The 52,314-nt window shown below is 68.1% G+C and carries 80 protein-coding genes (2 of these 80 cut by a window edge); 66 read left to right on the forward strand and 14 right to left on the reverse strand.

Annotation, left to right across the window (positions count from 1 at the left end; all coding sequences use genetic code 11):
- The 12 genes from ACFK0J_RS00325 to ACFK0J_RS00380 all read left to right on the forward strand — a co-directional run.
- Positions 1–637, forward strand: the 3' portion of a protein-coding gene (locus ACFK0J_RS00325; RefSeq protein ID WP_378735392.1) for a hypothetical protein. The gene continues 557 nt to the left of window position 1, outside the view; 637 of the gene's 1,194 nt are visible here — the last part of the coding sequence; the start codon falls outside the window, past its left edge; its stop codon occupies positions 635–637.
- Positions 631–2,022 carry a head maturation protease, ClpP-related gene (locus tag ACFK0J_RS00330; RefSeq protein WP_378735395.1) on the forward strand — a complete coding sequence of 464 codons (1,392 nt, stop codon included), beginning with the start codon at positions 631–633 and terminating at the stop codon, positions 2,020–2,022. The genes ACFK0J_RS00325 and ACFK0J_RS00330 overlap by 7 nt, the downstream gene beginning before the upstream one ends.
- A 1-nt stretch (position 2,023) precedes the next feature.
- Positions 2,024–2,389 carry a capsid cement protein gene (locus tag ACFK0J_RS00335; RefSeq protein ID WP_378735397.1) on the forward strand — a complete coding sequence of 122 codons (366 nt, stop codon included), beginning with the start codon at positions 2,024–2,026 and terminating at the stop codon, positions 2,387–2,389.
- Between the two features lie 15 nt (positions 2,390–2,404).
- On the forward strand, positions 2,405–3,328 hold the full coding sequence (locus ACFK0J_RS00340) for a hypothetical protein (RefSeq protein WP_378735398.1): 924 nt from the start codon (positions 2,405–2,407) through the stop codon (positions 3,326–3,328).
- A gap of 17 nt (positions 3,329–3,345) precedes the next feature.
- Entirely contained in the window at positions 3,346–3,723 is a 378-nt protein-coding gene (locus ACFK0J_RS00345; protein ID WP_378735399.1) for a hypothetical protein, read from the forward strand.
- A 3-nt stretch (positions 3,724–3,726) separates the two neighbouring features.
- On the forward strand, positions 3,727–4,128 hold the full coding sequence (locus ACFK0J_RS00350) for a hypothetical protein (protein WP_378735400.1): 402 nt from the start codon (positions 3,727–3,729) through the stop codon (positions 4,126–4,128).
- A complete protein-coding gene (locus ACFK0J_RS00355) occupies positions 4,125–4,430 on the forward strand; it encodes a hypothetical protein (protein ID WP_378735401.1) in 306 nt (101 codons plus the stop codon). The genes ACFK0J_RS00350 and ACFK0J_RS00355 overlap by 4 nt, the downstream gene beginning before the upstream one ends.
- A gap of 2 nt (positions 4,431–4,432) precedes the next feature.
- On the forward strand, positions 4,433–4,699 hold the full coding sequence (locus ACFK0J_RS00360; RefSeq protein WP_378735402.1) for a hypothetical protein: 267 nt from the start codon (positions 4,433–4,435) through the stop codon (positions 4,697–4,699).
- A complete protein-coding gene (locus ACFK0J_RS00365; RefSeq protein WP_378735403.1) occupies positions 4,692–5,099 on the forward strand; it encodes a hypothetical protein in 408 nt (135 codons plus the stop codon). Before ACFK0J_RS00360 ends, ACFK0J_RS00365 begins: the two co-directional genes overlap by 8 nt.
- Before the next feature lie 67 nt (positions 5,100–5,166).
- The gene (locus tag ACFK0J_RS00370) at positions 5,167–5,988 is read left to right on the forward strand and encodes a hypothetical protein (protein ID WP_378735404.1); all 822 of its coding nucleotides are present in this window, start codon (positions 5,167–5,169) and stop codon (positions 5,986–5,988) included.
- Between the two features lie 85 nt (positions 5,989–6,073).
- A complete protein-coding gene (locus ACFK0J_RS00375; protein WP_378735405.1) occupies positions 6,074–6,394 on the forward strand; it encodes a hypothetical protein in 321 nt (106 codons plus the stop codon).
- Entirely contained in the window at positions 6,391–6,741 is a 351-nt protein-coding gene (locus ACFK0J_RS00380) for a hypothetical protein (RefSeq protein WP_378735407.1), read from the forward strand. The genes ACFK0J_RS00375 and ACFK0J_RS00380 overlap by 4 nt, the downstream gene beginning before the upstream one ends.
- Here the strand turns inward: ACFK0J_RS00380 and ACFK0J_RS00385 are convergent.
- The gene (locus ACFK0J_RS00385; RefSeq protein ID WP_378735409.1) at positions 6,738–6,890 is read right to left on the reverse strand and encodes a hypothetical protein; all 153 of its coding nucleotides are present in this window, start codon (positions 6,888–6,890) and stop codon (positions 6,738–6,740) included. The genes ACFK0J_RS00380 and ACFK0J_RS00385 overlap by 4 nt on opposite strands.
- Between ACFK0J_RS00385 and ACFK0J_RS00390 the strand changes: the two genes are divergently transcribed.
- The 15 genes from ACFK0J_RS00390 (at position 6,879) to ACFK0J_RS00460 (ending at position 19,754) form a co-directional block, all read left to right on the forward strand.
- Positions 6,879–7,187, forward strand: a complete 309-nt coding sequence (locus ACFK0J_RS00390) for a hypothetical protein (RefSeq protein WP_378735410.1) — start codon at positions 6,879–6,881, stop codon at positions 7,185–7,187. The two genes, ACFK0J_RS00385 and ACFK0J_RS00390, sit on opposite strands and share 12 nt — an antisense overlap.
- A 4-nt stretch (positions 7,188–7,191) precedes the next feature.
- A complete protein-coding gene (locus tag ACFK0J_RS00395; RefSeq protein WP_378735412.1) occupies positions 7,192–10,797 on the forward strand; it encodes a phage tail tape measure protein in 3,606 nt (1,201 codons plus the stop codon).
- Between the two features lie 2 nt (positions 10,798–10,799).
- Positions 10,800–11,765 carry a hypothetical protein gene (locus ACFK0J_RS00400; RefSeq protein WP_378735414.1) on the forward strand — a complete coding sequence of 322 codons (966 nt, stop codon included), beginning with the start codon at positions 10,800–10,802 and terminating at the stop codon, positions 11,763–11,765.
- An 11-nt stretch (positions 11,766–11,776) separates the two neighbouring features.
- The gene (locus tag ACFK0J_RS00405; RefSeq protein WP_378735416.1) at positions 11,777–13,456 is read left to right on the forward strand and encodes a phage tail protein; all 1,680 of its coding nucleotides are present in this window, start codon (positions 11,777–11,779) and stop codon (positions 13,454–13,456) included.
- Positions 13,457–13,491: 35 nt separating this feature from the next.
- Positions 13,492–13,728: a hypothetical protein gene (locus ACFK0J_RS00410; protein WP_378735418.1), complete on the forward strand. Its 237-nt coding sequence runs from the start codon at positions 13,492–13,494 to the stop codon at positions 13,726–13,728.
- Complete coding sequence (locus ACFK0J_RS00415) at positions 13,725–14,417, forward strand: DUF2744 domain-containing protein (RefSeq protein WP_378735420.1); 693 nt, start codon at positions 13,725–13,727, stop codon at positions 14,415–14,417. Before ACFK0J_RS00410 ends, ACFK0J_RS00415 begins: the two co-directional genes overlap by 4 nt.
- The gene (locus tag ACFK0J_RS00420; protein ID WP_378735422.1) at positions 14,414–15,004 is read left to right on the forward strand and encodes a C39 family peptidase; all 591 of its coding nucleotides are present in this window, start codon (positions 14,414–14,416) and stop codon (positions 15,002–15,004) included. Before ACFK0J_RS00415 ends, ACFK0J_RS00420 begins: the two co-directional genes overlap by 4 nt.
- Entirely contained in the window at positions 15,001–15,924 is a 924-nt protein-coding gene (locus ACFK0J_RS00425) for a glycoside hydrolase family 25 protein (protein ID WP_378735424.1), read from the forward strand. The genes ACFK0J_RS00420 and ACFK0J_RS00425 overlap by 4 nt, the downstream gene beginning before the upstream one ends.
- A complete protein-coding gene (locus tag ACFK0J_RS00430) occupies positions 15,921–16,157 on the forward strand; it encodes a hypothetical protein (RefSeq protein WP_378735426.1) in 237 nt (78 codons plus the stop codon). The genes ACFK0J_RS00425 and ACFK0J_RS00430 overlap by 4 nt, the downstream gene beginning before the upstream one ends.
- On the forward strand, positions 16,154–16,462 hold the full coding sequence (locus ACFK0J_RS00435; RefSeq protein ID WP_378735427.1) for a hypothetical protein: 309 nt from the start codon (positions 16,154–16,156) through the stop codon (positions 16,460–16,462). The genes ACFK0J_RS00430 and ACFK0J_RS00435 overlap by 4 nt, the downstream gene beginning before the upstream one ends.
- A 183-nt stretch (positions 16,463–16,645) precedes the next feature.
- On the forward strand, positions 16,646–17,023 hold the full coding sequence (locus tag ACFK0J_RS00440) for a hypothetical protein (RefSeq protein ID WP_378735429.1): 378 nt from the start codon (positions 16,646–16,648) through the stop codon (positions 17,021–17,023).
- Positions 17,020–17,850, forward strand: coding sequence for a hypothetical protein (locus ACFK0J_RS00445; protein WP_378735431.1), 831 nt, complete (start codon positions 17,020–17,022; stop codon positions 17,848–17,850). The genes ACFK0J_RS00440 and ACFK0J_RS00445 overlap by 4 nt, the downstream gene beginning before the upstream one ends.
- An 11-nt stretch (positions 17,851–17,861) precedes the next feature.
- A complete protein-coding gene (locus ACFK0J_RS00450; protein ID WP_378735433.1) occupies positions 17,862–18,170 on the forward strand; it encodes a hypothetical protein in 309 nt (102 codons plus the stop codon).
- Positions 18,171–18,197: 27 nt separating this feature from the next.
- Positions 18,198–18,539: a hypothetical protein gene (locus ACFK0J_RS00455; protein WP_378735434.1), complete on the forward strand. Its 342-nt coding sequence runs from the start codon at positions 18,198–18,200 to the stop codon at positions 18,537–18,539.
- 123 nt (positions 18,540–18,662) lie between these two features.
- Positions 18,663–19,754 (forward strand): hypothetical protein, encoded by a 1,092-nt coding sequence (locus tag ACFK0J_RS00460; RefSeq protein ID WP_378735436.1) that lies wholly within the window; start codon positions 18,663–18,665, stop codon positions 19,752–19,754.
- Between the two features lie 64 nt (positions 19,755–19,818).
- On the opposite strand, the gene ACFK0J_RS00465 is transcribed toward ACFK0J_RS00460, so the two are convergent.
- The 8 genes from ACFK0J_RS00465 to ACFK0J_RS00500 all read right to left on the reverse strand — a co-directional run bounded on the left by ACFK0J_RS00465 (position 19,819) and on the right by ACFK0J_RS00500 (position 24,532).
- Entirely contained in the window at positions 19,819–20,235 is a 417-nt protein-coding gene (locus ACFK0J_RS00465; protein ID WP_378735438.1) for a hypothetical protein, read from the reverse strand.
- A 365-nt stretch (positions 20,236–20,600) separates the two neighbouring features.
- Complete coding sequence (locus tag ACFK0J_RS00470) at positions 20,601–20,798, reverse strand: hypothetical protein (RefSeq protein ID WP_378735440.1); 198 nt, start codon at positions 20,796–20,798, stop codon at positions 20,601–20,603.
- A 530-nt stretch (positions 20,799–21,328) separates the two neighbouring features.
- Positions 21,329–21,910, reverse strand: a complete 582-nt coding sequence (locus ACFK0J_RS00475; protein WP_378735442.1) for a hypothetical protein — start codon at positions 21,908–21,910, stop codon at positions 21,329–21,331.
- Positions 21,911–22,029: 119 nt separating this feature from the next.
- Positions 22,030–22,326: a hypothetical protein gene (locus tag ACFK0J_RS00480; RefSeq protein ID WP_378735443.1), complete on the reverse strand. Its 297-nt coding sequence runs from the start codon at positions 22,324–22,326 to the stop codon at positions 22,030–22,032.
- Positions 22,323–22,703, reverse strand: a complete 381-nt coding sequence (locus ACFK0J_RS00485) for a hypothetical protein (protein WP_378735445.1) — start codon at positions 22,701–22,703, stop codon at positions 22,323–22,325. The genes ACFK0J_RS00480 and ACFK0J_RS00485 overlap by 4 nt, the downstream gene beginning before the upstream one ends.
- Positions 22,700–22,945, reverse strand: a complete 246-nt coding sequence (locus tag ACFK0J_RS00490) for a hypothetical protein (RefSeq protein WP_378735447.1) — start codon at positions 22,943–22,945, stop codon at positions 22,700–22,702. Before ACFK0J_RS00490 ends, ACFK0J_RS00485 begins: the two co-directional genes overlap by 4 nt.
- Positions 22,942–23,193 carry a hypothetical protein gene (locus tag ACFK0J_RS00495; RefSeq protein WP_378735449.1) on the reverse strand — a complete coding sequence of 84 codons (252 nt, stop codon included), beginning with the start codon at positions 23,191–23,193 and terminating at the stop codon, positions 22,942–22,944. Before ACFK0J_RS00495 ends, ACFK0J_RS00490 begins: the two co-directional genes overlap by 4 nt.
- Before the next feature lie 151 nt (positions 23,194–23,344).
- Positions 23,345–24,532 carry a helix-turn-helix domain-containing protein gene (locus ACFK0J_RS00500; protein WP_378735450.1) on the reverse strand — a complete coding sequence of 396 codons (1,188 nt, stop codon included), beginning with the start codon at positions 24,530–24,532 and terminating at the stop codon, positions 23,345–23,347.
- 342 nt (positions 24,533–24,874) lie between these two features.
- Here ACFK0J_RS00500 and ACFK0J_RS00505 point away from each other — a divergent pair, with 342 nt between their 5' ends.
- The 3 genes from ACFK0J_RS00505 (at position 24,875) to ACFK0J_RS00515 (ending at position 27,299) form a co-directional block, all read left to right on the forward strand.
- A complete protein-coding gene (locus ACFK0J_RS00505) occupies positions 24,875–26,326 on the forward strand; it encodes a hypothetical protein (RefSeq protein ID WP_378735452.1) in 1,452 nt (483 codons plus the stop codon).
- 33 nt (positions 26,327–26,359) lie between these two features.
- Complete coding sequence (locus ACFK0J_RS00510; RefSeq protein ID WP_378735453.1) at positions 26,360–26,845, forward strand: hypothetical protein; 486 nt, start codon at positions 26,360–26,362, stop codon at positions 26,843–26,845.
- A gap of 286 nt (positions 26,846–27,131) precedes the next feature.
- Entirely contained in the window at positions 27,132–27,299 is a 168-nt protein-coding gene (locus ACFK0J_RS00515) for a hypothetical protein (protein WP_378735455.1), read from the forward strand.
- A 20-nt stretch (positions 27,300–27,319) separates the two neighbouring features.
- Here the strand turns inward: ACFK0J_RS00515 and ACFK0J_RS00520 are convergent, their stop codons facing one another.
- Positions 27,320–27,679, reverse strand: a complete 360-nt coding sequence (locus tag ACFK0J_RS00520; protein ID WP_378735457.1) for a helix-turn-helix domain-containing protein — start codon at positions 27,677–27,679, stop codon at positions 27,320–27,322.
- Between the two features lie 152 nt (positions 27,680–27,831).
- On the opposite strand from ACFK0J_RS00520, the gene ACFK0J_RS00525 reads away from it, so the two are divergent.
- The 15 genes from ACFK0J_RS00525 to ACFK0J_RS00595 all read left to right on the forward strand — a co-directional run bounded on the left by ACFK0J_RS00525 (position 27,832) and on the right by ACFK0J_RS00595 (position 35,674).
- Positions 27,832–28,059, forward strand: coding sequence for a hypothetical protein (locus ACFK0J_RS00525; protein ID WP_378735459.1), 228 nt, complete (start codon positions 27,832–27,834; stop codon positions 28,057–28,059).
- Positions 28,056–28,307, forward strand: coding sequence for a helix-turn-helix domain-containing protein (locus ACFK0J_RS00530; RefSeq protein WP_378735461.1), 252 nt, complete (start codon positions 28,056–28,058; stop codon positions 28,305–28,307). Before ACFK0J_RS00525 ends, ACFK0J_RS00530 begins: the two co-directional genes overlap by 4 nt.
- Positions 28,304–28,624 (forward strand): hypothetical protein, encoded by a 321-nt coding sequence (locus ACFK0J_RS00535; RefSeq protein ID WP_378735463.1) that lies wholly within the window; start codon positions 28,304–28,306, stop codon positions 28,622–28,624. The genes ACFK0J_RS00530 and ACFK0J_RS00535 overlap by 4 nt, the downstream gene beginning before the upstream one ends.
- Before the next feature lie 131 nt (positions 28,625–28,755).
- Positions 28,756–29,127: a hypothetical protein gene (locus ACFK0J_RS00540; protein WP_378735464.1), complete on the forward strand. Its 372-nt coding sequence runs from the start codon at positions 28,756–28,758 to the stop codon at positions 29,125–29,127.
- Positions 29,128–29,153: 26 nt separating this feature from the next.
- On the forward strand, positions 29,154–29,288 hold the full coding sequence (locus tag ACFK0J_RS00545) for a hypothetical protein (protein WP_378735466.1): 135 nt from the start codon (positions 29,154–29,156) through the stop codon (positions 29,286–29,288).
- Positions 29,285–29,515: a hypothetical protein gene (locus tag ACFK0J_RS00550; RefSeq protein WP_378735468.1), complete on the forward strand. Its 231-nt coding sequence runs from the start codon at positions 29,285–29,287 to the stop codon at positions 29,513–29,515. The genes ACFK0J_RS00545 and ACFK0J_RS00550 overlap by 4 nt, the downstream gene beginning before the upstream one ends.
- Positions 29,502–29,753 (forward strand): hypothetical protein, encoded by a 252-nt coding sequence (locus ACFK0J_RS00555; protein ID WP_378735470.1) that lies wholly within the window; start codon positions 29,502–29,504, stop codon positions 29,751–29,753. The genes ACFK0J_RS00550 and ACFK0J_RS00555 overlap by 14 nt, the downstream gene beginning before the upstream one ends.
- Positions 29,753–30,226 (forward strand): hypothetical protein, encoded by a 474-nt coding sequence (locus ACFK0J_RS00560; protein WP_378735472.1) that lies wholly within the window; start codon positions 29,753–29,755, stop codon positions 30,224–30,226. The genes ACFK0J_RS00555 and ACFK0J_RS00560 overlap by 1 nt, the downstream gene beginning before the upstream one ends.
- Positions 30,223–31,041 carry a hypothetical protein gene (locus ACFK0J_RS00565; RefSeq protein ID WP_378735474.1) on the forward strand — a complete coding sequence of 273 codons (819 nt, stop codon included), beginning with the start codon at positions 30,223–30,225 and terminating at the stop codon, positions 31,039–31,041. Before ACFK0J_RS00560 ends, ACFK0J_RS00565 begins: the two co-directional genes overlap by 4 nt.
- On the forward strand, positions 31,038–32,045 hold the full coding sequence (locus tag ACFK0J_RS00570) for a hypothetical protein (RefSeq protein ID WP_378735477.1): 1,008 nt from the start codon (positions 31,038–31,040) through the stop codon (positions 32,043–32,045). The genes ACFK0J_RS00565 and ACFK0J_RS00570 overlap by 4 nt, the downstream gene beginning before the upstream one ends.
- A gap of 167 nt (positions 32,046–32,212) precedes the next feature.
- Complete coding sequence (locus ACFK0J_RS00575) at positions 32,213–33,106, forward strand: hypothetical protein (RefSeq protein WP_378735478.1); 894 nt, start codon at positions 32,213–32,215, stop codon at positions 33,104–33,106.
- Positions 33,087–33,605 (forward strand): hypothetical protein, encoded by a 519-nt coding sequence (locus tag ACFK0J_RS00580; protein WP_378735480.1) that lies wholly within the window; start codon positions 33,087–33,089, stop codon positions 33,603–33,605. Before ACFK0J_RS00575 ends, ACFK0J_RS00580 begins: the two co-directional genes overlap by 20 nt.
- Before the next feature lie 33 nt (positions 33,606–33,638).
- Entirely contained in the window at positions 33,639–34,208 is a 570-nt protein-coding gene (locus ACFK0J_RS00585) for a hypothetical protein (RefSeq protein WP_378735482.1), read from the forward strand.
- Positions 34,205–34,582: a hypothetical protein gene (locus ACFK0J_RS00590; RefSeq protein ID WP_378735484.1), complete on the forward strand. Its 378-nt coding sequence runs from the start codon at positions 34,205–34,207 to the stop codon at positions 34,580–34,582. Before ACFK0J_RS00585 ends, ACFK0J_RS00590 begins: the two co-directional genes overlap by 4 nt.
- Positions 34,583–34,762: 180 nt before the next feature.
- Positions 34,763–35,674, forward strand: a complete 912-nt coding sequence (locus tag ACFK0J_RS00595; RefSeq protein ID WP_378735485.1) for a hypothetical protein — start codon at positions 34,763–34,765, stop codon at positions 35,672–35,674.
- A gap of 128 nt (positions 35,675–35,802) precedes the next feature.
- Here the strand turns inward: ACFK0J_RS00595 and ACFK0J_RS00600 are convergent, their stop codons facing one another.
- Positions 35,803–36,102: a hypothetical protein gene (locus ACFK0J_RS00600; RefSeq protein WP_378735487.1), complete on the reverse strand. Its 300-nt coding sequence runs from the start codon at positions 36,100–36,102 to the stop codon at positions 35,803–35,805.
- Between the two features lie 234 nt (positions 36,103–36,336).
- Here ACFK0J_RS00600 and ACFK0J_RS00605 point away from each other — a divergent pair, with 234 nt between their 5' ends.
- The gene (locus tag ACFK0J_RS00605) at positions 36,337–36,705 is read left to right on the forward strand and encodes a hypothetical protein (RefSeq protein WP_378735489.1); all 369 of its coding nucleotides are present in this window, start codon (positions 36,337–36,339) and stop codon (positions 36,703–36,705) included.
- The gene (locus tag ACFK0J_RS00610) at positions 36,702–36,974 is read left to right on the forward strand and encodes a hypothetical protein (RefSeq protein ID WP_378735491.1); all 273 of its coding nucleotides are present in this window, start codon (positions 36,702–36,704) and stop codon (positions 36,972–36,974) included. The genes ACFK0J_RS00605 and ACFK0J_RS00610 overlap by 4 nt, the downstream gene beginning before the upstream one ends.
- Here ACFK0J_RS00610 and ACFK0J_RS00615 read toward each other — a convergent pair.
- Together ACFK0J_RS00615 and ACFK0J_RS00620 are read right to left on the reverse strand one after the other, a co-directional pair.
- Positions 36,971–37,375 carry a hypothetical protein gene (locus ACFK0J_RS00615; protein ID WP_378735493.1) on the reverse strand — a complete coding sequence of 135 codons (405 nt, stop codon included), beginning with the start codon at positions 37,373–37,375 and terminating at the stop codon, positions 36,971–36,973. The two genes, ACFK0J_RS00610 and ACFK0J_RS00615, sit on opposite strands and share 4 nt — an antisense overlap.
- A gap of 136 nt (positions 37,376–37,511) precedes the next feature.
- A complete protein-coding gene (locus ACFK0J_RS00620) occupies positions 37,512–37,919 on the reverse strand; it encodes a hypothetical protein (protein WP_378735495.1) in 408 nt (135 codons plus the stop codon).
- Positions 37,920–38,095: 176 nt separating this feature from the next.
- Between ACFK0J_RS00620 and ACFK0J_RS00625 the strand changes: the two genes are divergently transcribed.
- Positions 38,096–38,263 (forward strand): DUF6374 family protein, encoded by a 168-nt coding sequence (locus ACFK0J_RS00625; protein ID WP_378743364.1) that lies wholly within the window; start codon positions 38,096–38,098, stop codon positions 38,261–38,263.
- A 452-nt stretch (positions 38,264–38,715) separates the two neighbouring features.
- Positions 38,716–38,910, forward strand: coding sequence for an HNH endonuclease signature motif containing protein (locus tag ACFK0J_RS00630; protein ID WP_378735497.1), 195 nt, complete (start codon positions 38,716–38,718; stop codon positions 38,908–38,910).
- Here the strand turns inward: ACFK0J_RS00630 and ACFK0J_RS00635 are convergent.
- Positions 38,907–39,200: a hypothetical protein gene (locus ACFK0J_RS00635; RefSeq protein ID WP_378735499.1), complete on the reverse strand. Its 294-nt coding sequence runs from the start codon at positions 39,198–39,200 to the stop codon at positions 38,907–38,909. The genes ACFK0J_RS00630 and ACFK0J_RS00635 overlap by 4 nt on opposite strands.
- 192 nt (positions 39,201–39,392) lie before the next feature.
- Between ACFK0J_RS00635 and ACFK0J_RS00640 the strand changes: the two genes are divergently transcribed.
- The 17 genes from ACFK0J_RS00640 to ACFK0J_RS00720 all read left to right on the forward strand — a co-directional run.
- Positions 39,393–39,515, forward strand: coding sequence for a hypothetical protein (locus tag ACFK0J_RS00640; RefSeq protein ID WP_378735501.1), 123 nt, complete (start codon positions 39,393–39,395; stop codon positions 39,513–39,515).
- Positions 39,516–39,937: 422 nt separating this feature from the next.
- Positions 39,938–40,258 carry a hypothetical protein gene (locus ACFK0J_RS00645; RefSeq protein ID WP_378735503.1) on the forward strand — a complete coding sequence of 107 codons (321 nt, stop codon included), beginning with the start codon at positions 39,938–39,940 and terminating at the stop codon, positions 40,256–40,258.
- Positions 40,236–41,750, forward strand: coding sequence for a hypothetical protein (locus tag ACFK0J_RS00650; RefSeq protein WP_378735505.1), 1,515 nt, complete (start codon positions 40,236–40,238; stop codon positions 41,748–41,750). Before ACFK0J_RS00645 ends, ACFK0J_RS00650 begins: the two co-directional genes overlap by 23 nt.
- 24 nt (positions 41,751–41,774) lie before the next feature.
- A complete protein-coding gene (locus ACFK0J_RS00655) occupies positions 41,775–43,100 on the forward strand; it encodes a hypothetical protein (protein ID WP_378735506.1) in 1,326 nt (441 codons plus the stop codon).
- Positions 43,097–44,479 (forward strand): head maturation protease, ClpP-related, encoded by a 1,383-nt coding sequence (locus tag ACFK0J_RS00660; RefSeq protein WP_378735508.1) that lies wholly within the window; start codon positions 43,097–43,099, stop codon positions 44,477–44,479. The genes ACFK0J_RS00655 and ACFK0J_RS00660 overlap by 4 nt, the downstream gene beginning before the upstream one ends.
- Position 44,480: 1 nt before the next feature.
- Positions 44,481–44,846 carry a capsid cement protein gene (locus ACFK0J_RS00665; protein ID WP_378735510.1) on the forward strand — a complete coding sequence of 122 codons (366 nt, stop codon included), beginning with the start codon at positions 44,481–44,483 and terminating at the stop codon, positions 44,844–44,846.
- Between the two features lie 24 nt (positions 44,847–44,870).
- A complete protein-coding gene (locus ACFK0J_RS00670) occupies positions 44,871–45,797 on the forward strand; it encodes a hypothetical protein (protein WP_378735512.1) in 927 nt (308 codons plus the stop codon).
- Positions 45,790–46,155 (forward strand): hypothetical protein, encoded by a 366-nt coding sequence (locus ACFK0J_RS00675; protein WP_378735514.1) that lies wholly within the window; start codon positions 45,790–45,792, stop codon positions 46,153–46,155. The genes ACFK0J_RS00670 and ACFK0J_RS00675 overlap by 8 nt, the downstream gene beginning before the upstream one ends.
- Positions 46,156–46,165: 10 nt before the next feature.
- The gene (locus ACFK0J_RS00680; RefSeq protein WP_378735516.1) at positions 46,166–46,561 is read left to right on the forward strand and encodes a hypothetical protein; all 396 of its coding nucleotides are present in this window, start codon (positions 46,166–46,168) and stop codon (positions 46,559–46,561) included.
- Complete coding sequence (locus ACFK0J_RS00685) at positions 46,558–46,863, forward strand: hypothetical protein (protein ID WP_378735518.1); 306 nt, start codon at positions 46,558–46,560, stop codon at positions 46,861–46,863. Before ACFK0J_RS00680 ends, ACFK0J_RS00685 begins: the two co-directional genes overlap by 4 nt.
- 2 nt (positions 46,864–46,865) lie before the next feature.
- Positions 46,866–47,123 carry a hypothetical protein gene (locus ACFK0J_RS00690; protein WP_378735521.1) on the forward strand — a complete coding sequence of 86 codons (258 nt, stop codon included), beginning with the start codon at positions 46,866–46,868 and terminating at the stop codon, positions 47,121–47,123.
- Positions 47,120–47,527 (forward strand): hypothetical protein, encoded by a 408-nt coding sequence (locus tag ACFK0J_RS00695; RefSeq protein ID WP_378735523.1) that lies wholly within the window; start codon positions 47,120–47,122, stop codon positions 47,525–47,527. The genes ACFK0J_RS00690 and ACFK0J_RS00695 overlap by 4 nt, the downstream gene beginning before the upstream one ends.
- A gap of 70 nt (positions 47,528–47,597) precedes the next feature.
- A complete protein-coding gene (locus ACFK0J_RS00700; protein WP_378735525.1) occupies positions 47,598–48,419 on the forward strand; it encodes a hypothetical protein in 822 nt (273 codons plus the stop codon).
- An 83-nt stretch (positions 48,420–48,502) separates the two neighbouring features.
- Positions 48,503–48,823 (forward strand): hypothetical protein, encoded by a 321-nt coding sequence (locus ACFK0J_RS00705; protein WP_378735527.1) that lies wholly within the window; start codon positions 48,503–48,505, stop codon positions 48,821–48,823.
- Complete coding sequence (locus tag ACFK0J_RS00710; protein WP_378735529.1) at positions 48,820–49,167, forward strand: hypothetical protein; 348 nt, start codon at positions 48,820–48,822, stop codon at positions 49,165–49,167. Before ACFK0J_RS00705 ends, ACFK0J_RS00710 begins: the two co-directional genes overlap by 4 nt.
- Positions 49,168–49,181: 14 nt before the next feature.
- Entirely contained in the window at positions 49,182–49,550 is a 369-nt protein-coding gene (locus ACFK0J_RS00715; protein ID WP_378735531.1) for a hypothetical protein, read from the forward strand.
- Between the two features lie 11 nt (positions 49,551–49,561).
- On the forward strand, positions 49,562–52,314 hold the 5' portion of the coding sequence (locus ACFK0J_RS00720; protein WP_378735533.1) for a hypothetical protein. It continues 682 nt past the right edge of the window; only the first 2,753 of its 3,435 coding nucleotides appear in the window; the start codon lies at positions 49,562–49,564; its stop codon lies beyond the right edge, outside the window.

Raw genomic sequence — 52,314 nt, forward strand, 5'->3', positions numbered from 1 at the left:
CTACGAGGCGGGCCCGGCCGACGACCAAGCGCAGTTGGACGCGGGCAAGAAGATTGCCCAGAGCTACAAGGCGGGCAGCGCCTCGGGCGCGGCGACGCCGTACCAGGCCCGCCTACGCCTCGCCGGTGTCGAGGGCAATCTGCCCGACGCACAACCGGCCATCGACTACCACGATGCGCAGATCGGCCGCTCGGTGCTGGCGCACTTCCTCAACCTCGGAAACAGCACGGGCTCATGGGCTTTGGGCACGACGTTCGCTGATTTCTTCGTGATGAGCTTGCAGACCGTCGCCGAGATGATCCGCGACACCGCGCAAGCGCACATCGTCGAGGACCTCGTCGATGCCAATTGGGGCCCGAACGAACCCGCCCCGCGCATCGTGTTCGACGAAATCGGCTCGCGCAAGGACGCCACCGCGGCGGCGCTCGAGATTCTCGTGCGCGCCGGAATCATCACGCCCGACGAGGCGATCGAGCAGGCCGCGCGCCAGGACTACGGGCTACCGATCCGCGAGGCCGTTGAGGGCGAGGAGCCCACCGAACCCGCCGCCGCACCGGCGCCAGCGCTCGCGCCCGTCGCGCGACGTGTCCGGCCCGCGGCCCGCATCGAGCCGAATGGAGCGCTGACGCTGTGGTGAACGGACCGACCAGGGACCGCGCCGAGCGGCCCGACCCGTGGTACCGAATCAAGGCGCTCGACGGCGCCTCGGCCGAGGTGCTGATCTACGACGAGATAGATCCGTGGTGGGGCGTTTCGGCCGCCACGTTCGCGAAGGATCTCGCCCAGCTCAGCGCCGACGCGATCACGGTTCGGATCAATAGCCCGGGTGGCGACGTGTACGAGGCCATCGCCCTACTGAACACGCTACGAGGCCACCCGGCCCGCATCACGACCGTGGTCGACGGGCTCGCCGCGAGCGCCGCGTCGTTTGTCGCGATGGCCGGTGACGAGGTGGTAGTCGGCCGGAATGCCGAGCTCATGATCCATGACGCATGGGTCTACGCCAGCGGTAACGCCGATGAACTGCGTAAGCACGCCGAGAACCTCGACCGCATCTCGAACAACATCGCGTCTATCTACGCCGAGAAGGCCGGCGGGACCGTCGAGGAGTGGCGCGCCGTCATGCAGGCCGAGACGTGGTTCTCGGCGGCCGAGGCCGTCGCCGCCGGGCTCGCCGACCGGACCGAGGTCGCGCCGTTGACCGAGCTCGCCCCGGTCGCCCGATTCGACTTGTCGGCATTCAACTACGCGGGCCGTCGTGCTGCGCCCGCGCCCCGTACCCCCTCAGCCACCGAGGCCGAGGCCAACCCGGAAGGAACGCGCATGACTGCTCTTGCTGCCATCGCGAAGCGCCTCGGCGTCGCCGAGGATGCGGACGAGGCGACCGTCTCGGCCGCACTCGACAAGCTCGCCGGTCGGCCGTCCGCGGCCATCGCGCCGGTCGAGCTCCCGTTCAACGACAAGGACATCGCGTTTCTCAAGGCGCTCGTTGCGGCCGGTCCCGAGCTGCTCGCGACCGCCGCCGCGGCCGTCGCCGAGGGTGTCTCGCCGGACGTGGCCGCCATCGCGCAGCCGGTCGCGGACTCGTTCGAGGAGTCCATCGCCACCGCGCAGGAGGCACTCACCGTGTGGGGACAGGACGGCGACACCGCCCCGGCCCCGCCGCCCGCCGAGGAACCGGCACCGGCCGCGGCGAACCGCCTGCCCGCGGGCGTGGTCGCGATCGACGCGGGCTCGCTGGCGGCGTTGCAGGAGGCCGCCCGCCGAGGCGATCAGGCCCGCACCGAGCAGGAGCGCGCCGAGCGCGCCGCGGCGGTCGACAACGCGGTGCGTACCGGGCGCATCGCTCCCGCGTCGCGCGACACCTGGCTCGCTCGGGTCAACAAGGACCCGCGCGAACTGGCGACCCTCAACGCGCTCGAGCCGGTGTTCCCGGTCGGCGTCGAGCTGGGCCACGCCGGAACCATCCACAACGAGGACGACGACGCCGTGTACTCGGCGCTGTTCGGAAAGGACGCCTGACATGCCCGAGTACGCAGCGATTTTCAAGCCCGGCGAGGCATTCTCGCGGGTCACCTCGGCCGCCGTCACCGGCGGGCAGGTGCTCATCGTTTCCGGCAACGACACCGTGGCGCCGAGCTCGGCCGCGTCCGGTGCGTGGCTCGGCGTGGCCGCGCAGGACGCCGCGAGTGGCGACCTGGTGACCGTGCTCACCGGTGGCGTGCACGAGCTCGCCGCGTCCGGCGCCATCGCCGCCGGTGCGCGCGTGATTCCCGCCGCCGCTGGTGCCGTCGCCGACCTCGGCGCGGGCACCGATTACTCGCAGGTCGTCGGCGTTGCCCTCGCGGCGGCGTCCGGCGGCAAGGTCCGCGTCAAGCTCGCCCGCTAAGAGAGGACATCACAGATGCCGTACACCTACCCGCCCGCGGCACCGACCATCTCGGGCGACAACATCACCATTTCTCGGTTCCTCAAGGACCCGACGCTCGTCGCGCGGCGGCTGCGGACCCTGGCCGAACAGCGGTTCATCGCCGACGTGCTGCTCTCGGCCCGGTACGACGCCCAGGGCGGCGCCCTCGAATACGAGCAGAACGAGAGCATGTACTCGGACCGCGCGCCCGAGGCCGTCGCGCCCGGCGCCGAGTACCCGCTCACCTCGCTGAGCGAGGGAACCGCCCAGGTCGCCAAGACTGTGAAGTGGGGCCGCGATTCGGAGATCACCGACGAGTCGATTGCCCGGCGCAAGATGGACCCGGTTAACCGGGCGCTCATCAAGCAGGTAAACCAGATGGTCAAGACCATCGACGGCGTTTCGCTGGCGGCCATCGCGTCGCAGGTGACCCAGACCTCGGCGGCCTCGGCCTCGTGGTCGGGCGGCTCGGCGACCATCGTCCGCGACGTGCTCAAGGCCGTGGCCGTCATTCGCGCTCTGAACGAGGGTTTCGAGCCGGACACGCTCGTGGTCGACGATCTGACGTGGGCCATCGTCATGTCCGACGAGAAGGTCGCCGCGCTGCTCAAGCGAGAGGACGGTCTCGCGCCGGTTTACACGGGGAATTTCCCCGTCATCGGCGGTCTGCGATTCTTGCCGACGCCGAACCTTCCTGTCGCGGGGCAGGCGCTCGTCGTCGACTCGACGCAGCTCGGCGGCATGGCCGACGAGAAGCTCGGCGGGCCCGGCTACGTGTCGGCCGGTGGCTCGATTCCCGGCGTCGAGGTGAAGACGATCCGCGATGACGACAACGACATGTACCGCTTGCGGTCGCGTCGCGTCACGGTGCCGGTCGTCACCGAGCCCAAGGCCGCTATCAAGATCACGGGTATCTGATGGGTACCCGGGTTCGCGTGACGGCACCCGTCGTCGTCGCGCACGACGAGACAGGCACGCTGCGCTACCGCTACCGCGGTGCGGTGCTGGCACCGGGCGACATCACGGCCGAGGCCGTCGCGCGTCTGCTCGACATGGGGATGATCGAGCAGGCCGACGACATCGAGGTCGAGGTCGACCTCGGCGACCAGGGCGGCGGCGAATCGGGCGGCGGCGACCCCGACAACGGGACCGGCGACGGCACCGCCGGTGCCGATAGCGGCGCCCCGGCTCGTCCGCGGCAGACCTCACCAAAGGACGAGTGGATTGCCTACGCGGTGTCTCGCGGCATGTCCGCCGAGGAGGCCGCCGGCATGTCCCGTGCCGAAATCGCGGCCCGTCTGCCCGAGGTGTAGCCGATGGCACTCGCGACCGCGGATGATGTGGCGCTCGGCTGGCGCACGCTGAGCACTGAGCAGCGGGCCCGTGCCGAGTTCCTCATCTCCGTGGCCGAGACGTGGATTCGGGACCCGTCGCGGCGACCCGACATCGTCGACGGCGACCCGATGGGTAAGCACGTCGTTGTCGAGGTGGTCCGGGCCGCGATGGCGGTACCGGCCGAGTTCACCGGGCACACCGGCTACTCGGACACGATGGGGCCGTGGGCACGCTCGGGCACGCTCGCGACCCCGGCCGGGGTGCTGCAATTCCTCAAGGTCCATGAGGAATACCTCGGCATTTCCGACGGCCCGACCGCGGTCGGCGAGTTCGGCGACCCGCGCGGGTACCGGTACCCGCCCGCCGGATCGGTCGGCCTGTGAGCTTCACCGTCACCCGCCATCGTGGGCCGCGCGTCGACTCCGACGGCAACCCGGTGCCGTCGGCCGACGAGCCGCTCACCGCGAAGGCGATCGAGCCCGGCGCGAACCCGGACTATGCCGACCGAGGTCGGGACGGGCAGCGCGTCGAGCTCACGGTCTGGTTCGAGCCCGCCGTCGACCTCACCGGCGCCGACGAGCTCACCGTTAACGGCGAGCGGTACGCGCTGGCCGTCATGCCGTGGTCGTCGCCCTGGTCGTCGAGGACGGGCACCGTCGCACTGTGCAGTCGAGGGGAGGGGTAGCCGTGGCCGCTCCCAAGGTGCGAATCAACCACGCCACCGCGGCGAAGATTCTCCGCTCGCCCGCTGTGGTGCAGATGGTCAACGCGGCGGCCGACGCCATCCTCGGGCAGCTCGACGAGGACGACGAGGGTTTCGTCGAGTCGTACACGACCGACCGCGGGGCGGCGGCCGTGCTCGTCCCCGCCGAGGTGCAGGCCCGCGACGGCGCGCTCACCCGAGCCGCCGCCGCGGTCGGCCTGCCCGTCACGCAGGCGGCCGGAAGTGAGTAGGCCGTTCCGCCTGCCCGGCGACCCGGCAAAGGCGATCAAGCAGTACCTCGCCTCGGTCGTGCCCGGGCTCGTCGCCGCGCCTGCGCCATACCTCGGGCTCGTGCTCCCGCTCGACTGGAAGACGACCAGCGCCCCGGCCGTGGTCGTGTTCGACGACGGCGGGCCGCCGGTCTGGCCGGTCGCCACCGCGCCGACGATCCGCGTCACCGTGTGGGCCGACGGCCGGGACCGGTCCCGCCGCATCGCTGGCGTGTGCCTCGGCGTGCTGCTCGCGCACCGCATCCCCGGGATCGCGACCGTCACGCAACCGTCGGGCCTGCTCGAGGCCATCGACAGCAATAACGGCGGGGTCATGACCTCGTTCACGGTGCGCGCTCTCGCCCGCACGATCGCGGGCTGAACCGCGCTCTCTGACCGCCTGCCCCGCACGGGTGGGGGACATCGCACACTCACAGAAGGGGTAACCCATGGCACTCACCCGCAATCCCGATTCCGTCCAAATCTATTCGGACGCAGCGGTTTACGTCGGTAAGACGCTGAACCCGACCCGACCCGCGACGATCAATGACCCGTTCGATGCGACGTGGGACAACCTCGGGATTCTGAACGGCGACAGCGGTATCACGAACTCGCGCGAATGGGACGTGACCGAGCATTTCGGCTGGGGAATTGGCCTGTACCGCAAGGGATTTAAGAACTACAAGGAGGCTCGCGTCGTGACGTGCCTCGAGTCGAACGAGACGACTCGGCGCATCGCTCGCCCCGGTTCGTCCGCGACGAACATCGTCGTGCCGCGCCCCGGTCTGTTCCCGCTGGCGTTCGAGTTCACCAACGACGCGGGTCTGCTCGAGCGTGAGTTCACCGCGCGCCCGGCACAGTGCTGGATTCCGAACCTCGACCGCAACGAGAGCGACCCGACCTCGTACGAGATCACGGCCGATATTTTCGCCCGGGGTGACGGCCTGCTGTACGTGCGGCAATACACGCCGGTGAACGAGGTTCAGAACGTCGTGATCGTGGGCGGCCCGACCGGCGGGGCGTTCACCTTGTCCTACGACGGGGCCGCGTCGGCGTCGCTCGATTTCGACGCCACCAACGCCGAGGTGCAGGCCGCGCTCGCGGCGCTGCCCGGCATCGGCGCGGGCAACGTCACGGTGACCGGCACCGCGCCGAACTTCGTCGTGTCGTTCGCAACCGGTGCGCTCGCCGGTACCTCGGTGCAGTTGCTCGTCGCCGTCGACACCCTGACCGGCGGCACCGACCCGCACGTGAAGGTCGAGCCCGCCTAAGACGCGGCCGGGCCCGGAGTTCTGGCGTGGTTCGCCGGGCCCGGTCGCACCCTCCCGAGGGCCACGCCAGCAGGGAACCACGCCTATGTCTCGCTCAACGGTCCCGACCGAGGACGAACTACGCGCCGCGGCGAAAGAGCTCGGCATCGCCAACGCAGACGGCAGTTACGACCGCTCGCTGCGTAACCGGCTCGCCCGCGCGGTGCAGCTCACCAAGCAGGAACACGCCCGGGCCGACGACCCGGGCGAGCACTCGACCGCGTGGCAGCTCGCCCGGTTCCGCGAGGACCTCGCCGAGCACGAGCTCGCCAGCGCGGCCGACGGCCTGCTCATCGAGGCCGCTCGTCACCTGCTCCGGTCGCAAGGTCTGCGACTCGAATCACGGAAGGAAACCACGCCATCATGACCACGCCCCGCAAGGCCCCTGCCAAGCGAGCCACCCCGCACAAGCCCGCCGGCGTCCGCGAACCGCAGGACCACCTCAAGCCCGCCGCGCAGCGTGAGGCCGAAGGAGACGAGACGATCACGGTCGAGTTCCGCGGCCTCGAGTTCACGGTGCCCGCCGACCCCGACGATTGGCCGATCCGCGTACACCAGGCGCTCGGCCGGAACATGCACATCGACGCAATCGAGCTGCTGCTCGGGCCGGTGCAGTGGACCAAGCTCACCGCGAAGTACCCGAAGAAGCGCGACTTTGTCGAGTTCGCCGAGATTCTCGGCGAGGTGCTCGGGTTCGGTAGCGCGGGAAACTAACCGCGCTGCTCGTCCTGCTCCGCGACCACGCGGACGCCGTCGAGTCCGACCTGCGTCGGTTTCATGGCGTCCGCTACTCGGATCGGTGGCGGTTCGACGAGGACGGGCAGCGGCGCCTCACGCTGCGCGAAATCTGGGTGCTCATCCAATATCTGCCCGGCGACGCGGCGCTGATTCTCAAGGACCGCAAGGGCGCCCGGTGGGGCGTGACCGACTACTTGCTGAGCGACGTATTCACCGCCCTCACTGGCAAGCCGCACCCGTCCCGGCCTAAGTCGGTCAAGCAGCAGGCGCAGACCGCCAAGCGCGCCGCCGCCGTGCGCCGCGTCGAGCGCGTGTTCGCTGCCCGTCGTCGACAGATGGCCGCCGCGCAGCAATCCGAGCTCCCGGCACCATCGGCACGCCCCGCGCTACCCGCACCACCGAGACGACCGCCGAGGGGGTGATCGCGTGGCGCAGGACGTAATCGGCTACACCGCACTGCAAGTCATCCCGTCGTTGCAGAACATCGGCGGCAACATCGAGGGACAGCTCGCGGCCCCGCTCGTGTCGGCGGGCCGGGCCGCGGGGCAGGCCACCGGACAAGCCATATCCGGCGGCATCGCCGCGGCGCAGGCGGCCGTCGAGCGCGCGAGTGAAGCGCTCAAGGTCGCCCGCGAGAAGGACGCCGACGCGGTCGGCAAGGTGCGCGTTGCCGAGGAGAAACTGCGCGAGCTCCGCGAGAAGGGCACCGCCTCGGCGTCCCAGCTCGCCCGCGCCGAGGAGGCGCTCGCCACCGCCCAGCGTGGCGCCGACCGTGCGCACCGCACTACACAGCGCGCCGTTCAGAATCTCTCGGACGCCCGGGCCGCGCTGGCGAACGCCACCGACGAGGCCGAGGAATCCGAGTCACGGTTTCAGGCGGCCCTAGACAACATCTCGAGCAGGCTCGGCCCGGCCGCAAAGCAGATGGCCGCGCTCGGTGCGGCGACGATCGGCGTCGGCGCGGCGATGCAAACCGTCACCGAGGCCATGTCGCGCGAGGCGTCGGTCGACGTGCTCGCCGCCCAGCTCGGCGCGACACCCGAGCTCGCCGCCGAGTACGGCCGCATCGCGGGCGACCTGTACAAGCAAGGGCTCGGCGAATCGTTCGCCGACGTGACGCAGGCCGTCGGCACCGTGCAAGCCGCGTTCGACACGCTCGGGTACGAGGGCGAGGCGAGCATCGACAAGGTCACCGAGCGCGCCCTCAACTTCCAACAGGTATTCGGCACCGAAGTGCCGGAAAGCATTCAGACCGTCTCGCAGCTCGTGACGAACGGGCTCGCCAAGGATTCAACCGAGGCGTTCGACCTACTGACAACGAGTTTCCAGCGGATTCCGGCGCTCATGCGTGACGAGCTCCCGGAAATCATCAACGAGTACGGAACGCATTTCCGGGGCCTCGGATTCAACGGACAAGAGGCATTCGCGCTACTGGTCGACGCCGCCGAAAAAGGAAAGTGGGCGCTCGACAAGACGGGCGACGCGCTCAAAGAATTTACGTTGCTCGGCTCCGATATGTCGCAGTCGTCGCAGGACGCATACAAGGCGATCGGCCTCGACGCGCAGGCGATGAGCGACGCCGTCGCCGCCGGTGGCGACCAGGCACAGAGCGCCCTACAGCAAGTCGCGAACGGCCTGCTCGGCGTGCAGGGCCCGGCCGAGCGAGCGAACCTCGCCATTGCGCTATTCGGCACGCCAGTGGAAGACCTCGCCGTCGACCAGATTCCCCAGTTCCTCGAGGCGCTCGCGGGCGGCTCGCAGAGCATGACCGGGTTCGCCGGCGCCGCCGACCAGATGGGGCGGACCGTCGGCGACAACGCGGCGACGGCCCTCGAGAAGCTCAAGCGCGAGGTACAGGGCGGGCTCGTCGACGGGCTCACCTCGGCCGCCCAGTGGATCGACCAGAACCGCGAGGTCGCGCTCGGCCTCGGCATCGCACTCGGCACGCTCGGTACCGCACTGCTCGCGGCCAAGGCCGCCGCGACCGGGTACGCCGTCGCACAGGGCATCATGGCCGCCGCGTCCGGCGCTGGCACCGCGGCAATAGCGGCGAACTCCATCGCGCTCGGCGCGTACACGATCGCAACCGGTGTCATCCGCGGCGCAACGATGGCGTGGGCCGGGGTGCAGTGGCTACTCAACGCCGCGTTGACGGCGAACCCGATCGGCATCGTCGTGGTCGCGCTGGCCGCGCTCGCCGCCGGTGTCGTCTACGCCTACCAGAATTCCGAGACATTCCGAAATATCGTGACGGCCGCGTTCGACGGAATCAAGACGGCCGCCATATTCCTGTGGGACACAATTCTCAAGCCGTATTTCACGTGGTGGATTGACAATGTCAAGACCGCCGCGTCGGTCGCGATGTGGCTCTACGACAATGGCGTGCGCCCGGCGTTCGAGGGAATCGGCGCAGCCATCGGCTATTTCTGGGGAAATTTCGGTTCGCCGATTTTCAATAACTTCAAGCTCGCGATTGGCCTCGTCGGCGACGCCGTGCTCTGGTGGTGGCAAAGCGTCGTAACTCCCGCGTTTGACGCGGTCGGCGCCGTTATTTCGTGGTGGTGGCAGAATATCGTCACCCCCGCTTTTGACGGGGTGAAATCCGCGCTCGGCCTCGTCGGCGATGCTTTTACGTTTTTCCAGACAAACGTAGTCGATCCCGTAATGAGCGGCGTCGGCTCCGCAATTTCGTTCGCCTACGACAATGTCATTTCGCCAACTTTCGACAAGGTGAAAACCGGCATCGGCCTGGTCGGCGATGCGTTCGGCGCGGCCGGTGGCGTCATCAAGACCATGTGGTCGGGTATCGCCGATATCCTGCGCCCCGCGGTGCACTTCCTCGGCGGCATCCTCGCCAAGGTCCCGAGCAAGATTGGGCCGGTCGAGATTCCGGGCGCCGGTGCCGCACAAGACCTCGGCAAGGCGATGCAGTCGTTCAGCACCGGCGGCCCAGTGATCGGACCGGGCTCGGGCACGAGCGACTCCATTTTCGCGATGCTGTCCGACGGCGAGTTCGTCGTGCGCGCACAGTACGCCAAGCAGTACCTACCGCTGTTGCAGGCGATCAACAACGGGCAGCAGATACCCGGGTTCGCCGCGGGCGGCTACGTCTCGGCCGACCAGCTCGTCGACTTCGCGCGCGGCGTCGAGGGCGCCGAGTACGACTGGGGCGGCGTCCACTGGGGCGACTGCTCGGGCGCGGTCTCTGCGCTGGCGAACTACGCCACCGGCCGCGAGGCGTTCGCGTCCCGATTCGCTACCGGCACGATGGATTCCGAGCTCGCCGAGCGCGGTTTCCTGCCCGGCCTCGGCCCGGCCGGGTCGCTCAACGTCGGATGGTTCAACGGCGGGCCCTACGGCGGGCACACCGCGGCGACCCTGCCCGACGGAACCAATTTCGAGATGGGCGGCGAGCGCGGTAACGGGCAGTTCGGGGGGCAGGCGGCCGGGGCCGACGACCCGATGTTCACCGACCACGCCCACCTACCGCCCGAGTTCTTCCTCGGCACCGACGGCGGCGCGCCGACGACCGGAAACGGCGGCGGCCTCGGCACCGGCGGCGGCCTCGGTGGCTCGGGCGCCGGCGCCTCGGGCGGCGGGGGCGGTACCGCGGGCGGCGGCTCGGGCACCGGCGGCTCGTCGAGCACGACCAGGCCCGCAGGCACCGCGGTTCCGGTGTGGGTCGACAACTGGCCGACGACGTTCGGCTCGTCGAGCACGAGCTCGCCGTCGAGCAGCACGCCGTCGAGCACCGACACCGGCGCGAACCCCGTCGCCAGCGACGGCGGCACCGCCGAGATGTTCGACCAACAGGCCGCCGTCGACGCCGCGCTCGCCAAGTTCGGCACGGCCATGTCGGGCGCCGGGTCCGAGTTCCTCAAAGGACAGAAGGGCGCCATTCCCGGTGTCGGCGGCTACGTCTCCGACATCGAGACGCAGGTCTCGAACATCACGCTCGTCGTCGCCGACGTGTACGAGGCCATCAACCAACTGACCCGCGAGCAGAAGCGCCAGACGGCGGGGAAGGGGTAGCGGTGGGCGTGTACGCAACGGTCGAACTGTTCGGCGTCGACGGGTCCTATTTCTGCCTGTCCGGCCCGAACGCGGGCAACCAAGGCGTAGTGCTGGGCACCGCGCCGCAGGGGCTCTACGACGCTCCGGTGCGCGTGAGCATGAAGCGCGGCGCGTTCGAGGTCGGCGGCAAACCGTCCAAGGTCGACCGCCCGCACCGCGAGCTCGACCTCGGCCTCGGCGCGACGGGCGACGACCCCGAGGAGTGGGCCGAGAACGACAGTCGGCTACGCATGGCGTTCGACTACGAGGTCGACCCGTGGGACCCGGCGGCCGGTCCGGCTCAGCTCTCGATCACGACGCCGCGCAGTGGCCGCCGGACGCTCGACGTGCTGCTCATGGAATCGCCGATTATGGCGATGGATACGGACCCGTGGGACTACGGGCACTCGCTGCTACCGGTCAAACTCGTTGCACCACAACCCATGTGGTACGAGGATGATTGGCTCGGCGACGACGAGCACCCCGCCGGGTGGCAGATCGAGGGCGCCTCGTCCGGCTCGGGCGAGGTGTGGGTGTGCAATCCCACGGACCGGCCGATGGCGCATACGGTCGTCATCACCGGCAAGGGCCGCGCGCACATACCCGATGTGTCGTGGACCGGGCCGAAGGGCGCCCGCGTGATCGGCGTCGATTTCCGTTCGGGCCGTGACGATTCCGACCGCGCAATTGTCACGATCCCGATTGGCGACGTGCACGGGTCCGGCCTCGTCGCGCACGTCGACCGGATGCGGATTCCGTGGGAAGACTTCACCGGCACGAACGTAACCGGCCTGTTCGGCGGTAACCGCCTGCTCTACGTGATCCCGCCGTACACCCCATGGACGGCGCTACCGGTCGCCGCGTCCGAGGTCACGAGCGCCACGTTCGGAATCCTGTTCAGGCAGCCGCGGCTCTGGTCGCGACCGTGGGGATTGGAGCGGTTCTAGCCATGGCCGCGATGACTGCTGACCTGCTCGCCGAGTGCGAGGCGATCTGGCAGGTAACCGAGGAGCGCGAGCGCAAGCGCGCCGCGCAGCGCCTCGAGCCGCCCGAGGTCGCCATCTACGACGGCGAGATGCGCCCGCAGGGGTGGCTAGACGCGGCATACCTCGGCGATTTCGAGTGGGTCGACAACGACACCGGCGCCGGAACGACCGAGCTCCCATGGGATCACTATCTCGCGCAATGGATGTGGGACGAGCACGGCCGCATCACGCGCGGCGAGAAGCGCGTCGTTGTGATCGTGGTCGAGTGCCGCAACGGCGCGAGGTGGTCCGGTCGCCTCGATTCCGTCTCGGCCGAGAAGCGCGAGGACGGCTCGAAAGTCCTTGTGGTCGAATGGCTTTCGGATTACGAGACCGTCAAGTGGTACACCGTATGGTCAAACGCGGCCCTGCCGAGCATCCTGCAATTTCCCCGCGTGTTTTTGCTGGCCGGTGGCGCGCGCTGGTGCCTGCTTACCGCCCTCCACCTGCAAGTTATGCGCGAGCAGCAAAATTGGTGGTCGCTGCCCGACGACCCGCTCGACCCGTCCTCGTGGGTGCCGACGGCGGTCGAGAACTGGTCGGTTGTCGTCAAGCCGCACAGCTTCCTCGACGACCTCGAGGACGGCATTCTCTGGTCGCTGCTGAGCTCGCGATTCAAGAACTGGCACAACGTCGCCGCGCCGATCTTGGCCGACGCCGAGCTCTCGGTCGTGTGGCGCCGGTACATGCCCGACCTCGGCGACGAGCAGCCGATCCCCGGTATGACGCTGCGCCCCGGCGCGCTCGTGATCGACATCGTCGACAAGAGCGGGTACTACGCGCAGGGCACGAGCAACGGCGGCACGTTGTGGGACGGGCTGATTCGCACCGTCGCCCAGTTCGTCGGCGGGTTCATCGACCCTGTCGTCGAGGAAGTCGCGAGCATCGACGAGCCGACGTACAAGATTCCGGGCCTGCTCGGCACTTCCAAGACCACGCCGTATGTGGTGTGGCTGGAGGGCGAAGAGACCGGCATCCAGTCGTCCAAGAACAAGCGGTGGCCGTCCAAGGGTAATCAGGTCGTCGTCGGTGGGCACTCGATGTACGGCGTAAACGAGGCCATCTCAGCGGCCGTACAGCTCGCGTTTGACCTGCTCAGTGCGGCATTATTCATCCCCGCGGTCGGTGGTAGCGCCGATGCGCTGCTCGCCCCGCTGTACACCGACACCGTCCTCGCATGGATGAACGTCAAGAGCACCGAGCGCGCTACCAACGACGGTTGGGTCGGGTACTTCGAGTACTTCCAGGATGGCGCCGACCGCGCGTTCACCATCGAGAGTTTGCTCGTCCTGCGCGCCGGATTCTGGGCGACGAGAACGAAATTCGCCGCTGAGGTCAACGTCAATGACGGTAGCCCGTGGGTGATCGGCGACCAGGGGCGCGGGCACTGCTGGCTCGGCGACCGCGTGGGGTTCGGCATCCTCGGCGACCGCACCGGCCGGATTCATGTCGACCGGATCAAGTCAATTCGGTTGCGCTACAGCGACTCTGAGCCGCTGTCGTGGATACCGGTAATCGGCGACAACGCCGACGACAAGGACCCCGCCGTGCGGGCAATCGAGCGGCTCGAGGGCGTGTTCTCGGCACTGCACGACCTCGGCGTTTTCGGCTGAAACAGCAACCACGCCAACAAGATAGGAGGCTCGACGTGTCTCAGCTCGTCTACTTTCAAGTACCGGCCGCCCCGCCCGGTCCGTGTCGGCCGTTCGTCGAGCTGCGCTCGGCGGTACCGCCCCCGGTCTCGGCCGCCGCCCGGTGCCTTGTCGGCGCAATCGCCCAATTCGACGAGTGCGAGGACGAGGTCGACCCGTACTCGCAGGCGCCGGTACGTTACCGCGGCCGTGTGATGGCCGCGCCGCTGCACGCGATTCGGCCGATCCTGTGAGCGACGAGACCGCGCCCCCGCAGGCACCCGGCGCCGACCTACCGCCGCCGCAGCGGCACGCCTGCAAGGTCTGTGGGACCCGCCGGTGCCCGTGCGAGTGGTGCCACACCGCGTGCGGGCTCGATCACTCGCCATGGCTACCGACCGGCTCGCTACCAACCGTCGACAACTGCAACCCCGATTGCCCCGAGGAATCGTTCTTGCCGTTCCTCGTCGGCCTGCCCGGGATGCGCGGCGCATCCATGGCGGTGCCGCTCTCAGGCCTGAAAATGTGGTCGGTCCGTATCTGGAACGGCGGCGCTCGCCGGGTCGCCGAACAGCGCGAGTTCTACTGGCCGCCGCGCGCCGGCGAAATCAATCCGCTGTTCGCCGCGGGCGAGTGGAAGGACGAGCCGCCCCCGCCCGATTGGTCGGCCGAGGTCGACGCGCAGGCGCTCGCGAACGTGATGCAAGCCGAACTGAGTCGCCAGCTCGAGCAGCGCGAGACCGTCGCGCAAGCCGCCCGGCCGCCCGAGGTTGCCCGCGGCTACGTCACCAAGGTGACCCGGTTCGACCCGACCGAGCACACCGTTACCGAGGTGCTCGCTCACCTGCGCAGCGCGAGCGCGGCCGAGGTCAAGCGAGTGATCGCGATCGAGGCCGAGACCAGCAAGCGCGCCGGAATCCTCAAGCGGCACAAGGAGGCATGATGCCCGGAAGAATCCTCGATCACGCATACAGCCCGCAGGAAACGGGCTATTGGTGCGGGCCCGCGTCGACGCAAATCGTGCTCACCGCGCACGGTATCGACGTGCCCGAGCGCGAGCTCGCCGACGAGCTCGGCACCGACACGGACGGTACCGACTGGATCGGGCAGATAACCGCGGTTCTCGCTCGCCGATCGGGCCGCCCGTACATCACCGTCGAGGTACCCAACGACCCGCCGACCCCGGGGCAAGTCGGGCGCCTGTGGGACGACATCGTGGGCAGCATCGACGGCGGCAACGCCGTGGTGGCGAACATCGTGGCCGTGCCGACGAACCGGCCGCCCGGCTACCCGGCACAGACCATCTATCACTACGTCTCAATTGTCGGGTACGACAACCGCGATCGCCGGGTCTACGTCGCCGACCCGGCCCGATTCGGCGGCATCGAGCACTACTGGCTCACCGTCGAGAAGCTCGCGAGCCTCATCGCGCCGAAGGGCTACAGCGCCGCGCCGACCGGCCCGGCCGGCGGACCCGAGGCCGCACTGTGGGCCGACGTGCTCGGGCAGTTCGTCGGGGGTGCCCGGTGACCATCTGGGGTATCGACATCTCAAGTTGGCAGGCTGGCCTCGACCTCGACCAGGTCGCGCGCGAGGGGTTCGCCGCAGTGATCGCGAAGGCGACGCAGGGCGGCGACTACGTCAATCCCGAGTACCGCGAGCAGAAAGCCGACGCGCTGCGCAACGGCCTGCGATTCATGGCCTACCACTACGTAGCGGCCGGAGTGCCGGTTGCCGAGCAGGTCGACCACTACGCCGCAGCCGAGCCCGATACCGCGGTGCCCGTGATGCTCGATGTCGAGCTCGGCTCGGGCGGCACCGAGGTTCTACGCCCGCTCGTCGACGAGTTCGACCGCCGCGGCTACCGCGTCGCACTGCTGTATCTGCCGCGCTGGTACTGGGCCGGACACCTCGGCGAGCCCGACCTGTCCGGCCTGCCCCCGCTCATGGCCTCGCACTACGGCACCGACCGGCCCGGCTACGCGAGCGCCCTGTATCCGGGCGACAACGCGCCCGGGTGGGCGCCCTACGGCGGCGGCACGGTCGCCGTCCTGCAATTCACACAACGTGCCCACGTGGCCGGGCAGCAGCTCGACGCATGGGCGTTCCGCGGCGACCTCGCCGCGCTCGACGAACTGTTCGCCGCACCAACCAAGGAGGCCCCCATGTCCGATGCACAGGCCATCGCTGTTCAGATGTTCGGCCCCGACCGGCTCGGGTTCGAGATTCTCGGCCGCGCTGTCGAGACCGACCCCGAGCGGAACCGGTTCCTCACCGAGGCCGTTGCCGTCATCCTGTCCCAGCTCGCAGGCGGGCCGAATTTCGAGGGCTGGCCGCAGCTCGGCGACGGCGAGGACAGCGAGACCCCGGCTCGAACTCTGGTCGACGGCATCGCGCACGTGATGCGCCAGAACGAGCAGATTCTCGCCATCCTCGGGAGCCGGGCATGATTACCCGCCTGCTCGAACTCGCCGCCCGCGAGCCGGTCGCGGTGCGCCTGGCGCCCGTGCTCGTCGCCGTCGTCGCCTACCTCGTTACGCGCGGCACGATCGACGGCGCGCTCGGCGAGCTGCTCGTCGCGGCGGTCGTCGCGGTGCTCGGCGGCGGCGCAATCGCCGGAGCTCGGGCACGGGTCGACCCCCGGCCGACCGGGCGCCAGGCTCGACGAGAGCTCGACGAGTGACCGACCTATCGGCGCTGCCGTGGGACCAGGTCGGCACGGTGGGCCTAGCGCTCATCATGACCGGCCTGGTTGTCACTGGGCGCCTGGTGCCGCGCGCGACTGTCGACCGGCTACTCGCCGACGCCGACAACCGAAACGCATTCCTCGAGCGGCACATCGAGGCACAGCAGGCGGTGAAATCCGAGCTCGCATCGCAGAATTCCGAGCTGCTGGGTACCGCCCGGCTCGCTACTACCTTGCTTCGGGCCGTTGCCCCGGCAAGCACTCCGAGGGAGACACCGCATGTGGTTTCGGGCGAGGAGTGACCGAGAGTCGACTCCGACGCGACAGGCGCGCGTCGGGGCCGAGCGAGCCGAGGCCGAGCTCGCCGAGGTGCAGAAGCGCCGAAAGGTCGTCGACGAGCTCGCCGAGGCGATTGCCGTAGCGATCCAACGTAACCACTTCGGCGAGCAACTCGAGCACGCTATCGCGCTACGACGGAGGAGCTTGTGAACATCGCTATGAACCGTGCGGCCGTCGTTGTGGTGGCGGCGGTTGGGTTGCTCGCGTTCCTACTCATCCCGGACCGCGAGGCGGTCGCGTCTACTTACCTCGGCGCGATTGCCGTACTCGGTTGGTCGTTCGTGGGCATCTACGGATTCCGTAGCGCGTGGCGGTCGACGGCCGCCGGGCGCGGCGTAATGCGGCTCGTGCTGTGCCTGGCCGTGATCTGTACGCAGGGCTTAATCACGATCCTGACCGACTACAGCTATCCGGGCCGCGAGGTTATCCGGCCGTTGCTGCTGCTCGGTATCGCGCTGGCGATCCTCGACCTACTGCTCACCCTTGTACGGCTACAGCGGGCCCGAGGAGGTGAGGAACAGTGACTCAGCCCGACGGCGCGAATCCCGCAGGCGCGCATAACCCGACGCGGCCCGGCTCGTTCGAGGAATGGCGCACCGAGACCGAGGCGTCGATCTACGACAAGAGCAAGGCACCGATTGTCGGCACGAGCGGCAGCGCGACCCGGGCGCAGCGGGACCTCGCCGCCACGGACGGAAATGTCATCCCGAACGGCGGCGGCCTGTGGCAGACGTTTACGCGGAACGCGGACAGCACGTTTCCGCGAATCATGCTCGAGCCACAGCTCAACAGCTCAACAGGCTCCGGCGGCTCCGGTGACACCAGCCACTCGCATTCGATGGGCGCCTCACAACCCCCGGACTACCAGCCAGAAGGACACGGAGCGAGTTACGTCGAGTTGGGGTTCATCGAATGCACCAAGGATCGGAAATACGAGCGGGTGACTTTCGGCACCGGCAACAGCGTGACAGCATTCGGCATCAACGCCATGTATGCCTGTGCGTACCTGATGAATCCGAGTACAGGAAATCTGTCGCTGATGGCCGCTACGGGCGATATCACGGCGGCCGTAGCCGACACGAATCGCGAGTACACGTTCACCCTGCCCGCAGCGCTGGACGCGCTCAAGGCTGAGATTTGGGCCGTCGGTTTGCTACAGGTGACCGGGCTCGGGCAGACGTGCAAAAGCATCCTCTCCAAACGTGTATGGGCAATGGTCGGCCCGCCCGGATTCAAACCCGCAGCGCTGTACGCGAGGTCGGCGGGCGGACAGACCGCGCCGCCCGCGACGATCGCGTACTCGTCACTCACGTTCGGCACCTCGCGTGTGCCGTATTACGCCCTGAGCTAGGAGGCCCCGATATGCCGATCGGATGGCGCACGATTCGCGACGATATCGAGCTCACGCGGGGCGATTTCATCGTGCAGCGCATACACCCCGGCGGCCCGTTGCCGCCCGGCACGACGGCCGAAATCGTGTGGGACACCGACCCGTCGCCGATCACGTGGACGGCGACCGTCGAGGGCGACACCGTCTCATGGCTCGAACAGCAGGCCGCCGTCGCGCTCATCCCGGCCGGAACGCCGTTCACGCAGTGGATTCACTACCCGAACGCCGAGACCGGCAGCACCGATGATTACGAATGGGTGCGCGGCGTTGCTCGCAGGTAATCGGTTGGAAGACAAGGAGATTCAATCATGACGGCAACGATGGCCGAGCGGAACGCGCACGCCGAATTCTGGGCGTCGCGCGGCAACACGTTCTCCGCGCACACCGGCGACCCCGGCGCGGCGGGCACGGCTAACGAGGTAGTCGGCGGTGGGTACTCAAGGCAAAACACGACATGGCCCGGCTCGGCGGTCGGCGGCACGATCACCGGTTCTCAGCTGACGTTTCCGGTACCCGGCGGTACCAACGTGACCCACCTCGGCCGCTGGAACGGGTCGACCTACCTCGGCTCGATCGACTCGCCCGACGCCTCGGTGAGTCCCGCCGGCGAAATCAAGCCGACCCCGAGCTACACCTACTCGGGCGACTAAATGCGCTGGCCGGGTGCAGACGCAAAAGTCGTCGAGTTCCCGGGGCCGGACGCGCGTGTGGCCCGGTTTCCCGCACCTGACCGGCGCGGCATCCTATGGCCGACCCCGCCGACGTTCGCAATCGTGGTCGTCGCCGAGGCGCTCGGCGTCGGCTCGGCGACCGCGACGGCTTCGGCGGTGTCGCTGCCCGTCGCCGCGGCGGGTGGTGCTGGCGTCGGCTCGACCAGTGTCACGACCGCACTCGAGGTCGACGCGCCCGCGGCGGGTAGTGGCACGGCGGTGGCGCTCTATCTCCCGTCCGAGGTCGACGCGGCGGCGGCAGGCACCGGCACGGCTTCGGCGGCGGTGCTCTCTCGGGTCGCCATCGCTGCCAGCGCGGCCGGTGCTGGCGCGGCCTCGGCCGCCGTCCAGCACGCGGCCATCGTTGCGGCCCTGGCGGTCGGGGCGGGCGTCGCAGCGGTTTCGGTGGCGGCACGGACCGCAATCACCGCGGCGGCAGCCGGTAGCGGCACGGCCTCAGCGACGGTCGTCGTCGGCTACCGGTACAGCGACAGTTTCAACCGCGCCGACGCCGCCACGCTCGGCGCAGACTGGCGCGTCGACCGCAACGCCTCGCCGAAGGTCGCCACCAACCGGGCGCAAATGAAGACCATGGGCAACGGCGACGGTCGCGCCGGTTGCTGGACGAGCTACCAGGGCGGCGGCGGCACGCAGGGCGGCCGATTCGCGACCGACAAGTACGGCGTCAAGTTGCAATTCATCGCACCGGTCGGCAACGCGGCGACGGACAATTTCACCGGGGCCGTGCTCGCCGTCGGCGACACCTTCGGCTCGGGCACGATGTGCTATTTCGTCGCCAGCACTGGCCTCGGGTGCGCCATCTACACCCAGACCGGGGCCCCTCCGACAGGCGGGCTCTCGACCGGGCAGACTGGGCAGACACAGCGGGCAGTCGTCGCGACGAACGCCGCACTGACGGATACGTTCGATTTCCGTCGCGAGCGCAACGCAGGGAACACCGCAGATGTGTTCCGGCTCTACCGGAATGGGGACTACTCGACGCCGTTCCTGTCGTGGGAGGACTCCGGCGCCGTGGTGAGTAGCGGCGCGACTAACCGCCGGTGGGGGTTCTTCGTCGAGGGCAACTACCCGTTGTTCCAATCGGAATTCCGTTCGCCCGCGGTCGACGCGATTATCGAGGCGTACGACCTGTAGCCGAACCTGAGAACGACCGCGCCCCCCGCCGATTCGGCGGGGGGCGCGTCTCGTGCGTCTAGGCTCAGCGTCCGGTGACCTCCCACCGGGCATTATCGGCGGCGGCCGATGGCTTGCCGTTCCACAGGTGCAGCGCGTAATCGCCATCCTTGAGCTTGGCCTCGTCCTTGTACTCGGCGCTCATGTCGGCGACATACAGCGCGAACGTACGGGCACCGAGCGCGGTCGGTTTCAATGCGGCGGCGATGCTGGTCGCGATCGGGCGCAGCGAGTCGGCATCGGTCGAGCCGGGCACGCACAAATCGAGTGCGACCCCGACCTGCCCCGGCTTGCTGCTCTGTGTGCTCACGCGGCCGGTGACGACCTGCACGCCGGGCGGCAGCGACAGGCCCGCAGCGAACGCCGCGAGCTCGGGGTCGGCGATCGGGCTCGATGGGTAGCAGGCGGCCACCGGCGCGGCCTCGGTAGTTGGTGAGGACATCGTCGGAGGGGGAGCGACGACCGCGGTCGAGGATGCCGGCGTCGTAGTGCTCGGTGCCGAGCTTGTGCTCGCGACGGCTGGTGCTGATTCCTTGTCACCCTTGCTCACTGTGCCGATTACCCAGAACATCGCGAACAGCACGACCACCACACCACCGATGATCAACGGGGTACGGGTGGCCTTTTTCGGCGCCTGGCGAGGCGGTCCGGGTGATGGCGAATACGGCGGTATGTCGGACGGCGTCGGACCGGTCAAGGTTCCCCCTGGCGTGATTGGGTTTTGCCGAGTGATCGCCCGTCGAGGGCGACACGTTAACGCAAGACGATCGGGCGTGACGCGGCACGCCCGATCGTCTGCTGTCGTTCTTATGCGGTCGACGCCTCTGATTCATAGTCGCCGTAGCGGCGAGGGACGGGCGCGGCGGCGGCGAGTTCGGTTGCTGCGCGTTGCAGCGACACTGCCGCCGGATGCTCGGCACCGAGCAAGGTCGCCGTTTCCTCGTAGATCGGTTGGATCTTGTCCCGCAATTCCCGAGACTTGTTCGCGTCGAGAGGGTCCGGCATCAGGGGGTTTCCTTTCATCGGCTCGGGCATTGGCTCGTCGGTATCTCGCGCGTGCTTGAGTAGTCGCTGAACACGAACGGGTTGCCTTGCAGGCGGCCAGTCACACTCATACTGACACGCCAGGTTCCCGCGTAACAGGCCGCGCTCACCTCGTACGACCGCGAGTTCGGCGGGCCCGGCGGGATTCCTGAATCGTTGATGTAGGCGGCGGGTATCCACTTGCGGCCCTGCTTGTATTCCAGCGACAGAGTCAAGATGTGCTGATCCGGCGGTACATCACACTGGGCGAAGCCATTGCCCTTGATCGAGGGTGGGTACACCGACGGCCGACTGTGGGTGAACTCGAACCCGCAAGACTTGGCGGCGACGAACTCGGGGTGTGTATCAGCCGTGGCCCCGGCGGGTGCTCCGACGAGTACAGCGGACCCGAGGATTCCAGCGAAAAGGATTGTGTTACAACGAGATAACATGGGATACCCCCATCTCTTCTACCTGAGCGTCCGGTGCGCGCTCAGTCGTTCGAGGCGCCTTCATGGCGCTAGCCCGGCGCTGCCTTCATCGAGCGCGAGGGCGGAACGCAGCACGGCGAGGGCTGCTCGGTTGGCTGTCTGGTCGAGGTGCAGCGCCGCGGCCCATGCCTGCGCGGCAATGCTTCCGCCGTTGAAATCGGCGACGAGTTCGCTTGCGCGCGTGTGGGTGTCGAAACTGAGATGCGTTGTACCGAGTTCGGGGGCGTGGAGGTGGATGTAGGAGGTGTGCGCGCCACCTCGGCCGTCGTAGACGGTCGCGCCGACCACCTGCTTGGCGGTAGGGCGTTCACACAGCGTGCCTAGCGCCGCCGCGACCTTCGCCTCGGCCGGTATCTCTTCGGGACTGGCGAATGCCTCGACCCATCCGACCCACGAGATACCGAACCCCCACAGGGCGGGAACCTGTTCGACGAGCTGTGCGGCGTGCTCCAAAATTGGAGCTTCGCCGTCGCGCCCGTCGCCCGGGTCGACCGCCACACACGCGAGACCGGGAACGATGCCGTCGACAGGCCCGAGCCCCCAGAGGTGAACAACGTAGTCGGCCATGCCTTCGGCCATGGCGGACGCCCGGTTTGCGAGCATCCCCGCGAGCACAGCCTCGATAGTCGGCTCTGACGGGACTTGGATCGTTCGTGCTGGTGTGGTCAAGGCAGCTCCAAGGCGTTTCTGGTGGGCGGTTTCGTGCGTAGGTGGTCCAGCTGTTAGCGACTCGCATCGCCGGACCGCCGAACGGTCTCTTGCGGTGTGACGACATCGCACGCCAGCGCGACCGCGCGCTCGGTGCCGCCGAGATGTGCCAGCGAGGGCGCGAGCACCGCGACGGCGCCCTGCTTGGCCGCGGTCTGCACAGTGAGCGTCGTCGGCATGTATGTGCCCGGGTGAATCGTGAGGATGCCGCGCAGTTCGTAGCCTCGGGCGGCGGCGAGCGAGCGAATCATCGTCTCGTCGACGCGCGGGTCGGCTGAAACCTCGGCGCGCACAAGGCCGATTGCCCTCACTGTCGCCACCCCGGCCGGTCGTCGATCCACACGACCGGCCCCGGCAGTGTGCCGTCGCCGATGCAAGCCCAGAGCGACTCGCGCGGCATATGCCAACACCGAGCCACCTCGGCGGCGTCGCGAAACTTCACGGTGTCCGGTCGGCCGAACGGGTCGCCGTCGGGCGACCATGCGCGTATGCACGCCAGCGACCACCCCGGCCACCGGCCAATCTCGATATCGGGCGACGGTACCCAGATTCGCTCACTGTGGCGCCAATGCACGAGTTGCCCGTACGGGTGGCCGGACAGCATCGCGAACGCGCCGAGCCCGTAGTACCGCCGGATGCCGGCGTCTCGCTTGTCGGGCTGGCCGAGCGCCGCCGCGGCGGCCGTCACTGCGACGGCTCCGTGTCGATCACGGCGAGCGGCTCAACGTCGATCACTACGTGTTGACCGATCGCGGCGAGCGCCGCCTCGGCGTCGTCCTCGAGTTCGTCGAGCGTGCTGAATGTGGCGACAGGCCAAGCGATCCCGTACTCATCGACGGCCCACCACGAGCCATCATCGTGTTGCAGCCAAGCGGAGGGCCGGGCCTGGTCGTCGTCGTGCCCGTCGAGGCGGGCAAGCTCGCCGATCATTCGAGGCCCCGTGAGTTGCGCGGGTCGGGCACGATGTGACCGGCCTCGACGAGCACGGCGTGCGCGGCCCGCTTGCGGGCGCACGAGTCGATCGGGCACGACATGTGCCGCTGCATGGCGTAGTGGGCGCCCTCGACGCTGAACGCCCGGTCGGGCGCCTCGTGCGGCCAATCATGCGGCAGGAATGAGCGATTGAGTAGGTCGTCCTCGGCGGCGATGAGCGCCGCCATTTCTCGCGATGCGGCCATCGGCCACCCCCGGCGGTAGAGGATTGGATTCCGCCGACGCCGGAGACTCTCGAGGTTCATCCGGCGTCGGCGTTGTGATAAGACTCGCCGCCGAGGTCGGTTCGCGCACTGTCAGTTTCGGACCGAGTCGGCCCGAACTGTCAGTTTCGGGCTACAGCTCGAGACGCACTGTGTCGGCGAGCTGGCGCATGTCATCGGTCAGCGAGCGCCGCCGCTCGACGATCCCGCCCACGATGTCGCGGGCGTAGCGCTGCTGCACGAGCCACTCGGGCGCGGTGTCCGCGAGGCCGCGCAACTCGACCATGGCGTCGTTCCAGTTGCCGAGCTGCGAGTGTGCGCTCGCCTTGTCGAGGCGGTGCCGCAGGCGACCGGCCGCCGTGGGCAGAAGCGCGGCGGGCGGCGTGCGCTCGGCGAGCGCCAGCGCAAGGCCCGGCTGTTCGGACAGTGCCGCGGTTTCGACGGCGACGTGCTCGACCGTGGTCGGGCCGAACGTGCGCGTCGTTGCGGTCTCGGCGAGTACCTCGGAACCGATGCGGGCCGCCGCCGCGCGGGCGAGGCCGAGCGCGTCCTGGTGCTCGTGCGGTCGGTTATCTCGCACGGCGATCGTGGCGACGTACATCCACAGTCGGCCCCAAGCGGCGAGGTTCGCGACGGTCGCGCGCGAGAATCTCGGCTCGATCCGGTCCGCCCATTTGAGCGCGAGCGCGCGAGCGTCGCCGAGGTTGCCCTGCCGAATCTCGGACCACACGCGGGTATTGATCGCGGCGGCGGCGAGTACCTCGTCGTCGGCGGCGTCGACCGCCTGGTCGAGCACGAGCTCGGCGTCGGACCATTGGCGATTCTGGACGAGCAACCACCCGACCATGCCGAGCGCCGCCGAGCGCAGCGCTCGGTCGCCGACGGCGGCCGAGTCGCGCAGCAGGCCGGGCACGGCCGCGGCCATCGCCTCATACTTGTGAGCGGCCATCTCGCCCTGTAGCCGGTGCAGCTCGGCGCGCACCTCGGCCGCGGTCGGGGCATCGTCCTCGTCGAGGGCGGGCGGCGACGCGAGCGCGTGCCGCACCGGTTCCCACAGGTTGAGGGTGGCCGGGTCGGCGGCCTCGGCGTCGCCGGGCCCGTTGCCCTGCAATACGGTCGTGGTCACGCCGAGCGCCCCGGCGATCTTGCGCAGCGTCGCGAGGCGCGGGTGCAGGCACGAGGGGTCGCGGTTCTCAAGCTTGGAAATGTAGGAGTGTGACAGACCAGCCGCGGCGGCGAGCTCGGGCTGCGTGAGGCGCCGACGCTTGCGGATCGACACGACACGGTCGGCGAGGTCTCGGTACTGCGTATGATTAGGCACGATTCCTCCGGTTCAGGAGTCCGTACCCCCGCGCGGTGGCCGCCGCGGCGGGGGTTATTTCTGCTCAGAGTACGCCGAGAGGCGTTGGAAGGGTCTGTTGACCGGGTCAACATTGGGGGCTAATCTCGCCTCAAACGCTCCCGCCTTATCCCATACTTTCCCAAAGTATCCCAAGGTTACATGTCGTGAGCAGGGGAAATACAGCGGTTCAAGTCCCCCTTCGCCCACCACGTAAGCGCAGGTCAGGGCTGAGATCAATGATCTTGGCCCTGTCTGCGTCCACATTGCGGTCCACAATCGGGAATCTGAGGGGATTCGGCCCGAGTCGAAGGACCATGCCCCGTGGCACGACCCCGCAAGACCACGCCCCGCATTCGCGTTCGCAAGGACGGCAGCACGGTAAGCCAAGTGCGCTACCGGATCACCCGCCCCGGCGAAGACGAGACCGAGACCTCGCAGACCTTCACCGACCACGCGGCCGCAATCCGCTGGGCGAAGCTGCTCGACCGCGTCGGCCCGATCGAGGCCGAGCGTGTCCTCGCGGCCCAGCTCGCCGCCGAGCCTGACGTCGTCACGCTGAAAGTCTGGCTTCACCGCTACGTCGACAGCCTCGGCAAGAGCGTGGACGAGGAGACCAAGCGCAAGTACCGCCGGATGATCGACCGCGACATGATCCCGTTTTTCGGCGAGAACCTGCCCGTCGACGCGCTTACGCCCGAGCTCGATGCCGCGTGGGTCGAGTGGCTCGAAACCGAGTTCGACAACAAACCCAAGACGATCCGCAACAAGCACGGCGTACTCGCCGCGGCCATGGGCGCTGCTGCTCGGAAGAGGCCGACACCGCTCGTCCCGTGGAATCCCTGCGCCGAGACCAAGCTGCCGAAATGCTCGGCACGCGAAGTCGACCACCTCGACGAGCTCGAGTACGAACTGCTCGAGCAACTACTTGAGCCCTTCTGGCGGCCGTGGTGGGAGTTCGGCGTAATGAGCATGGCGCGGCCCGGCGAGCAGGGCGCGCTGAAGGTCGGCGATATCAACCGCGACACGGGCGCGGTCTCGATCGTCCGGGCGTGGAAGTGGGCCAACGGCCGAATGAAGCTCGGCGACCCGAAGACTGAGCGCGGCGTGCGTGTGACGTTCGTTCCGCTGGAGACGGTCGCCCGGCTCGACCTCGACCGCGCGGCCGACGCCTGGCTGTTCCTCACCCCGACCGGTCTACCGGTGACCTCGGTCCGATTCTGGCAACAGGGATGGGCACCCGCGCTCGAGCGCCTCGACGCGCTTGTCGCGGCCAACCCAACCCCGTTCACCGGCGCGGCCGGGTGGGACGGGCTGAGCTTCGACGAACTGCGTAAGCGGTACGGACGCATCGCCGCCCGCCTCAAGTCCAAGCGCCTCACCCCGTACACGACGAGGCACACCGGCATCTCGTGGCGCCTGCAAGACGGCGAACCGATCTGGGTCGTATCGCGCGACGCCGGGCACTCATCGATCACGATCACCGATCGCCGGTACGGGCACAACTCGGCGGCGGCCTCTGCGGCGAGCGCGCAGGTTATAGCCGGGCGCCTGCCTCGGCTGCGTAGCAAGGTGGTCGGTATCGAGCAGGCCCGGCGGCGCCGTCTCGTGCAGCTCGGGCGCCTCGGCGAAATCGAGCGCGTCGCCGAGGGTTTCGAGGCGGTGTGGATGGACGAGCACGGGCTCGTGCAGTCGGCCGTGTTCGATACCTACGACGCCGCGGTCGACCATGTCGCCGAGCACGAGGCCGGCGACCTGCTCGCCGCTGCCGCGTGACCGGCGATTGCATTTCATGACGGGTGCAATGAAATGAAATTCTCCGCAGGTCACTGCCGATTTCCGACCGGCCCGGATTCCGTGTGCGGCTTGGTGATTCCGCCGCGCACCGGGCCGGGTCGCCCGCCCGCGTACTGCGCCGATCCCGGTCACAACCCCGTCCGTGCACACCGCGCGGCGCGCCGGTTCGCCGCAGAGGCAGAGGCGGCGGCCGAGCAGAGCGACGCCGGGCGCCTGGCCGCCGAGCTCGACCGGGCGCGGGCCATCATCGCCGCGGCGGAGCGTGCCCGGCATAGTGCCGAGCGCGAGGCGCACGCGGCCCGGCGAGAGCGCGACGCCGCGCTCGCTCTGCGCGACCTCGCTCACGAGGAAGCCGTCGAGGCTCGCGCCGAGGCAGTCGAGACGGTCTCGCGGATGCGGGCCGATTTCGACCAGCAGGTCGCGCAGGTCGCTGCTGTCGCGGACGCCGAAATCTCGCGGGCACTGCTCAGTGATCAGCAACCACGCAGAACCGCTTAGACAGTGATCGGTCACAAGGGGCTGGGGCGTAACCCGGTGCTACGCCCCGGTTTCCGCTGTCTCAAACCTTTTATTCGGTAACAATTTGAGGCAAAATCGAAATCGGACAGACCGGCTCGCATCGTCCTGGCTACGCTGTCGTTACCCATTGGTCCTACGACTGTGGCGGGGGAACCATCGCAATACGAAGCGCGAACTCGCTCGCCCAGTAGTATCGAACAGGTGTTCGAGCGAGCGTCGGGGGCTCGCGGCCGGTGGCGGGTAGACGAGTCGATCGAGGGTGCGCATGGGGCAAACGGCTGGTGAGGGTCGGCAGCGTTCGGAGGATCTGTCCGAATTGATCGCAGGCGCGCGACGCATGTCGGCGGCACGCCTGTTCCTCGAGATCAAGGCGCGCGGGCACGACCCCATCAAGGTGATGAACGAGTTGAGCGCGGAAACTCTCGGCCTATAGCTCGCTCGCGTGGCGCCCGTTCAATCCGCCGCACGCGGCGGTTTCCGTGTCGATCTGGATTTGTTCGATGCCCTTGCCCTCGATCTGGACGGTTTCGCCGGGGGTGTATCGAGGTCGAGGGCTTGCTTCACCAGATCGCCGAGTCCAATGCCGAACGCGGTACTGATCCGCAGCATTTGAGGCGTCTGCATCGTCGAACCGTTCTCGATCCGTCCGATTGTCTTGACGCTCAAGCGGGCGCGGGCGGCGAGATCCTCCTGCCGCCAATCCTTGCTCATGCGCAGTCGCCTTATCGCCTCGCCGAATGCAACGTCGAGTTCGTGCGCGGCCGCGTCCATCTCCTCGTCGGAGGGTAAATCTTGGGCGCCAGGGGTGTCCATGCTGTCTATTTAAGGGCCTCATCTGACCGTTAGGCAAGTGTCACCGTAGGACGCGATAGTGTCCGAACGATTGCCGTTAACCCCCTGAACGGTCGGTTAAACAGACTATGCAGGGTTGCTAAAGGACAGAACAGTCCCTTAGTGTGGGCGACATGCACCCCGTGAACACGGCAACCGCGGAAGCGGTTCGCGAGGCCATCGCGCAGGCCGACCGCACCGAGAAATCGGTCGCCGAGGGCGCGCGCATTAGTGCCTCGACCTGGCAACGACGCATCCACGCTCGTACGGCATTCACCAACAACGAGCTCTCGCGTATCGCGACCGTTCTCGGCGTCAAGGTCGCCGGTCTGTTCGCAGCGATCGAGGAAAAGCTGCGATGACCTCTATCGATGAGCTGCGGCTCTACACCCTCGCCGAAACCGCCGAGCGTCTGCACGTTTCCGAGGACTGGCTGCGTAAGCGCGTACGTGACCGCCGCCTGTCTGCCCGCAAATCCGGCCACTCATACACGTTTTCAGCGGCCGATATCCGATACGCGATCGACGCAATGCTCGTTCCCGCAGTGCGGGGAACCGCCGAAACCACCACCGAGGCAACCGGAGTTAGCCGAGGGGGTGCCGAACAGTGACCGCCGCAGGCGAATTCGAGACATTTCCCCTCGAGCAGGTGTGCGAACTGACCGGCGCGCCGTCGGTCGACTGGCTCAGCCGCCGCATCACGAGCGGCGAGACCCCTGCCGTTCTCGCCGGGCAGCGCTGGCGCATGACCCGCGCGGACATGGCCGTGCTCGTCGAGCAGATGCGCGAGGCCGGACAGCGCAAGCTCGCCAAGCTCGCCGACCGCCGACCGGCCGACGAATCGAGCGCTGCCGCTGAGGCCCCCACCGCCGAGGCCGGACTGAGCCGACGCACCGCCGCCCGGATGAAGCGCCGCAACGCGGCATGACTTCCCCGCGGTGGTGCGCCGAACGCCACCGCGGGGGCGCGTGACCGACCGACGGACCGCCGGGTGACCCCCTCACACCCGAACTCGGTCGGCCACACACCAACCACCGACACGAGGACAGGAGAGACCCGATGGGCGCCACACCGATCGAGACCGGCGCCCCGAACGCAGCGGCGCCCGGCGTAGGTGAACCCGCGCCGGGCGCCAGCCAAACCGTCACCTCGACCCTGCGCGCCGAGGCCCAACTCGACGCGCACGAGACAACGACCAGGAGTGTAACGATGCCACGCCACAACGGACGCCACCAAGCGCGCCGCGGCCCCGGGTTACCCGCGCCGCTCACCGTCGACGCGCTGCGAGAGCAGCTCGAGCAGCAGCCAAATCTCGTTGACCCGCCGACGATTCCGCTGCCCCGTGCCGAGCGGCTCGCATCGCCAGCGGTCGACGGCGGTCGCCCGCAGCATGAACTCGACTACGCGCTGCGCATAGGCGGTGGTTGGTGATGGGGCCGTATTGCCAGTACTGCGACATGCGTTGTTTCGTGCCGGACCCGAAACGCTCGGGATGGCTGCTCGCAACCTGCGCCGAAGGCAAGGCAAACGACCGCCACAACGCCGGATACGACATCGACCAGGCTCGCGCCGAGACCGGCGGTGCGCGATGAGCGCCTACGACGCCGCCGAGCAGGCCGCGCACGTTGACGAAATCCACCGGCTCACAGCCGATCTCGAGATCGCGCAGGCCGTCGCAGAGATCAACGCGCACGCCATCGCCCAATTCGGCGAGCAGACGAAGAACCTCCGCCGCGAGCTGGCCGACGCCCGCCTCGCGCTGTTCGAGCTGGGGCGCACACGCACCACGTCGAACGGGGCAAACCATGCCGATTGCTGATCTCGTCGCCCGTGCCTTCATCCTCGGCGGGCTCGCGTGGTGTGTGTTCGTCACGCTGGCGATCCTGGCGCGGCACATGCGAGGCACTACTGCGCTCGAGGACTTGTGCCCGGAGCGTGACGGCGAGGGCTGCCCCTGCTGCTCGCACACCGGGCTCGCCGACGCCGTCGAGGACACCGGCGCGGCGTGGGATCGCGCCCGCGACCGTGACCTCGATTATCGGGCGGGGGTGGCGTGATGGAGGACAACACCCTGCGCGGTGTCGACCAGATCGGCCAGGTGCGCGAGCTCACCGACACCGACCGGTACGCGGCCATGCTCACCACGTGCCACTACGCCGCCGACCGTGACGACGCCGCCGAGCTGCTCGCAATGCTCGGACTCGTCTCGGCCGGGGCGGGCCGCCTCACGACGCCGTGCTCGATGTGCCTGCGGCCGATGTCCAACGTGGACGGCGTCGGGCACGTGCGCCAGCACGCCAAGGGCATGTGTGGCTCGTGCTACGGGCGCAGCCAGCGCGGCGGCGCGCCCAGCAAGCAGCTCGTCGTTGCGGTCGAGGACATCGACACCCCGGTCGGCGTCCTCGTGGCCGGTGCGCAGGTCTACGCGAAGGCAGCGGACGGCGGCGCGTGGCTGCTGCACATTCCCGGTAGTCGAATCCCCGTCGCAGTCGGGGCGAAGGCCGTGCGGGTCGTCGAGGTGAGCGCGTGACCACGTTTGTTCCGCCGGTCCGGCGCAAGGCCGCAGGGCGCAATCACTACTACGTCGACGGCACCGGCGCCCGAATGCCAGGCGTGACAACGATTCTCGGCAACGGCCTGCCGAAGAAGGCACTCATCAACTGGGCGGCGAACGCGACCGCAGACGCGGCGGTGAACGCGTGGGACGAGCTCGCCGAGCTGCCGGTCGCGACCCGGCTCGACCGGCTCAAGAAGGCCCGCTACGACGACCGCGACGCCGCCGCAAAACGCGGCACCGAGGTACACGGGCTCGCCGAGCAGCTCGTGCAGGGCGAGCGGGTCACCGTGCCCGAGGAGCTGCGCGGCCATGTCGAGGCGTACGTGCGATTCCTCGACGAATGGGACGTCGAGCCAGTGCTCGTCGAGTTCGTCGTCGCGAGCTACCGGTACGGCTACGCCGGAACATGCGACCTCATCGCCGATCTGACCATGCCCGACGGGCAAGTCGTGCGCTGGCTGCTCGACATCAAGACGACCCGATCCGGCGTGTTCGGCGAGACCGCACTACAGCTTGCCGCCTACCGGCACGCAGACATCCACCTCGCCGACGACGGCACCGAGCACCCGGTGCCCGAAGTCGAGCGAACCGGTGTCGTGCACGTGCGCGCCGACGGGTACTCGCTCGTGCCCGTCACTGCGGACACCAAGCAGCTCAACGATTTTCGGTACGTGCAGCAGGTCGCCCGGTTCGACGACGAATCACGCGACCTGATCGGCGAGGAACTCACACCGCCCCACCCGGACGGCGAAGTCGCCCGCGTCATCTACGAAAGGACCAGCAAGTGACCCAGATTCAGCCGTACCGGTTCGGTGAGGCCACCGCCGTGCAGCTCGCCGAAACCACGACACAGACGCGCGGCGAGCGGTCGCGGGAATGGCTCGAACTGTTCTTCGAGACCGCCAAGGCCGCCGAGGTACTCGCCGGAACCGATTTCGTGCCAACCACGATGAAGGGCAAGCCTGCACAGGTCGCCGCCGCGATGATGAAGGGCTACGAGCTCGACATCGACCCGCTCGACGCGCTCGGCAACATCTTCAGCGTGCACGGCCGGATCGGTTTCTACGCCGAGTTCATGCGCCGCCGCATCATCCAGGCCGGGCACGAAATCCGGTTCATCGAGACCAACGACACCCGGGCCGTGATCGAGGGCCGTCGGCGCGGCGAGGACGAGTGGACGCGGGTGTCGTTCACCGCGCAGCAGGCCAAGAACGCCAAGATCGACCTCGGCGGCTACCCCGAGGACAAGCTCGTCGCGCGCGCGACGAGCCGCCTGTGCAAGCGGAAGTTCCCCGAGGTGCTGTCGGGCGCGGCCATCGCCGAAGACCTCATGGACGAGCAGCCCGTGCCGGTACGGGCCGTGGCCGAGCGGGCCGACGTCGCCCAGGAGGCGATCGAGCCCGGCACTGCGCAGCGCAAGCGCCGCACCCGCCGGACATCCGCCGAACAACCTGCGGCCGCAGCAGCGCCCGCGGCCGAGGTGCCGACCGCCGACGCGCCCCCGCTGCCCGGCGACGAGCCCGCCACCGAACCGATGAGCACGACCGCGCAGCAGCAGAAACTCGCGATCCTGCTCGACCGGTCCGGCGTAACCGACCGCGACGACAAGCTCGGATACCTCGGCGAGCAGTTCGGCCGCCCGTTCACCAGCTCGAAAGAGCTCACCCGCAGCGAGGCGTCCAACCTCATCGACTATCTCGAGGCTCCGATCGAGCCGGACAGCGTAGCCGAGGCCACCGACGAGCGTGCGCTGCCGGAGGCGGCCGATGAGACCGCCGGGGGTGCCCAGTGAGCGCCGACAAGTACCGCCGGGCGGTCAACGGTGACCCTGCCGCGACGCTGCGCGAGTTCGCCGACCGCCTCGACGTCCGCGGCACATAGCCACAGCGGCCCGGCGGTGCGTGCCGCCGGGCCGCTCAATCACGCATCACGGCGACAGTTGGAAGGAGGCCGACGAGAATGCGAATCCGGTCCATTCGCCCCGAGTTCTGGCGCTCGGACGATGTCGACGCGCTCACGTGGGACGAGCGGCTGGTGTTCATCGGCCTGTGGTCCTACGTCGACGACAACGGCGTCGGCGTCGACAAGCTCGCGTCAATCTGTGCCGACCTGTTCGCCGGTGACCTCGAGCGTGAACCTCGCGAAACTTTCGCGAGGGTTGAATCCGCGCTCTCGACGCTGCACGCGCGCAACCTGATTCAGCGCTACACCGTCGACGGCAAGGCGTATTTGTTCATCACCACGTGGGAGACGCACCAACGGGTCGACCGCCCCGGCAAATCTCGCTACCCGCTGCCGACCAGCGAGAACGCCGAAATTCGCGAGCCTGCCGCGACGCCCTCGCGAGACATTCGCGACACCCCATCGACCGGAGAAGGGGAGAAGGGGAGAAGGGGAGAAGGGAATACACGTCCCCCCGTAGTCGACGTAACTCACGACCGCGCGAGCGCGCGCGAGCCGGGGGGAGCGGTTGCACTGCGCCCGTCACACGGCGCACAGGTCGCCGCTCGGCTCAATGCGACCGCGCGCAGCGCACCGGCGCACGCAATCGCGGTTGCGTTCAGCGAGGCGCTGTCGGTGCCGCTCGAGGCGGGCGTGCTCGCCAAGGTCGGCGTCGAAATCGATTCATGCCTCGCGGCCGGAATCCCGCCGCCCTCCATCGCCGAGGGCCTCAAGGCATGGACCGAGTCGGACTCGTGGAGTCCAACACAGATACCGGCATTCGTGCACAAGGCCGCCAACGCCCGCGGTCGCCGAGGCCGATCCAAACCCACCGAGAAGGCGGTCGACGCACACGCCGCCGCCGAGGAACTGCTACGGGAGGTGAGAACCCTTGGAGATCGCAGCGAGTGACCGCAGCGTGCGCGCTGCCGCGGCGGCGTGGTCCCGGGCACGCATCTACGACGACAAGCTCGGCGACCCGGACAAGGCGCGGCTCGCCGCGTGGGCCGAGAGCATCGAACGGTGGAAGCTCGACGCGCCGGACCTGCTCGAGGGCGTCATTCGCTACTACGAGGGCGAAACCGACGGTCGCACGATCGGTATCGGCGACCTGCTCCACCACGGCCGCGAGGCCCGGCGCCAGCGCGCCGAACGTGAAACCGCCGCCGAGGTGCACGCCGCCGTCACCGCGGCGCTACCCGTGTCGGGCACCGGGCTGCCGCTCAGGGCTGCCGGTGATCCAGTGTGGGCCGCCTACGACGTCAACGGCGCCATAGACCGACCCTGCCCGCGCTGCAAAGCCGATCCGAACTGCGCCTGCGTCACCGAGCGCAACGCCCCCCAGAAAATGCCGTGCCTCGCACGCCTGACAAACGGCGCACCCGCCCGGCTCGGCGCCACCCCGCGCTAGATCACTCACCCGAGGAATGCAGGAGCAACACCGATGACCATCCGGACATTCGAGTTTCACCGCGACGAGGACGTGACCGGCTACAGCGGTACCGGCGTGGTCGCCGACGGCGTCACCTTCGACGACGGGACGACGGTCGTGCGCTGGCGCGGCGAGCGCCGATCAACGGTCGTATGGCCGTCGGTCGAGGACGCGATCGCTGTGCACGGGCACGACGGCGCGACCCGCCTCGTGTACACCGGGCTCTCTGCCGTCGCCGTCGCGCTCGAGAAGTTCGGCCAGAACGTCCGGGACATGCAGGGCGCCGCCGCCGATCACGCGGCCGAGGCCGACCGCGCGCCGGTCGACCTCGTGACCGTGCCGTTCGAGACCGTGCTCGCCGTGTTCCTCGACGGATTCGGCACCGGCGCCGCGTCCGCACTCGGCAAGGTCAAACCCGAGGCCCCGGGCGAGCTCATCGACCAGGCCGCGCAGGCGCTCGTCGACCGGGTCAACGTCGATCCGCTCGCCGTCGAACAGTTGCGCGGGCACGTTCGCCGCCGCCTCCTCGGCGACCTCGACAACCGCACGACCGAGGTTCCGGTGTGGGGTGAACCGACGTGACCCGATCACGCGCCAGCGCCAAGGCCGCCGGAACCCGGCACGAGAGCAGCATCGCCCGCTACCTCGCCGAGCAGCTCGACGACGACCGAATCGAGCGTCGAGCCCGCAACGGAGCAAAGGACCGCGGCGACATCGGCGGAGTGCGCGCACCTGGCGGCGGCCGAATCGTCCTCGAGTGCAAGGACTACGGCGGCCGAATCGAGGCAGGAACCTGGCTCGGCGAGGCCGAGGCCGAGAGGGGCAACGACGACGCACTCGCCGGGCTCGTCATCGCCAAGAGGCGCGGAATCAGCGACCCCGGCGCGCAAATCGTTCTCATGACCGTTCGTGACTTCGTCGCGATTCTGTCCGGCGGCCGACCCGAGGAGGCATAGAGCAATGGCATGGTTCGAGACTTACGAGCGTGACGTACTCGGTGAGCCCGGCAAGCCATGGCCCACACAACCGCGTCCAGCGCCCCGGCCTGTACCCGACCTTCCCGCAGTACCGCCGCAACAGCGCGGATTGCTCGGCCTCGCCGCGGATGCTGTACGCGCAATCTGGCGGTGGCAGCGATGAGCGAAACACCGTGCGCCGAATGCGCGCGGCCGGTCGGCGACGGCCTACCGCTGTGCCAGACATGCGCCGATGGCGTCGTGACCGATCTGCGCGAGGTGCCGAGCCTGCTCGCCGAGCTGGCGATCACCCGCGCCGGTCTCGGACGGCTCGGGCCGCATTCAGCCGGCGGGCGCTCGGCCGAAACGCCCCTACCGATCCGAGCCACCAACCACCGCGCCACGATGCAAGGCGACCACGCCGTCGCACGTCTGGAAACCACCGTTAACGGCTGGACACGCGCACTCGCCGAGGATCTCCGCGTCACCCCGTACATCGGCGGCCCGGCACTCGTCGAGCTGGCGCGCGTACACCGAGGCGACACCGGCACAGACCCCGGCACACTGCCGATCACCGCGCCGAGCCAACTCGAACAGGCCGCGTTGTGGCTTGCCCAGCATCGCCGCGAGGTGCGTGCGCACGAGGCCGCGCACGACTTGCTCGTCGAGGTGTCCGGCGCGCTCGCGCAGATTCGGTACGTCGTCGATCGGCCGGTCGAGCGCCGGTATCTCGGGCCGTGCCCGACCCTGCTCGACGACGGGAGCGAATGCCGGTGGGAGCTACGCGCCCCACTCGGCGCAAGCTGGGTCCGGTGCGGGCGGTGCCGCACACAGCACGAAGTCGCCGAGATCCTCGACGCCGTGCGCGCAGCGGCCGAGGAGATGCTCTACAGCCTTGCCGACCTCGTTCGCGTCACCGAGAGCGTCGGTGCCGTCGTGCCGAAAACGACGCTGTACCGGTGGGCTCGTGAACGCCGGATCGAGCCCCGCGGGTGGCAGCACGGCCAACGGATCACCGATCACCCGATCGACGCCAGCTCAGTGCACGTCTACCGACTCGGCGACGTGCTATCGATGACCCGCCGTGAGTGACGAAATCAGACAGGATCGGCCGGGTGAGCGAAGAGAGCAACTCGCCGGTGATGACAGCGGGCGTGTTCACACGAACGTAGTCGCCCGGAAAGCGGTCCCGGGCTACCACGAATCTCGTCGGCGCAGTCTCAGCGTTCGAGCTCTCTGATCTCAAACTCAAGGTCGTCAGCCTTCGAGCATGCCTCCCTGTCCTTATTTCTTCTGCATTTGTTTTCGGCTTCCCTCTGCTCCCTCTTCAAAGCAGCGATTTTGGCATCGGCATCCTGCTCGGTCTTGATGCATTGTTGGAATTTTTCGTACGAACCCTCCTGGCTGCACTTGACGACTGCGGGATCAACCGCCGCCGCGGGGGCGATCTGAATGACAGCGGCAGACGCAGCCGCCCCAGAAGCTATCAACATCGCACGAACACATTTCCGCATCATCATTCCGCTCCTTGATTATCAGAAGGGCGTAACGGCTCTCGCCCCTGGTGTGTTCAGGCGTCGCGGCCCGGATAGGTATTCGTTTCTGCCAAGCGGAAGGATGGGTCGGACTAGGTCGTGCCACACTGGCAAGCGGATCGAAGAGGCCACGCGATATCTCAACTCGATGCACGTCTACCGGCTCGGCGATGTGCTGGCACTAGCGGGCCGAGACGCGAAAGGGGGAGGATCGGCAGCATGACCGAATTCATGAGCGATGCTGACGCCGACGATATCGAGGTCTTCACGATCTCGGAGGAGCGAATTATGACGGTGCTGCATTCCGAGCAGGAGCTCGACGGCATCGCATTCGATGATGACGTCGACGGTGCGCTAGTCGTGTACTGCGACGGGATGTGGGGGCTGAATCTGTTTCTGCTCGCGCTGGCCTGGACGATGGGGCCGGATGTGGAACCGAAACGCGAAAGTTATCAGCAGATTTACAAGACCCTGGCAATGCTGACGATGGGCATCGGCCCACCGTCGCCCGCACCGGAGCACGGCCCCGAGGCGCTGATGGTCAAGCTGCCCGCTATTCGAATCAACTCGACACGGAACGACCGATGACCGACTACCTCGACTTCAACCGGCCTGCTCGAACCTACGCCGTTCGGGCCGATGGACGCGCCGAGCTGCGCGTCATCGCCACAGTGGGCGACCAGGCGCACGCCGTCACTCCGTGGCACACCGCCGCCGAGCCGATGATCCTCTCGGCCGCCGAGATCGCGCGCGACTGCGACATGCCCGCAGGCGAGGTGGTCGGCCGCGAGCTGACTGCCCTCGGCGACGCCGAGGGCCTGCACGACTTCCAACTCGTCAACGACCCGCGGCTCTAGGTGCGGCCATAGCGTCGCCGTCCCGCGTACGCCTGGGCCACCTTCGCGCGCCGCCACCGCTTCACACCGCCGGTGGTGTCGTCAGGCTCGCCGAGGGCGAGCCGACCGCGGGAGAGGTCCGAGCGCACGGACGAGGCCGACACCTTGGCGAACTCGGCGATCTGGGCCACGGTGAGCAGATCCTCGGGCGAGCCCTCGCCCGCAGGCTGCTCGCGTACGAAATGCGCGTGCACCGCGGCCTCGACCGCAGCGGCGTCGTACTCGTTCCATCGGCCGCGCTTGCCGACAACCGGCGGCCACTCCCCGCGCGTCATCCAGTCCTTTTGCACGGTGTTGAGCGCGCGGTCGTAGCGCTCGGCGATCTCGGGGGCTATCAACCGCTGTGCGTCACTGGCTACCATTGAATGTTGACCCCTTTCGAGGTTGGTCGATTGCTGGACGGCGGAGTTCCGACTTAGAGGTTCGCCTCGCTCCGCCGTCCGCCCGGCTTCAACGGGGCGAAGCCCCGGTCGAACCGACCGGGGCCTCGCTTGTTTCTTACTCCTCGTCGTACGGCGCGTCGGTCAGGTCGATATTGCCGTCGAGCAGATCCTCGGCGAGGTCCATCTCGTCGGACGCTCGAACTGTCAGGAGCAACGCTCCCTCGATCGCCCAGCGGACATCGTCGTCACCGGCCGCCGCCGCTGCGAGCGCAATCCCGCACATCCAATCGAGCAGCGCGGTACCCAAGGTCGCTTGCAGGTACATGTCCATCGGCATGTCCTGGAGTGCCTTCCGGGCAATCGTCGCGCTCTCGACCAACTCCGTCGGAGTGCTGTCGGCCGTGAGTGGCTCCATGTTGATCGGCAGCTCGAGCCGCAGGAGCAGCTTGGTCAACCGCATGTAGCCCATCATCGAACGGACCTGGAAGTGCTTGAACCGTGAGTCGAATTCGTTGTATTCCATGTTGTTTCCCTTTCTGGGAGGTTGTTGGTGATTGCTGTTGGTCGGGTCCGACCCCGACCAACGAGTATTACTTTACAGCATTGGAGTATGGAATTGCAACAGTTGATCTGCGAGTTCACCCCACGGATCTATCGAATGAGTGTTCGACTCGAGGTACTGTCTCGCACATGCCGCAGATGACTCGGCTCGAATGGGCTTACAGGAATATCTCTCAGGTACGTGAGCAGCTGCTCGAGGCGGCTGCCTTCGGAAAGTACTTGACTCCTGAGCAGCTGGAGAACGCAGCGGGCAAGCTCAGCGAGGGCCTCCGCGTCTATACACAGGAGACCCGGAGGGACCCCTAAACCGTCACGGCTGTACAGCACATTCCGTGTCTGCTGTACAGTGGCACTCGAAACCGCTACTGACGACGGCACCCCAAGTGCCGACCGGTGGCGGTTTTTTCATGCCCGAGCGGCGTAGCGCAGCGGCTACATGTGCCGATGGTCGCCGGTTCGAGTCCGGCCGCCGCCACGGGCGATCGATCCCTATACGAGGAGCCTGCCGTGCTGTCTACCCTGTCCGCTGTCCTGTCCGCCGTCGACTGGGTCGAGGTCGGTGTCGGCCTCGCGAAGATCGTCGGTGCGCTGATCAAGGCTGCTGTCTAGCCACCGAGTGCACCATGCGGACCCGACCGCCTCGACTGTGTAGCCGGTGCCGACAAACCGCGTCAGCCGGGCAACGGTGCCCGTGCTCCCCGGCATGGAGCGGGCACAACGGCTACACAGGCAGCGGCAGCACCCGCAGATGGCGAACCTTGCGTGCCGCCAAGCTCGCGGCCGACCCGATATGCGAGCGTCCCACCTGCCGCGCCCTCGCCGTCGAGGTTGACCACATCACGCCCGTCTCCGCCGAGGGCGGCCGATACGACTGGGCCAATCTGGCGAGCCTGTGCTCGCCGTGCCACCTCGCCAAGACCCTGGCCGAGGCTCTGGCCGCCCGGATTGACTAGCGCGCGTCGTACTGGGACCAGTCCGTGACGTACGCGGAGAGGGAGACGCGGGTGGACGGCGTGATGTCCACCGACGTCGGCGGTGTAGCAGCGATATAACTCCCGAGAGGCGTGCCAGATCCGTCGACGACGGTCAGTTCAGCCGGAAAGTGTGTTCCGTCGCTGAGGGTGACGATGGGCTGGCCGTCCTTGTATTCCAAAGTCAACGTCCCAATGTCTTCGGGATTGACATCCGCTGCCGGGATGAGGCCCGAGTCCGCGGTGAGTGGTTCGGGGATAGCGTCCGACATGCCTGGCTCCTCATTGGTCGGCGCGCAAGTTCGCAACCGCGCGCCCCTACGTGAAAGAGCTTGTCTCCAAGGCTCTTCGTCCACCTCACGGGCTCCGCCGGATGAGGGTCGTCACCGGTGGGTCGGACTGGCTGGATCACGCCGCGGTGGTGGTTCTCTCGCACGCTCAGCTCGACGCCCAAGGGGGTGCACATGTCCGCACCGACACCGCGCCCGGCCGCGCTGCGGCTGCTGACCGGCCGCGCCGAAGGCCGAGACAGCGGCGTTCGGGTCGTCACACCGCCTCCGGCCTTTCGCCGGATTGCCTTCCAATAGCGATGGCTCGCCGCACCACCACTCAGCGCGGCCTCGGCTGGCGCCACCAGCAACAGCGCACCCGGTTGCTCGCCCGGCACCGCGATGGCGAGCGGTGCTGGTGGTGCGGCGAACCGATGCACCGAGACGCCGCCCGCAACCCTGACAGCAACACACTCGCCGCCGACCACAGCCACGCCCGCGCACACGGCGGCACACGAGCAGACCGGCTGCTACACACGGTCTGCAACAAGCAACGTGGCGACGGAAGTCGCGACCACCTGCGACCCGCGCTCGCCCGCCTCGGGGGCGGATGGGCAGGTAACAGCCTCGCTTGGGTGGCACCCTCGAAAAAATCGGAACCCCCTGGTCCCTGACTCACGGTCGACAGTCAGGAATTTTTTTGTACGACCGAATTTCGTCCGGCGAGGGGGTGAGACCCCGTGTCCGAGTTGACAACTGGCGACCGCCTGCGCGCCGAGCTGGCCTGCGACGGCGACCCGTACGCGCGAACCGTCCTGATTGTCGAGGCCGCGCGTGTCGCCGACCGCCTCGACGTGCTGAACGACCTACTCACCGGCGACGAACGGCTGTGGCTGCGGCTTGCTGACGGGCGCGACGGCACCCTCGATATTCGCGTCGACGGCGCGCTCGCCGAGGCTCGGCAGCAGGCGAACACGTTGCGGCAGCTGCTCGCTGAGATCCGCCGCCAGGGCGACGACACCGCCGACGAGGCTGACGATGACGACCTCGCCGATCTCTGACGAGTTTCCAACCCTCACCGGCCGCCAGGAACCGCACTATTCAAGCGAGTTCGACGGCTCGGACGTTCGCGGGAACAGCGCGCTGAAGCTCGCGGGGCGTGTCGGTCGGCGGTCGTTCCCGTGGCAGGTGCATTCGCTGCTCGCGATCTTGCGGACGACGCCCGAGGGGCGGTGGACGCATCCCGACGTGGTGCTGATCGTGCCGCGCCAGAACGGCAAGACACTCATCATCGTTCTGCGCGTGTTGTACGGGCTGTTCGTTCGGCACGAACGGATCGTGTACACCGCGCAGCGCTGGAAAACCGCCGAGGACGCGTACAAACGGCTGTGGGCGATCATCCGTGTCCGCAAATCGCTGTTGTCGAGGGTGGCCCGGCGGACGCTGTCGCAGGGTATCGGCGAGATCGAGCTCAGTACCGGCGGCCGAATCCTGTTCTGCACCCGGTCGGCCGATGCTGGGCGCGGTCTCGACGTGGTCGATTTAGTCGTCTACGACGAGGCATACAACCTCACCGAGGCCGAAACGAGCGCTCTCAACCCGACGCAGCTCGCCGCGGACGATCCGCAGACGATCTACACCTCGTCGCCGGTCAACAAGGACCTTCACCCGAACGGTTCGGTGCTGGCGGGGCTGCGAAAACAGGGTTACGCCCGCTCGATTGGCCTGTACTTCGCCGAATGGCTTGCGCCGGGGGATATGCCGCGCGACGCTGAGGCAACCTGGCGGTACGCGAACCCGTCGTACGGCGTGATTCAGACCGCGGCAAAGGTGCTCAAGCTGCTGCGCACCGCGACCACGGCGGCCGGACGCAAGGCATTCGATGTCGAGATCCTCGGCCGCGGCGACTACCCGGACGAGGAGGCCGACCGGCCCGCGCTGCTGCCCGATGGCACTTGGGCGCGCATGGGCGAGGCAGGGGTGACCGTGCGCGGACCGATCGCGATCGCGGTGGACATGACACCGGACCTGACAACCTGCGCGATCGGTGCCGCGACATGGACCGAGGCCGACAAAGTGCGCGTCGAGCTCGGATGGCACGGCCCCTCAACCGATCTCGTGGCCCGCGTGGTCGACCTTGTCGACCGGTGGGACCCCTGCGCGGTGGTGATCAACTCGAGCAGCCCCGCCGTGGGCGTAATCGCCGACAAGCTGCGCGCCGTTGGAATCGAGCCCGAGCTCACCACATCAACACAGATGGCCGACGCGGTGGTCGGGTTCGTCGACGACGCACTCGCCGAACGGCTCTCGCACGCGGGCGACTCGCGACTCGAAGAGATCGAGTCGGTGCAGACCAAGCAACTCGGCAACGGCGGCCGGATGGTGCTCGACTACGCGGCCGGGGACGTGACCCGCGCCCAGGTCGTGATGCTCGCCCGCTGGGGACTACTCGCCTACGGCGTCGAACTCAGGCCCGCGCAACTACCGACACAGGTCGACGAGGACAGCACCGATCACTCGCCTGTCGACGAGCTGATGGTGATCGGTTTCTGAGGCAGTGCAGGAGGTGAGGCGATCATGACGCTACCCGTCGCCGTTTCGGAAATCGGCTACGGCACTGAAGGTTTCACCGCAGGTGCGGGCAACCTGTTCTGGCAGACCGCCGAGGACACCCTTGAGCTGGTGTGGCCGCGCAACGTGCGCGTGTATCGGCAGATGGCGCGCCAGGACGCGCAGGTCACCTCGGTACTGCGTGCCGTGTCGCTGCCCGTGCGCCGCACTGCCTGGCGCATCGACCCGGCGGGCGCACGCCCCGAGGTGGTCGCGCACATCGCCGCGGATCTCGGCCTGCCGATCGTGGGTGTCGAGGCCCCGAACCGTGCACGCACAGCACGATTCTCGTGGTCGGAACACCTGGCTGCGGCGCTGCTGTGCCTGCGCTACGGGCACAGCTATTTCGAGCAGGTGTACTCGGTCGACGAGGCGACCGGCCTGTACCACCTGCGCAAGCTCGGGCAGCGCCTCGCCGAGACGATCGCGAATATCGAAGTCGCCCGCGACGGCGGACTGATCGCCATCGAGCAATACGGCACCGGCAGCTCAGCCGCAACGCGCATCCCCGTCGAGCGCCTGGTCGCCTACGTCGTCGACCGCGAGGGCGGCGATTGGACCGGGCAATCGCTGCTACGGCCCGCGTACAAGCATTGGCTTATCCGTGACCGACTGCTGCGCGTCCAGGCGCAGACGATCGAGCGCAACGGTATGGGCGTGCCTGTCTACGAGGCGGGCGACCGCGACGAACAGCCACAGCTCGACGCGGGCAAGAAGATTGCGCAGAGCTACAAGGCCGGATCTGCCTCGGGCGCAGCGATTCCCTACGGCGCGAAACTGAGATTGCTTGGCGTCGAGGGCAATTTGCCCGATGCACAGCCCGCGATCAACTACCACGACGCCCAGATCTCAAGGTCCGTGCTCGCGCACTTCCTCAACCTCGGGCAGCAAACCGGCTCGTGGGCACTGGGCTCAACCTTCGCTGACTTCTTCGTCATGAGCTTGCAGACCGTCGCCGAGATGATCCGCGACACCACGCAGCGGCACGTCATCGAGGATCTCGTCGATGCGAACTGGGGGCCGAACGAGCCTGCGCCGCGGCTGGTGTTCGACGAGATCGGCAGCCGCAAGGACGCGACCGCCGCGGCGCTGAAAATGCTCATCGAGGCGGGCGTCATCGCACCCGACGAGGTGCTCGAGCAGGCGGCCCGCCAGGACTACGGCCTACCCGCCAAGGAAACCATCACCGACCCCGCGGCCGACCCGGCAGCGCCCGCACCCGCGCCGGTCGCGCGGTCGCGCCGCTCACCGCTCGCCCGCATCGAACCGGACGGAGCGCTGACGCTGTGGTGAATGACCCGACAGCCCGGCATCGGGGCAGCAGGCCCGAACCGTGGTACCGCATCCAGAACATCGCAGGCAGTCCCGTCGAGGTGCTGATCTACGACGAGATCGATCCGTGGTGGGGCGTGAGCGCGGCGACGCTCGCGAAGGATCTTGCCGCGATCGACGCCGTCGAGATCACCGTGCGCATCAACTCGCCCGGTGGCGACGTGTACGAGGGTCTCGCGATCCTGAACAGCCTGCGCGGCCACCGCGCCCGGATCACAACCGTGATCGACGGACTCGCCGCCTCGGCCGCGAGCTTTATCGCGATGGCAGGCGACGAGATCGTGATCGGCCGCAACGCCGAAATGATGATCCACGAGGCCCGCGTCTACGCCGGTGGCGACGCCGCCGCTATGCGCAAGTACGCCGAGAACCTCGACCGAATCTCGGACAACATCGCCTCGATCTACGCCGAACGCGCAGGCGGGGAGGTCGCCGCGTGGCGAGAGATTATGCGCGCCGAGACATGGTTCTCGGCCAGTGAAGCGGTCGCCGCCGGTCTGGCCGATCGCGCCGAGACCGCGCCGCAGACCGACCTCGCGCCCGTCGCGCGATTCGACCTGAGCGCATTCACCTACGCCGGGCGCCGCGCCGCCCCGGCGCCGAGAACCCCCTCAGCCACCGAGGCCGAGGCCAACAAGAAGGGACCGCGGATGTCTGCATTTGCCAGCATCGCGAAGCGCCTCGGCGTCGCCGAGGACGCCGACGAGACAGCCATCACCGCAGCACTCGACGCGCTGCTCGCCCGACCGGCGAATATCGAAAAGGTCGTGCTGCCGTTCACCGACGCCGATGTCGCGTTCGTGAAGGCCCTCGCCGAATACGGGCCGATGCTGCTCGAGGCCGCGACCGCCGCGGTGTCGGATGGCACCTCGACCGACGCGAAGGCCCTCGCACAGCCGATCGTCGACGGATTCGCCGAGGCCATCGACACCGCGAACGAGGCACTCGAGGCGTGGGGACAGACCGCCGAGCCGGAACCGCCCGCTGAAACGGCACCCGCCGCCCCGGCCGCGAACGCGGCCCCCGTGAGCGTGGTCGGCGTGGTCGCGATCGACGAGGGCAGTCTCGCCGAGCTGCGCGCCAAGGCCGCCAAGGGCGAGGCCGTCGAGCGCCAGGCCCTAGTCGACGACGCGGTGCGCACCGGCCGTATCGCGCCGTCGCAGCGCGCGAAGTGGCTCGACCGCCTCGCCGCCGACCCGTCCGAGGCCGCCGTGCTCAACGCCCTGGCCCCCGTCTACCCGGTGGGCGCGGAGCTCGGCCACGCCGGAACCACCGAGACCCCCATCGACACCGACGACGCCGACGCGCTGCTCGTCGAACTGTTCGGAAAGGACGCCTGACATGGCCGACTACGCCCCGATCTTCAAGCCCGGCGAGGCAATCACTCGCACCACCTCGGCCGCGGTCACCGGCGGGCAGCTGCTCATCGTGTCCGGCAACGACACCGTCGCGCCGTCCTCGGCCGCGTCGGCGGCATGGCTCGGCGTCGCCGCCCACGATGCCGCGTCCGGCGACCAGGTCACCGTGCTCCGGGGCGGTGTGCAGGAGCTCGCCGCGTCCGGCGCGATCGCCGCGGGCGCTGCGGTCATCCCGGCCGCCGCGGGCGCTGTCGCCGCGATCGGCGCCGAAACCAATTACTCGTTTGTCGTCGGCGTCGCGCTCAGCGCGGCTGCTGGCGGCAGGGTCCGCGTCGCGCTGTCTCGCTAATCGGCCGAAGGAGAGGAAACCATCATGCCGATCACCTACCCCCCGGCCGCACCGACACTCTCGGGTGACCTGCTCTCGATCTCTCGGTTCCTTAAGGACCCGACCTTGATCGCCCGGCGTCTGCGGACGCTGGCGGAACAGCGTTTCATCGCCGATGTGCTGCTCACCGGTCGTTACCCGGCCGAGGGTGGCTCGGTCACCTATGAGACCGGCGAATCCATCTACGCCGACCGGGCACCCGAGGCTGTCGCGCCCGGCGCTGAATACCCGCTGACTACCGCCGGCACCGGCACCGCCCAGATTGCGAAGACGGTCAAGTGGGGCCGCGATATCGAGATCACCGACGAATCGGTGTCCCGGCTCAAGCTCGACCCCGTCAATCGGGCCATGGTCAAGCTCGTCAATCAGATGGTCAAGACCGTCGACGGCGTAGCCCTGGCCGCCATCGCTTCCCAGGTCACCCAGACCACAGCCGTCACAACCGCCTGGTCGGCCGCCTCCGGCGCGACGATCGTGCGCGACATCCTGCGTGCGGTCGCCAACATTCGCGCCCTGAACGAGGGGTACGAGGCCGACACCGTCGTTGTCGACGACATCACGTTCGCCAACATCATGTCGGACACCCAGGTGTCGACGCTGCTCAGCCGCGAGAACGGGCTCGCCCCGATCTACACCGGCAACCTGCCCGAGATCGCAGGTCTGCGCATCCTGCCGACGCCGAATATCCCCGTGCCCGGTACTGCGTTCGTGCTCGATTCAACCCAGCTCGGCGGCATGGCCGACGAGAACCTCGCCGGACCTGGCTACGTGAGCGCGGGCGGGACCACGCCCGGCGTGCAGGCCAAGACGATTCGGGAGGAAAAGAACGACCTGTACCGGCTGCGCGCGCGCCGCGTCACCGTGCCGATCGTCCAGGAACCTCGCGCGGCATGGAAGCTGACCAATGTCTGACCGGGTGCGCGTCGTCGCGCCGCTCGTGGTGGCCGCTGGTCCGAATGGCCTGCTGCGCTACCACTACGAGGGCGCGGTCATCGAGGATCTGTCGGCGGCCGACATCGACCGCCTGCTCGATGACGGCATGATCGAACTGTGCGCGCTCGTCGACGACGAGGGCGACGACGGCATTGAGGTGCTGCCGGTCGTCGCCAGCAGCGGCGGCACCGTCACCGTGCCTGCCGAGGTCGAGCGGCCCAAACAGGCTGCGCCGAAAGAGGCTTGGGTCGCCTTCGCCGTTGCCCGCGGCATCGACGAGGCCGAGGCCGAGGCGCTGACCAAGACCGAGCTCATCGGTCTCGTGGGCAGCGAGTAGGCGGCATTTAATGGCACTCGCGACCGCCGATGACGTCGCTCTCGACTGGCGCCCGCTCAGTCCCGCCGGGCGCGCGCGAGCCGAGCAGCTGATTGCCGCGGCCGAAGCATGGATTCGGCAGCAGCGGCCCGACATCGCCGACAACGACCCGATCGCGAAAAACGTCGTGATCGAGGTCGTTCGTGCGGCCATGTCGGTCCCCGCCGAATTCACCGGCCACCGCGAGTACGCCGAGAAAATGGGGCCGTGGTCGCGCTCGGGCACGCTCATCACTGACGCTGGCGCCTTGCAGTTTTCGAGGGTGCATGAGCAGATGCTCGGTATCTCGTTCGAGGCCACGCCTACCGGCGAATTCGGCGACCCGACCGGATACCGGTATCCGCCACTGGGGGCGGTGCTTCCGTGAGCGTCCCCGTGATTCGTCACCGCGGCCCGCGATGGGACAGCGATGGCAACCCCTTGCCCACCGCCGACACGCCGCTCACTGCGGAAGCTGTTGCGCCTGGGGCGAATCCGAACATGATCGACCGTGGTCGAGATGGGCAGCGCGTCGAGGTGTCGGTCTATTTCGAGCCCGCCGTCGACCTCACCGGCGCCGACGAGCTGACCGTCGACGGGCAGCGATACCGGCTGGCCGTCGAACAGTGGTCGTCGCCGTGGTCGAGCCGGTCTGGCACCGTCGCCCTGTGCAGTCGAGGGGAGGGGTAGCGATGGCACAGGTCAAGGTCACCCTTAACCGCCGCGAGGTGGGCGTGCTGCTGCGGACGGCGTTCGGCGATGACGTTGCCGCACTGGCGAACGCCGTCGCACGGGCGGCGGGCGGTAGGGGCAAGGGCGCGCGAGTCCACCGGTACACCACCGACCGGCAGAAAGCGGTCGTGTCGGTGCCCGCCGCCCGGCAGACCAAGGACGGCGCGCTGTCCAAGGCCGCGGCGGCGATTGGGCTCACTGTTCGCGGGGTCCTGTGAGCAAGCCGTACCGGTTGCCCGGCGACCCGGCGAAGGCGATCAAGGACTACCTCGCCGCGGTGCTGCCCGGCATCGTCGCCGCGCCCGCGTCGACCGTCGGCATGGTGCTGCCGTCGAACTGGTCGACCAGCAGCGCCCCGGCGGTTGTGGTGTTCGACGACGGCGGCGAGGTGCGTTGGCCGGTGACCACCGCGCCAACGGTGCGCGTCACCGTGTGGGCGACCGGTCGCGACCGCTCGCGCACGATCGCGAGCCGTTGCCTCGGCGTGCTGCTCGCGCACAAGGTGCCCGGCGTCGCCACCATCACGCGGCCGACGAGCCTGCTCGAGGCCGTCGATGAGAGCAATCACGGCGTCATGACGTCGTTCACCGTGCGCGCGCTCGCCCGCACGATCGCGGGCTGAACCCGCACCGAGACCACCGCCCCTGTTCGGGTGGCGGGCAATTCGCACACTTACGAGAGGGGTAATCCCTATGGCACTGACCCGGAACCCGGACGCCGTCCAAATCTTCGCGGACGCAGCGATTTTCGTCGGTAAGACACTCGCGCCGACGATGCCCGCGACCATCACCGACGAGTTCGATGCCACGTGGGACAACCTCGGCATCCTCAACGGTGAGGACGGCGTGACCAACCCGCGTGAGTGGGACACCACAGAGCATTTCGGGTGGGGCATCGGCCTGTACCGCAAGGGCTACAAGAACTACAAGGAATCGCGCGTCTTTACCTGCTTGGAGTCCAACGCGACGACCCGGCGCATCGCCTACCCCGGCTCGACCGCGACGCAGATCAAGGTCCCGCGCCCGGGAAACTTCATCCTCGCGTTCGAGTTCATTAACGACATGGGCGTGCCCGAGCGGCTCATCACCGCGCGGCCCGCGACGTGCTGGATTCCCAACCTCGATCGCAACGAGTCGGACCCGACCGGCCACGAGGTGACCGCGGACATCTACGCCCGCGGCGACGGTCTGCTGTACACGCGGCAGTACACGCCGATCCACGAGCGCCAGCTCGTCACGATTCAGGGCACCGCGACCGCAGGCACGTTCAAGCTGCTCTACGAGGGCACTCCGACCGGAACCATCGCCTACAACGCGGCGGGCACCGTCGTGCAGGCCGCCCTCGAGGCGATTCTCGGCACCGGCAACGTCTCCGTGACCGGCACTGCGGGCGGGCCGTGGACGGTCACCTTGCAGGGAGCGTTCGCCGGGCAGGCGAATTCGCTGCTCACCGGCGACGCGACCGGACTCACTGGCGCGACCGGAATCCGCGTCGAGGACGCCCCGGCGCCGTAACAGACGCGGCCGGGGCGCAGTTCTGGCGTGGTTCGGCGCCCCGGCCGCACCCCCTCGGGCCACGCCAGCGAGGAACCACGCCCATGCCCTTGCCTCTGCCCACCGAGGACGAGATACGCCGCGTCGCTGCTGATCTCGGCATCGTCGACGAGCACGGCAACTATCCGCGCTCGCAGCGGAACCGGCTCGCCCGCATCGTGCAGCTCGCCCGCGAGCAGTCGGCCGATGACGCCGACCCGCATACCGGGACCACCGCGCAGGTACTCGGCCGCCTGGCCGACGAGTTGCACGCCGCTGCACTCACCCCCGAAGCAACCTCGGCGGTCCTCGCCGAGGCCGCCCGCTGGCTGCTCGATTCCCGCGGGCTGCAACTGGATACACGAGAGGAAACCACGCCATCATGACCGCACCTAAGAAGGCCCCCGCCAAGCGCGCCATGCCGCACCGCCCCGCCGGTGTGCGCGAGCCGCAGGACCACCTCAAGCCCGCCGCGCAGCGCGAGGCCGAGGCCGCCGACACCGTCGAATTCGAGTTCGAGGGCGTCACCTACACCGCGCCCGCGAACCTCGATCGCACCAAGGGCGTAGCCCGCGCGCTCGACCAGCGTCAAGGCACAATCGCCCTCGAAAAGCTGCTCGGCCCTGATGAGTTCGCGAAGTTCCTCGCCACCGATCCATACGACGCTGATTACGGCCGGATGCTCGACGCCTGGGCCGACGCCTGCGGATTCGAGAACGCGGGAAACTGACCTACCTGCTGCGGTTGCTGCGCGAAGTACCGGACAAGGTCGAGCGGGACCTATCCCGGTTCCACCATGTCCGGTACTCCGACCGCTGGCGGGTCGACGCCGCCGGGACGCCGTTGCTCACCCTGCGCGAAATCTGGGTGCGTATCTGCGACCTACCCGGCGATTCGGCAATCGCAGCACACCACAACGGCGGTACGCCGCGGTGGGGAACGGCTGAGCACCTGCTCGCCGACATCTGGGGCGCATTGACCGGTCAACAGCACGCCGGACGCCCGAAATACAAAGTACGGCAGGCCGTTACGGGCGCGCGCCGTCGCGCCACCAAGAACGTGCAGAGCCGTTTCGCGCGCCGCAATCGGGCATTGGGCACCGACAAGCAGTGAGGTGGTGAGTCTTGGCAACTGCGTACGCCACCCTCGAGGTAATCCCCACCGTCCGCGGAATTCGCGGCGGCATCGAGCGGCAGATTTCGAGGCCCCTCACGACCGCCGGACAGAAGGCGGGCCGCGATGCTGGCGCCGCGATCGTGTCCGGCATCGAGAGCAAGGACTACGAGGGGGCGGGACGTTCGGCCGCGAACCGGTTCGCGAACGGGTTCGCGGCCGGAATGCGCAGCATCACTACCGGTTTCGGCATCGCCACCAAGGCGGCGAGCCTGTTCATCGTCAATGCCTCGACGATCGCGACCGGATTCGGCCTCGCGGCCAAGGTGGTACGCAGTTTCAGCGCGGCGACGTTCATTTCGGCGCTCGCGCTGCGACAGGTCGCCTCGACCGGCCTCACGAAATTAGCGGGCGCGCTGCGCATCATCGCCGCAATCGCGAGCCGTGTCGCGAGGGAAATCGGGCAGATCACCGCGGCGTTCCTCGTGCTACAGGGTCTCGTCCGCGTCGCGTCGTTCATGACGAATTTCGCGAAACGGCTCGCGATGATGACCGTCGGCGGCGCCGCGGCGATTGGCGTCGTGTCCGGGCTCGCAACCATCGTGGGCGGCGCGCTCGTTTCGGCGCTGTCGGCCGGTGTGATTGCGCTCGGCGCGTTCGCTGGTGCGGCGGCCGGACTCGGCGGCCCGGCCATCTTCGCGCTCAAGGTCGGCATGAAGGGCCTGAGCGACGGCGCGGCCGAGTTCAATAAGCAGTTCGCCGACGCCGACGAGGCGCTGAACAAAATGGTCGGTCAGCGAATGGGGCCGATGCTCACCGCATTTCGCACGATGCGGGTCGAGATGATCGACCGGTTTTCGGCCGAGCTCACCCCGGCGTTTCAGCGCATCGGCGTCGGTATCGACCAAGTGCGCGGCAAGTTCGGATGGATGAGCGTGTACCTCGGCCAAATCGGTCAGGACATCGCAATGTCTCTCACCGGGCCGGACACCATCAACGCATTTCAGAAGATGGGCGACGCCTCGGGCGTTTTCTTCCAGCACCTCAACAAGGGTGAGAGCGGCCTTGGCGGGTTGTCGACCGGGCTCGTCACATTCGCCAGCACTGCGGCGACCACGTTCCAGGATTCCAGCCGCGGCCTGAACGACCTATTTCTTGACATCGGCGAGAAACTGCGCAGCATCACGCCCGAGCAGATTCGCGGCGCTCTCGCGCAATTCCGGCAGGTATTCGAGAACATCGCCAACGTCGCCGGGCCGCTGTTCAACCTGTTTCGCCAGCTCGGGCAAATCTCGGCAGTCGGGCTTGCCCCCGGATTCGCCGCGGTCGGAAACGCGATCCGCGAGGCCACGCCCGCGCTGTTGAACATGGGCAGCATCATCATGCCCGCGCTCGGCCGGGTGATGCAGGAACTAGCCCCGCTCATCCCGCGGCTCGTCGAGGCGTTCACCCCGTGGGCCTCGATGCTGGCGACCGTCGCGCCGTACCTCGCCTCGCTGGTCGCACACATGGCGCCGCTCGCCCCGTACCTGCTCATGATCGCGGCCGGATTCAAAGTCGCGAGCGCGGTGATGCTGCTGTGGAACGCCGCCACGTTCGCCGGTGCCGTCGCACAAGGCGTGTTTGCCGCGGCCACCGGGCGCAGCGCGGCCACCCTCGCCGGCAACACGATCGCACTCGCCGCGCACCGGGTCGCACTCATCGCGGGCGCCGTAGCGGCCCGCGCGTTCGGTGTGGCGATGGCGTTCGCCACCGGCCCTATCGGGTTGATCGTCCTCGCCGTCGCCGCGGTCGGTGCCGCGCTGTGGGCGTTCTTCACCAAGACCGAGGTTGGCAAGAAGTGGTGGGATGCGATTTGGACCGGCATCAAAACCGCTGTGTCGGCCACATGGGCGTTCCTCGGGCCGATCTTTTCGGCTATCGGATCGTGGTTCACAGAAACGGCGGTGCCCGCCGTCATGAATTTCTGGCACGGCGCGGTTCAACCCGCCTTTTCTGCAATCGGCTCGCTGATTTCGGCTTGGTGGAGCGGCATTGTGCAGCCAGTATTCGAGAACCTGAAATTCGGCATCGGGCTTGTCGGTGCGGCGTTCTCATTTTTCAAGGACAACGTCGTCGTCCCGGTGACTAAAGGAATCGGAACGGCGATTTCGTTCGCCTGGGAGAATGTCGTTTCGCCGATCTTCGACAAATTGAAGACCGGGATAGGGCTCGTCGGCGACGCTTTCGGCGCGGCCGGTGGTGTCATCAAGACAATGTGGGGCGGTATAGCCGATATTCTGCGACCTGCCGTGCATTTCCTCGGCAACATCCTCGCCGGAGTACCGAGCAAAATCGGGCCGATCGAAATTCCGGGCGCCGGTGCTGCGCAGGACCTCGGCAAGAAGATGCAGGCATTCCGCAATGGCGGCCCGGTGTCCGGCGCCGGGACCGGCACGAGCGACTCGATTCTCGCCGCCGTCTCGAATGGTGAGTTCATCGTGCGCGCCCGCTACGCGCAGCAGTGGCTACCGCTGCTCGAGGCGATCAACGCCGGAAAGCTCCCGGCGTTCGCGACCGGCGGCCTCGTCGACATCCAGCAGTGGGCGCGCGGCGAGGCAGGCAAGCCGTACCAGTACGGCGGCACCGGTAACCCGTCGTGGGATTGCTCGGGCATCGCGGGCGCGCTGTGGGCGCAGGCCACCGGCAAGAACCCGAACGCTCGCTACTTCACCACCGACAGCGATTTCGCCGCGCTCGGATTCAAGCCCGGCCTCGGCGGGCC

It is taken from the genome of Nocardia brasiliensis (assembly GCF_042691675.1).
Taxonomy (GTDB): domain Bacteria; phylum Actinomycetota; class Actinomycetes; order Mycobacteriales; family Mycobacteriaceae; genus Nocardia; species Nocardia brasiliensis_D.

Coding starts and splice junctions, on each gene's coding strand:
- ACFK0J_RS00335 (WP_378735397.1), top strand. CDS start 2,024: ATGCCCGAGTACGCAGCGATTTTCAAGCCCGGCGAGGCATTCTCGCGG.
- ACFK0J_RS00340 (WP_378735398.1), top strand. CDS start 2,405: ATGCCGTACACCTACCCGCCCGCGGCACCGACCATCTCGGGCGACAAC.
- ACFK0J_RS00350 (WP_378735400.1), top strand. CDS start 3,727: ATGGCACTCGCGACCGCGGATGATGTGGCGCTCGGCTGGCGCACGCTG.
- ACFK0J_RS00370 (WP_378735404.1), top strand. CDS start 5,167: ATGGCACTCACCCGCAATCCCGATTCCGTCCAAATCTATTCGGACGCA.
- ACFK0J_RS00375 (WP_378735405.1), top strand. CDS start 6,074: ATGTCTCGCTCAACGGTCCCGACCGAGGACGAACTACGCGCCGCGGCG.
- ACFK0J_RS00380 (WP_378735407.1), top strand. CDS start 6,391: ATGACCACGCCCCGCAAGGCCCCTGCCAAGCGAGCCACCCCGCACAAG.
- ACFK0J_RS00405 (WP_378735416.1), top strand. CDS start 11,777: ATGACTGCTGACCTGCTCGCCGAGTGCGAGGCGATCTGGCAGGTAACC.
- ACFK0J_RS00420 (WP_378735422.1), top strand. CDS start 14,414: ATGATGCCCGGAAGAATCCTCGATCACGCATACAGCCCGCAGGAAACG.
- ACFK0J_RS00430 (WP_378735426.1), top strand. CDS start 15,921: ATGATTACCCGCCTGCTCGAACTCGCCGCCCGCGAGCCGGTCGCGGTG.
- ACFK0J_RS00450 (WP_378735433.1), top strand. CDS start 17,862: ATGCCGATCGGATGGCGCACGATTCGCGACGATATCGAGCTCACGCGG.
- ACFK0J_RS00455 (WP_378735434.1), top strand. CDS start 18,198: ATGACGGCAACGATGGCCGAGCGGAACGCGCACGCCGAATTCTGGGCG.
- ACFK0J_RS00465 (WP_378735438.1), bottom strand. CDS start 20,235: ATGTCCTCACCAACTACCGAGGCCGCGCCGGTGGCCGCCTGCTACCCA.
- ACFK0J_RS00470 (WP_378735440.1), bottom strand. CDS start 20,798: ATGCCGGACCCTCTCGACGCGAACAAGTCTCGGGAATTGCGGGACAAG.
- ACFK0J_RS00475 (WP_378735442.1), bottom strand. CDS start 21,910: ATGCTCGCAAACCGGGCGTCCGCCATGGCCGAAGGCATGGCCGACTAC.
- ACFK0J_RS00490 (WP_378735447.1), bottom strand. CDS start 22,945: ATGATCGGCGAGCTTGCCCGCCTCGACGGGCACGACGACGACCAGGCC.
- ACFK0J_RS00495 (WP_378735449.1), bottom strand. CDS start 23,193: ATGGCCGCATCGCGAGAAATGGCGGCGCTCATCGCCGCCGAGGACGAC.
- ACFK0J_RS00510 (WP_378735453.1), top strand. CDS start 26,360: ATGAAATTCTCCGCAGGTCACTGCCGATTTCCGACCGGCCCGGATTCC.
- ACFK0J_RS00515 (WP_378735455.1), top strand. CDS start 27,132: ATGGGGCAAACGGCTGGTGAGGGTCGGCAGCGTTCGGAGGATCTGTCC.
- ACFK0J_RS00520 (WP_378735457.1), bottom strand. CDS start 27,679: ATGGACACCCCTGGCGCCCAAGATTTACCCTCCGACGAGGAGATGGAC.
- ACFK0J_RS00525 (WP_378735459.1), top strand. CDS start 27,832: ATGCACCCCGTGAACACGGCAACCGCGGAAGCGGTTCGCGAGGCCATC.
- ACFK0J_RS00530 (WP_378735461.1), top strand. CDS start 28,056: ATGACCTCTATCGATGAGCTGCGGCTCTACACCCTCGCCGAAACCGCC.
- ACFK0J_RS00540 (WP_378735464.1), top strand. CDS start 28,756: ATGGGCGCCACACCGATCGAGACCGGCGCCCCGAACGCAGCGGCGCCC.
- ACFK0J_RS00545 (WP_378735466.1), top strand. CDS start 29,154: ATGCGTTGTTTCGTGCCGGACCCGAAACGCTCGGGATGGCTGCTCGCA.
- ACFK0J_RS00550 (WP_378735468.1), top strand. CDS start 29,285: ATGAGCGCCTACGACGCCGCCGAGCAGGCCGCGCACGTTGACGAAATC.
- ACFK0J_RS00555 (WP_378735470.1), top strand. CDS start 29,502: ATGCCGATTGCTGATCTCGTCGCCCGTGCCTTCATCCTCGGCGGGCTC.
- ACFK0J_RS00560 (WP_378735472.1), top strand. CDS start 29,753: ATGGAGGACAACACCCTGCGCGGTGTCGACCAGATCGGCCAGGTGCGC.
- ACFK0J_RS00575 (WP_378735478.1), top strand. CDS start 32,213: ATGCGAATCCGGTCCATTCGCCCCGAGTTCTGGCGCTCGGACGATGTC.
- ACFK0J_RS00585 (WP_378735482.1), top strand. CDS start 33,639: ATGACCATCCGGACATTCGAGTTTCACCGCGACGAGGACGTGACCGGC.
- ACFK0J_RS00595 (WP_378735485.1), top strand. CDS start 34,763: ATGAGCGAAACACCGTGCGCCGAATGCGCGCGGCCGGTCGGCGACGGC.
- ACFK0J_RS00600 (WP_378735487.1), bottom strand. CDS start 36,102: ATGATGATGCGGAAATGTGTTCGTGCGATGTTGATAGCTTCTGGGGCG.
- ACFK0J_RS00605 (WP_378735489.1), top strand. CDS start 36,337: ATGACCGAATTCATGAGCGATGCTGACGCCGACGATATCGAGGTCTTC.
- ACFK0J_RS00610 (WP_378735491.1), top strand. CDS start 36,702: ATGACCGACTACCTCGACTTCAACCGGCCTGCTCGAACCTACGCCGTT.
- ACFK0J_RS00615 (WP_378735493.1), bottom strand. CDS start 37,375: ATGGTAGCCAGTGACGCACAGCGGTTGATAGCCCCCGAGATCGCCGAG.
- ACFK0J_RS00620 (WP_378735495.1), bottom strand. CDS start 37,919: ATGGAATACAACGAATTCGACTCACGGTTCAAGCACTTCCAGGTCCGT.
- ACFK0J_RS00625 (WP_378743364.1), top strand. CDS start 38,096: ATGACTCGGCTCGAATGGGCTTACAGGAATATCTCTCAGGTACGTGAG.
- ACFK0J_RS00635 (WP_378735499.1), bottom strand. CDS start 39,200: ATGTCGGACGCTATCCCCGAACCACTCACCGCGGACTCGGGCCTCATC.
- ACFK0J_RS00640 (WP_378735501.1), top strand. CDS start 39,393: ATGTCCGCACCGACACCGCGCCCGGCCGCGCTGCGGCTGCTGACCGGC.
- ACFK0J_RS00650 (WP_378735505.1), top strand. CDS start 40,236: ATGACGACCTCGCCGATCTCTGACGAGTTTCCAACCCTCACCGGCCGC.
- ACFK0J_RS00655 (WP_378735506.1), top strand. CDS start 41,775: ATGACGCTACCCGTCGCCGTTTCGGAAATCGGCTACGGCACTGAAGGT.
- ACFK0J_RS00665 (WP_378735510.1), top strand. CDS start 44,481: ATGGCCGACTACGCCCCGATCTTCAAGCCCGGCGAGGCAATCACTCGC.
- ACFK0J_RS00670 (WP_378735512.1), top strand. CDS start 44,871: ATGCCGATCACCTACCCCCCGGCCGCACCGACACTCTCGGGTGACCTG.
- ACFK0J_RS00675 (WP_378735514.1), top strand. CDS start 45,790: ATGTCTGACCGGGTGCGCGTCGTCGCGCCGCTCGTGGTGGCCGCTGGT.
- ACFK0J_RS00680 (WP_378735516.1), top strand. CDS start 46,166: ATGGCACTCGCGACCGCCGATGACGTCGCTCTCGACTGGCGCCCGCTC.
- ACFK0J_RS00690 (WP_378735521.1), top strand. CDS start 46,866: ATGGCACAGGTCAAGGTCACCCTTAACCGCCGCGAGGTGGGCGTGCTG.
- ACFK0J_RS00700 (WP_378735525.1), top strand. CDS start 47,598: ATGGCACTGACCCGGAACCCGGACGCCGTCCAAATCTTCGCGGACGCA.
- ACFK0J_RS00705 (WP_378735527.1), top strand. CDS start 48,503: ATGCCCTTGCCTCTGCCCACCGAGGACGAGATACGCCGCGTCGCTGCT.
- ACFK0J_RS00710 (WP_378735529.1), top strand. CDS start 48,820: ATGACCGCACCTAAGAAGGCCCCCGCCAAGCGCGCCATGCCGCACCGC.